This window comes from Streptomyces sp. NRRL S-350, from assembly GCF_000719705.1.
Classification (GTDB): Bacteria; Actinomycetota; Actinomycetes; order Streptomycetales; family Streptomycetaceae; genus Kitasatospora.
On sequence record NZ_JOHO01000053.1, the window covers coordinates 1 to 57,671 of the forward strand.

The following is a 57,671-nucleotide window of genomic DNA, read 5'->3' on the forward strand; positions in this document are numbered from 1 at the left end:
GATGACCGTCACGGGCCACCCCCGTCCGGCGCCCGCCGAAAGGCGATCCAGCTCACATCGCGGTGACTTTCCGTAACGATCGATGGCGCCGACGACGGGTGGGACGGGGGGGCGACCTCGGGAAGGTCGTCGGACGCGGCGCGCTGCAGGACGTCGGCGGCCGTGGGACCGCCGGACGCTGCCCCGGCACGGCGGCGCCGCTCTCGTCGGGCGAGCGGAGCGGTCCGGCCGCGACCCGGTGCGCGGTGGCCTCCGACGTCCCGTGGTCGGGCTGCGAGGCCCCACGGAGGAGGCCGCGTGAACGCGGCGCGGTAAGCGCGACGCGGCCCGTCCGGCTTCCCCCGCGCCAGGGCCGCCTCAGGCGGTCGACACGATTGCCCGGGTGACGGCCGTGATCGCCGGGGTGGTCCGGCCGGGGAGTCGCGCGACGAGGACCCGGCGGATCTCCGGAGGTGCGCCTTCGACGTGCAGCAGGCTCACCCCGGCGGGCAGCACCGGCGAGAGCCGCGAGGGCGCTGTCGTCACTCCGAAGCCGCCGGCGACCAGGTGGAGCTTCGTCAGCCAGTCGCGCGCGCGGTGGACGATGTGCGGCCGCCCGGGCAGACCGGGCCAGACACCGAGCAGTGGCTCGGAGTCCGACGCCGGGGTGGCGATCCACGGGGCGTCGACCAGTTCGTCGACGTGCACGGTGGTGCGGCCGGCGAACGCGCCCGCCGAAGGCGCCGCCACAACCAGTTCGGTGTCCGCGACGGTCTCGACGTGCAGGCGCGGAGACTCGCCGTCCACGGGCCGGTGGGGCGGGCGGGACGTCAGGACGGCGAGGTCGATCGAGCCCGCGCGCAGTGCCCGGACCAGGGTGGGCGTGGCGCCGTCGGTGGTCGTCACCGTGATCCGCGGGTCGGTTGCCGCGAGGCGGGCGAGCGTGGTGGGCAGGATGGCCGCGCCCGCGCTCAGGAACAGCCCCAGCCGCACCGGTTCGGTCCGCGGGACGGTGCCGGTGAGGTCACGCTCGGCGGCCGTGAGGCAGTCCAGGATCGTGTGGGCGTGGCGCAGCAGGGTCAGACCCGCGGGGGTGAGCCGCACTCCGCCGGGGTGGCGTTCGAACAGGGCGGTGCCGGCGCTTCGTTCGAGGGAGGCGGCCTGGCGTGAGACCGCCGACTGGGTGTAGCCGAGCCGGGCGGCCGCTGCGGTGAAGCTGCCGCACTCGGCGATCTGCTGCAGGACCCGCAGGCCCGCGCTGGAGATGTCCATGCGTTGTACGCATACCACACATGCGCGATCGTCGCTTCCCGCATGCCCTCCGGGCTCCTAGTGTCGATCACGACGGAGCCGGACGGACAACGCGCGGACAGCGCGCGGACGACGCTCGCACGACGCACGACGGACGAACACGGAGGCCATCACATGCGAGCAGCGGTTCTCACGCAGTTCGGTGCCCCGCTCACGGTGCGGGAGGTACCCGACCCCGAGGCCGGCGGCGGTGAGGTGCTGGTCGAAGTCCTCGCCGCCTACGTGGCCCCGTACGCCGCGGAGATCTTCGGCGGCGAGCGGAACTACCCCCTGGTCCCTCCGGTCGTGCCCGGGATCGGCGGCGTCGGACGGGTCGTCCACGCGGGCCCGGACGCCACCCGGCTGCGCCCCGGCGACCTGGTGTGGTGCGACTGCACGGTGCGCTCGCGCGACGACGCCCTGACGCCCGACATCACGCTCCAGGGCTGGAGCTCCCGCGGCGAGGGCGGCGCCCGCCTCGCCCGGTACCTGCACGACGGGTCGTTCGCCGAGCTCATGCGGGTCCCGACGGAGAACGTCTTCCCGCTGCCCGCGGCGGCTGGGGACGACCCGGCCCGCTGGGCCGCGCTCGGCGTGCACGTCATCGCCTACGGCGGGCTGCTGGCCGGCGGGCTCGCGGCCGGCGAGACGCTGCTCGTCAGCGGGTCCACCGGCAACCTCGGCAGCAGTGCGGTCGCGGTCGCCCTCGCCATGGGGGCGGGCCGGGTCGTCGCCCCGGGCCGCAACCGGGCCGCGCTCGACCTCCTCTCCGACCGGTTCGGTCCGCGGGTACGCCCGGTCCCGCTCACCGGGGACGAGGCCCGCGACCGGGCGGCGATGTCCGCGGCGGCCGGCGGTCCGGTCGACATGGTGATCGACCTGCTACCGCCGAGCGCACCCAGCGCGGCGGCGCGCACGGCCGCCATGACCGTGCGCGAGTACGGCCGCGTCGTCCTCATGGGCGGCGTCGGCATGCTCGGTGGCGACGACCTCGCCCTCCCGTACCCGTGGATCATGCGCAACTCGATCACCGTGCGCGGCCAGTGGATGTACCCGCGCACCGCCAACGTCGGCATCATCCGACTCCTCGCCTCGGGCGCCCTGGACCTCGCCCCGGAACGGGTCCGTGCCTTCGGCCTCGATGCCGTCAACGACGCCGTCGCGTACGCCGCCTCCCACGGAGGCCCGTTCGACCGCACCGCCCTTGTCCCCCGGCAGCCGGGCAGGTAGGCGCGGGCCGCGAGACCGGGGCGGACCTCGTCGCCTGCCCAGGCTGGCGCGTGCCGGCGCAACTCCGCCCGAGTGCGGCCGAGCAGGTGGACCCGTACCCCACAGGTCCGGCCCCGGGGCCTGGGGCGGACGACCAGGGCGGGCGGCCGGGTCGGGCGCCTTCCCCACCTGTCAGCCGGGGCAGACGGTACCCGCCGGGTAGAGGACGAGCGGCTGACCCCCGCGGGTGCGGGGAGGAGGGACGACCACCGCCACGCCACCGAAGCGGCATCGGCTGACCCCCGCAGGTGCGGGGAGGAGCCGGTCACCGGATCCACGTCGACGGTTGGCACCGGCTGACCCCCGCGGGTGCGGGGAGGAGCCCAGCCAGCGGATCCAGGCGCCGAGTATCTGCGGCTGACCTCCGCGTGTGCGGGGAGGAGGGCGCCTTGCCTCGTCAGCGTGGGTCAGAGTGTGGCTGCCCCCCGCGGGTGCGGGGAGGAGATCGTGGGCCTGATCATGTTCCTGCTCGCCTGCGGCTGACCCCCGCAGGTGCGGGGAGGAGCTGGCCAGGACCGCGACCTTGGCCTCCATGCGCGGCTGACCCCCGCAGGTGCGGGGAGGAGAGTGGGTGGGCACCCGTGACTCAGGTGGAGGTCGGCTGACCCCCGCAGGTGCGGGGAAGAGTCCTTCACCCACCACTCAGACATGCCGAGGGCCGGCTGACCCCCGCAGGCGCGGGGAGGAGGCCCCCACGGTGATGGTCGACGTCGCCAGCACCGGCTGACCCCCGCAGGCGCGGGGAGGAGACCAACGTGCCGCCGTTCCCGGGGGCGGACGCCGGCTGACCCCCGCAGGCGCGGGGAGGAGTTCCCCTTCCCCGCTGAACAGCCCGAGGATGGCGGCTGACCCCCGCAGGCGCGGGGAGGAGTCCGGGGTGACGGGCGCGGTGTCGGGCAGCATCGGCTGACCCCCGCAGGCGCGGGGAGGAGCCGCAGCAGCACACGGCGACGACGACGGCCGGCGGCTGACCCCCGCAGGCGCGGGGAGGAGACCTTGATCCGCACGCTGCGCTCGGTGTCGAGCGGCTGACCCCCGCAGGCGCGGGGAGGAGGCTCGCCAGAGCCACCTCGGGCTGCACCACCTCGGCTGACCCCCGCAGGCGCGGGGAGGAGGAAACCCTGTGGAACTACCAGGGCGACCTGGCCGGCTGACCCCCGCAGGCGCGGGGAGGAGGAGAGCAGCAGGGCCAGCGGGTCCACCCGCCACGGCTGACCCCCGCAGGCGCGGGGAGGAGGGCCATCAGGCGCTCTCCTTCGTGTGGGGGTGCGGCTGACCCCCGCGGGTGCGGGGAGGAGGCTTCGTGACCTGCGGCGTTCTAGCCGGTTTGCAACTTCTTGACCATGTGGGAGGTGCGGCTGATGCCCAGTGTCCAGGTGTCAAGGAGCGCCTACATGATGCCATGGGCGGTGAAGGTGGGTTCGGCGGTCGGGGGCGGGTGGGGGCTCCTGCTGAGTCTCGGTGGAGGGGCTAGAAGGGGGTGCTCTTTGCCGAGGGCTGAGCAGGTAGATGCGCGCGATCCGTCGGCGGTGGTGGTCCTGCCGCTGTGGGGGCCGACCTGATCGCAGAAGTCCGAACCGGTGCCGTGCCTGCCCAGAAGGTGGCCAAAAGCTCCAACCTAGGGGGTGGTTGGGCCTGACTGGCAGTGTCTGAATTCGTTACGCGAACTACCCGTACGCGCTCGTCGGGTGCCGATGACGTCGGACGATGCGGCGGGGGCCTGTCGGCCCGGCCCCTCGCCCGTTCCCGGATCCGATGTGCGGGCCGTGAGGATTGTCAGTGGTAGCTGATAGATCCTCAGGCATGAACGAGAGCGCGCCTGTTGGCGGCTTCGAGCCGGTCGGTCCCGACTCCCGCCTGTGGGGAAAGAGTGCCGGCCTGCCCGGTCCGTACCCCGTGATCTGTCACCTTCTGGACACGGCCGCCGCCGCTGGCGCGCTGTGGGACGCGGTCCTGAGCCGGCGCGTGCGGGCGCGGATCGCCGGGGCGGTGGGCGTCAGTGAGGGCGACGCCCGGGTGATGGTGATGCTGTGGGCCGGGCTCCACGACATCGGGAAGATCTCGCTGCACTTCCAGCAGCAGGTCGCCGAGGAGTTCGCGAAGCTGGCGCAGGACCCGGCGTACGCGGAGGACAATCCGGCGGCGAGGCGTAGCGGGAACCTGAGGCACGAGACGGCCACGCACTGGGGGCTGGTGGAGTTCTTCAAGCAGTGCGGCTATCCGCTCCACAGGCCGGTCGGGAAGTCGCCGGCCCACCAGATCGCCCAGCTGCTCGGCGGGCACCACGGATGCTTCGCCCCCGCGCTGCAGGTGAAGCAGATCAACAATCCGTCGGGCTATCAGCCCGCTCTCGGCGCTGCCGAGGGCTGGCGGGGCCAGCGGCTCGCACACGCCCACGCGGTCCGTCGGGCGGTCGGGAGCGACAAGCCGCCGGAGTCGGTGCTGCCCGGTGAGGTGGCGGTGGTGGTCGCCGGGCTGGTCGTGGTGGCCGACTGGTTGGCCAGCCAGGTCGACGTCATCGAGCCGCGGATGCCTGGGGAGGACTGGAGGACCGGGGACTCGGAGCTCGCCGAGCACTTCGAGGCGGCGGCCGGGGCCGCGCCGCGGTGGGTCCGCGAGGCCGGCCTCGGGCGGGCGGCGTTTCCGGACCGGCCCTTCACACAGCAGTTCCCGTTCCCCCCGAACAAGCTCCAGGCCGACGTCGCGGAGTACCTGCCCGGGGTGGTGAAGGGGCCCGGACTGCTGCTGGTCACAGCCCCGACCGGGGACGGCAAGACCGAGACGGCCCTGCACGCGGCCTCCGTGATCGCGAGGGCTTCGGGTGCCTCCGGGGTCTACTTCGCACTGCCGACGATGGCCACGGCGGACGCGATGTTCACCCGGGTCCGCAGGTTCGCCAAGGACAACGTCGAGGGCGATCGCGCGCTCACACTGCTGCACGGCATGGCCTGGCTCAGCCCGGACTACGCCCCGGGGGAGGGAACGACGGACGGGTCGGCCGTTCTCGCGGACACCGAGGCCGGCCAGTGGCTGCGCACCGGTCGGCGGGGCCTGCTCGCACCGCTCGCCAACGGCACCGTCGACCAGGCCCTCACCGGGGTACTGCCGGTCCGCTACGGCTTCCTGCGGCTCTTCGGCCTGTCGAACAAGGTACTGGTGGTGGACGAGGCGCACGCCTACGGCCCGTGGATGCACAGCCTGCTGGTGCGGCTGCTGGAATGGCTCGGTGCCTTCGGCGCGCCGGTCGTGCTGCTGTCGGCGACCCTGACCGGCAACGCGGCGTCGTCGCTCGTCGACGCCTACCGGCGCGGTGCGGGCTTCCGTGAGCCGTCCGCGGTGGAGCCCTGCTATCCGGGCTGGCTCTTCGTGGACGCGGGCAGCGGCGAGGTGTCCACGCCGCGCGAGGTGGGCAGCAGCCGTGCCCGAACCCTGCGTGTGGAGACCCGTCGGGTGCACTGGGACGTCCAGGACCGGGGCGTCGTGAAGAAGCCCGGAGTGCAGGGGCGGCGTGACGCCCTGCGCGAGATCCTCGCTCCGGTCACCACCGAAGGAGGCTGCGTCCTGGTCTGCTGCACCACCGTGGACGAAGCCCAGCGCACCTACCGCTACCTGGAGTCGGTCCTGCCCCAGCTCGCCGCGCGTGACGGCGGCCTGCGGCTGCTGCACTCCCGCTATCCCGCCCACGAGCGGCAGCGCATCACCACCGAGTGCGAGGCCGCGTACGGGAAGCCCGCGAACGACGCGGCGGCGGCCACCCCGCGTGAGGGGTCGATCCTGGTGGCCACCCAGATCGTCGAGCAGTCGCTCGACCTCGACTTCGACCTGATCGTCTCGGACCTCGCGCCGCTCGCGCAGCTCCTGCAGCGGGCCGGCCGCGGCAAGCGCCACGACCGCCCCGACCGCCCTGCGTGGACCGGCCCGGCCACCGAGCCGCGCATGATCGTGCTCGAACCGCTCGATGACAAGGGCCGCGTGGCTGCGCCCCGATCGTGGGGCACCGTCTACGACGCATCCCTGCTGCGCCGCACCGGTCTGCTCCTCGAAGACCGGGCCGACGGTGGGGTCGAGGTCCCGGGAGACGTCCAGAAGCTCGTGGACGAGGTCTACGCGGACGACTTCGGGGCAGGGCTGGAGAAGGCCGCCTCGCGGGAACTCGAGCGGATGGACGCCGAGCGCATCGCCTCGGCTGCCGCCGAGGAGCAGCTGGCGGAGATCACCGTGATCCCGGCACCGTACGACGTGGTCGGCGACCTCTCCCGACTCAGCGAGCGTGGCTTCGCCGTCGCGGACGACCTGCTGACCACGCGCCTCGGCGCGGACAGCGGCCGTGCCGTGTGCGTCTTCGAACGGGGGAACGGATGGAGCCTCGATCCCGACCGCGACGTTCCGCTGCCCACAGCGGCGGCGAACCGGGACGAGATCGCGCTGATCATGCGGCACACCGTGCCGCTGCCCGGTCGCTGGCTCGCCGGCCGCACGGAGGAGAACGAAGTGCCGAAGGCCTGGAACGACCGGCCCCTGCTCACCGACCTGGCACTGCTGCGCGTGCGCCGCAGGGGTGACCAGTGGACGGGTCGGCTGGGGGAGCGGCGGCTCGTGTACTCGAAGGTGGGAATATCCGAGAACTAGCGTCATAGGCACCGCACTTGACGATACGTTGGCTGAGCTGGTCCCGGGCAGGAGAGTCGCCCGTCCGGGCCCGGCGTGACCCCCGCTTGCGCGGGGACAGGTCTGCCGACACGGCCGCTTCCTAGGCACCGCACGGCTCACCCCCGCTCGCTCGCGGGGATCGCGCAGAGCCTACCCACCCTGTGATCACCCGCACTCGCCTCGCCGGAGGCCGCATGACATCCGCACCACCCGCCTACAACCTCCTCGACGAACCGTGGATCCCCGTCCGCTGGATCCCCGTCCGCTGGATCCCCGGCCAGGAGACGAACGACACGGCGAACTCCGCCACCACCTACCCGCCCAAGGTCGGACTGCGCGAACTCCTGCTGCGCGCACACGAGATCGAGCAGATCGAGATCGCGGTCCCGCCGGCCCTCTCCGCGCTGTACCGCATCCTGTACGCGATCACCGCCCGTGTGACCGAACTCGACGAAGCCGGTCCCGGCGACTGGTCCGAGCGCCGCGACGATCTGGTCACCACGGGAAGCTTCGGCGAGGAGCAGGTCGCCCGGTACGTCACGCCGATCCACGGCCGCTTCGACCTCTTCGATGCCGAGAGGCCCTTCCTGCAGGACCCGCGGCTGGTCGACCAGTGCGACCCGGCGAACACCGCCGGCGTCGACAAGCTCATCACCACCCGGCCCTCGGGCAACAACCACTCCTGGTTCGTGCACGTCAACAGCACCGCACCCGAGCTGCCCACGCCCGACCAGGCCGTCCTGCACCTGCTCGTCTGGCACTACTACGGCCCCTCCGGACGGTGCTCCAGCCGGACAGTCGGCGGTACCAAGGCGGCCGGCAGCAAGGCCGGACCGCTGCGAAGCACGCTCTCCTACCACCCGGAGGGCGAGACGCTGTTCGAGACTCTGCTCGCCGGACTTCCCGAACCCGTCGGGGGCGTCTCCCGCGACAGCGACCTCTGCCCGTGGGAGCGGGACGAGCTGCCCGACCCCGTGGCCGCTCCGCCGCCCCTGAAGGGCCCGTGCTCCGAACTCACCGCCCGCTCCCAGCACGCCCTGCTGCTCGTACCCGACACCACCGGCGCCCACGTCGAGGACGCGTTCATCACCTGGGCGAACCAACTCAAGGTCTCCCGCGAGGGTGACCTGTACCTGATCTGGCAGACCAGCAAGGAGGGCAACCCCTACCCCCGTCCCGCCGACTCCCGGCGCGCGCTGTGGCGCGACCTGGACGCCCTGCTGCTCAACGACCCCGCAGGCAGCGCCCGGCCACGGCGCCCGGAAGTGTTCCGCACCGCGCCGGAGGTCTCGGAGAAGCTGCGGGTACGCGCCTGGGATTCGAACAGGACGGGCAGGCCAAGGACATCCAGTTCGTCGACGCGGTCACCCCACCGGTCCTCGGGCTCGCCGAGGACACGGAACCCGCCGTCGCCGTCGAGATCGGCCGCCTGCGCGTTCTGGGGGAGCGGTACGGCAACCGGCTCGACCGGGCTGTCAAGAAGGCGTGGGCCGGCTACACCACCGCCCCCAAGATCCGCGACTGCACCTGGGCCGTCGACGCCGCGGCCCGCTACTGGCCCGCCGCCGAGGCCGAGTTCTGGAAGCGCCTCGACGAACGCGACTTCGACGGCGCCGCCGTGGCCTTCCGCGTCCTCGCCGAGCAGGCCTACGACACCGTCACCTACGGCGCGCTGGGAACCATGCGCGGAGCCAAGGCCTGCACCACCGCCCGCATCGAGCTGTACGGCGGCCCGGTGAAGCGCCCGGCCAGGACCGGCGGTACCGGCGCGGCCGGCGGCCGCACCACCAGTACGGAGGACGCATGAGCACCACGAACACCATCCCCGGGCCCGCCAAACCGGCGGACGACGCGGTCGGCACGCCGAGGGAGTCCTCCCTCATCCCCTCGCGGGAGCGGGCACGTGCCTTCGCCACCAGGATCGACGAGCGCAGCCACGAGGATCCCGGTGTCCGCGCCGCCCTGCGCCGTGGCGTCGGCAAGGACGTGGACGCGGTGCCGTTCATGCACCGCTACGTAGCCTCCTGGCTGACCGAGGAGCAGACGCGCAGCCGCGACGTCCAGCGCGCCTTCTACACCGTCGCCGCCCTGATCGCCGCGCAGCGCCGCGACCAGTACGCCGCCGCGAAGGCCGAGACGTCGAGGAAGAGCGGGTCGAAGGACCAGCCGACGGGCGAGGAGGCGGCGGCCGCCGAGGCGGCGCCGGACGCGCCCGGCCGGCCCGCCGACCGGCCGGAGGACAAGGAACCCGGCGCCGCCAAGCGGATCCCGCCGCGCAGCCTCGGCCACGCCTTCGCTGAGGGTGTCCTGAAGGGCGGCCAGGCCGGAGGTCTGCGCGAGACCTCGGCCGAGACCCGCCTCAACCTGCTGAGCCGGCAGAGCGTCGACGGTCTGCACCGCCACCTGCCCGGAGCCGTCCGGCAACTGCGCGACAGCGACGTGGAGATCGACTGGGCCAGGCTGCTCATCGACCTCTGCCAGTGGCGGCGCCACTCCGGCGCCGTCAAGCGGACCTGGCTCCAGGACTACCACCGGGCCCTGCAGAAGGACGGCGAGCGCCGGGCCCGCGAGCACGACGACGACCAGGACGACGCGACGGACACCGCCGCCGACACCGACGGCACGGACGGCACCGCCCCCGAGGCCTGAGGACCCCACCGTCGAGCCGTCGAGGCCTGAGCGCCCCGACCCCGTACGGACCCACCGCACACGCCGAACCCAGGAGCAGAGCATGCCCGGCCCCGACCGCACCACCGCCCGCTTCCTCGACATCCACGTCGTCCAGAGCGTCCCGTTCGCCAACCTCAACCGCGACGACAACAATTCCGTCAAGACCGTCCGGTACGGCGACACCGAGCGCACCCGCGTCAGCAGCCAGTCCTGGAAGCGCGCCGTCCGCGAGTACTTCCAGGACAGCTTCGGCGAGCAGGCCCTGCGCACCCGCCGCATCGGCGCCCGCGTCACCCGCCTCCTCGAGGAGCAGCACGGCTGGCCCGCCCAGCTCGCCCAGCGCGCGGGCCAGCACGTCGCCGCCGGCAGCAGCATCAAGTTCGAGACGGCCAAGGACTCGCCCGTCATCACCACCAACGCCATGGTGTACGTGCCCGAGACCGCCGTCGCCGAACTCGCCGCGCTCGCCGAGAAGCACCGCGCCGACCTCGAGAGCGCCAAGGACATCAAGAAGGCCGGCGACAAGAGCGTCCTGCCCAAGGACGCCGTCGACGCCATCCTGCGCAGCCGCAACGGCGTCATCAACCTCTTCGGCCGCATGCTCGCCGAAGTCGACGACGCCGGTGTCGACGGCGCCGTGCAGGTCGCCCACGCCCTCACCACCCACGGCACCGACGTCGAACTGGACTACTTCTCCGCGGTCGACGACGTCACCTCCGCCTGGGGCGACACCACCGGCAGCGCCCACATGGGCCACGCCGAGTTCAGCGCCGGCGTCTTCTACCGCTACGCCACCGTCGACCTCGCCGACCTGGAGAGCAACCTCGGCGGCGACCGCGAGGCCGCCCGCGAACTCGCCGCCGGGTTCGCCGAGGCCTTCATCCTCTCGCTCCCCCGCGCCAAGAAGACCGCGACGGCGCCCCACACCATCCCCGACCTCGTCCACATCGCCGTCCGCAGCGACCGCCCGCTCTCCTACGCCGCCGCCTTCGAACAGCCGGTCGACTCCCACGAGAACGGCGGGTACGGCTCCGCCTCCCGCGCGACCCTGGCCCGGTACGCCACCGCCGCCAACAAGCTCCTCGGCAAGCGCGGCACCGTCACCGCGGCCTGGGCGAGCCTCGAGGACAAGGACCTCGACGGCCTGGGCACCCGCGTCGACTCCTTCTCCCAGCTCGTCGACACCGCCGTCGACGCGGCCTTCACCCCCGCCCGCACCGATGCCGCCGGCGCCACCGCCGGAGCCGGCGCATGAGCACCCCCAGCCCCGCCCCCACCCGAGGACTGCTGCTGCGGCTGGCCGCGCCGCTGCAGTCCTGGGGCGAGACCGGCACGTTCAACGAGCGCGACACCGCGCCCTTCCCCACCCGCTCCGGCGTCATCGGCCTGCTCGCCGCGGCCCTCGGCCGGAAGCGGGGCGAGGACATCGACGACCTCGTCACCCTCTCGCTGACCGTCCGCACCGACCGGGCGGGCGTCGTCCTGCGCGACCTGCACACCGTCGGCGGCGGCCTGCCCGCCGCCCGCACGGTCACCACCGCCGAAGGGAAGAAGCGCACCGGGGCCACCGCGACCCTGCTGTCCCACCGCTACTACCTCGCCGACGCCGCCTTCACCGCCGTCGTCACCACCGCGCACTCCGAAGACCTCGCCAGCTGGGCGGAGGCACTGCGCAACCCGCACTGGCCGCCCTACCTGGGACGTCGCTCCTGCCCGCCCGAGGGCCCACTGCTGCTCGGCCTGGTCGACGACCCCCTGCACCACCTCGTCCACCTGCCGATCGCCCGGCGGGCCCGCCCAGACAGCAAGAGCGTCGACGTCGTCTTCCACGGCGACCAGCCGCTCGACCGCCTCGGCGACCACCCCCAGCCCGGGAGCGACGACGGCAGCACCCCCGCCGGCGAAGTCACCGACGACCCCATCGACTTCCACCCCCGGCGACGGGCCTACCGCGCCCGCCCCCGCTACCAGCGCACCCTCACCCTGCCCGCCGACCGCTGCAAGGGCCTCGCCGCCGGCTACCTGACCGCCCTCGGCGACTACCTGACCCGGCACACCACCCGCCCGGAAAGCATCCCCGCATGACCACGTGGCTCACCCGCATCATCCCCGACCCCCGCAGCCGCGACGCCCGCCGCGACACCGCCGGCGCCGTCGACCTGCACCACCGCATGATGTCGCTCTTCCCCGACCACGTCGCCGCCGACCAACCGCGCCGCAGGCTCGGCGTCCTCTTCCGCACCGACCCCACGCCCGCCGGAGACCGGATCCTCCTCCAGAGCGCCGAGCGGCCCGACCTCGACCGCCTCCCCACGGGATACGGCCACGCCGTGACCAAGCCCCTCACCCCGCTCCTCGACGCCCTGCGGCCCGGCCTGAACATCCGCTACCGCATCGCCGCCAACCCGATCCGCAAGCCCGGCCGGGCCACCCGTGAGCTCTACCGGCTCAAGGCCGTCGTCCCGCTCCAGGGCGTGGCCGCCGACGACTGGTGGGCCCGGCAGGCCAAGTCCTCCGGCCTCGACCTCGGCACCCTCCACTCCAGCCCCCTCGAAGCCGCCAAGGGCCACCGGCGTAGCGACCAACGGCCCGTCAAACACGACCGCGTCCTGTTCGAGGGCACCGCCGTCATCACCGACCCGGACCTCCTGCGCACCCGCCTCACCGAAGGCATCGGCAAGGGCAAGGCCTACGGCTGCGGCCTCCTCAGCATCGCCCCCCACCGGGGGCCCCGGTGACCGCCCGCCGCCCCGACCCCGGCGCCGCCCGGCGCAGACTCGCCGCGCCCACCGTCGCCATGCTGCCCCGCGTCGCCGACTCCCTCTCCTTCCTCTACCGCGACATCGTCCGCATCGTCCAGGACGACACCGGCGTCTGCGCCGAGGTCACCAGCCCCCACCGCGGCACCGAGACCGTCTACCTGCCCACCGCCGCCCTCAGCTGCGTCCTCCTCGGCCCCGGCACCTCCATCACCGCCCGGGCCCTGACCACCTTCGCCCGCCACGGCACCACCGTCGTCATCGCCGGATCCGGCGCAGTCCGCTGCTACGCCGCCACCGTCCCCGAATCCCTCAGCACCACCTGGCTCGAACGCCAGGCCCGCGCCTGGGCGGACGACACCACCCGCCTGGCCGTCGCCCACGCCATGTACGAGCAGCGCTTCGGCCCCGCCACCGCCCCGCCCGGCAGCGGCCTCGCACAGCTACGCGGCCTGGAAGGCCAACGAGTCAAGGCCCACTACCGGCTCCTCGCCCAGCAGCACCGCATCGGCCGCTTCCGCCGCAACTACGACCCGGGCTCCTGGGACACCCAGGACCCGGTCAACCAAGCCCTCTCCGCCGCCAACACCTGCCTCTACGGCATCGTCCACGCGGCCGTCCTCGCCCTCGGCTGCTCGCCGGCCCTCGGCTTCGTACACAACGGCAACCAGCAGGCGTTCGTCTACGACATCGCCGACCTGTACAAGGCCGAACTCACCATCCCGCTCGCCTTCTCCCTCCACGACTCCCCGCAGCCCGAAGCCGACGCCCGCCGAGGCTTCCGCGACCGCCTGCGCCTGTTCCGCCTACTGCCGCGCATCGTCACCGACATCCAGCGCCTGCTCGCCCCGGACCAGGACATCACCCTGCCCGACCCGGAGGAACAGCTCGTCGACCTGTGGGACCCGGTCTCCGGCCCCATCCCGGGCGGGACCAACTACGCGGGGGAGGAACTGCTGTGAGGCCCGACCGGCCCGCACACCCGCACCCGGGAGGGGCGTACCCGTGGCGGCCATGACCGTCCTCTCCGTCACGGCGGTCCCCGACCACGTGCGCGGTGCCCTCACCCGCTGGCTCATCGAGGTCACACCCCAGCTGTACGTCGGCACCATCTCCGCCAAGGTGCGCGAGGAACTGTGGCAGGCCGTCAGCGGCTGCGTCGGAGCCGGCGTGGCGGTGCTGGTCCACACAGCGGCCAACGAGCAGGGCTTCGAACTGCGGACGGCAGGCGAGCAGCGACGGAAACCTGTGGACTTCGACGGGCTGACACTGGTCGCCATGGCGGGCTTGCAGACCGCTGAAGGTCAGGAAAAGGAAGAGACGCAGGAAGCCGCAGGCCAGACGTAGTTCGTCCCAGGCCAAAAGCGATCAGCCCCCATCCCGCAACGCTACAAGAGCGACTGGACCCGGAGTTCGGCTCGTGCTGGTGGGGGCAGCGGTTTTCGCTTCGATCACGTGGGCTCACCGCCACGAAAGGTGCTCTGCCCCCACCCGTCCATAAGGGCCGATCGGCGACCGGTGGATCGGCAGTGGCTCTCGCCAGGCCGACCGTGACACGATGCACGAGCGATCCTTGACACCCCGACAACTTGTGCGCCCGCCGGACGAAGCACCACTCAGCCCGGGCCGCCAACTGGTCAAGAAATAGCAAAGCCGATACTCCGCCGCAGGTCACGAAGTGTCCTCCCCGCACCCGCGGGGGTCAGCCGCCCATGAGACCACCTCCTCTCAGGCGATGAACGTCCTCCCCGCACCCGCGGGGGTCAGCCGGCCAGGGTCGCGGGGCCGTCGCTGGCAGTTGCGTCCTCCCCGCACCCGCGGGGGTCAGCCGGTGTCGGTGAAATTGTCCGTGACCAGCGACCCGTCCTCCCCGCACCCGCGGGGGTCAGCCGGTCGAGAACGTCCCACCCGGGAAGACGGTCACGTCCTCCCCGCACCCGCGGGGGTCAGCCGGCGAGTACGAGGCCCTGGAACGCCAGCTCAACGTCCTCCCCGCACCCGCGGGGGTCAGCCGCCCGCCCAGACGATCGCCAAGGAACGCGTCGTGGCCTCCCCGCACCCGCGGGGGTCAGCCGATGGTCGCCGAGGAGATGTCGCGCCTTCGGTCGTCCTCCCCGCATCCGCAGGGGTCAGCCGCGTGTGGGGCGGCCCATCTGGTGGACGGTCCAGTCCTCCCCGCACCCGCGGGGGTCAGCCGGAACTGCGAAGGACCTTGCGAAGGACTTCGTGGTCCTCCCCGCACCCGCGGGGGGCAGCCGTCGAGCGACGGCTTGGCGTTGGTGAGGTACTTGTCCTCCCCGTGACCGAGTCCATGGCGGTGAAGGCTTGCGAGGCATTTTCGTGCCGATGGCCCCCCAGGGTGGTGCATCGTCCGTTCGTCGTCGCCCGTATGGGTGTTGGGGCGTTGCCTGGGCTCAGTCCCGTAGCTCCGCGCACCCGACAGGCCTGTGGGCGCCGGTCCGAACCCGCGGCGGCCGCTTGGGTGGTGATCTGCGGGGCGCGGGCGGCTCCGATTCCGCCGGCGGCCCTCGCCCGTGGACCAGGGACGGCTGGATCACGTCGAGTAGCCCTTCGAGGCCACCCGCCCGCCACGGCGCGCCGATCGACCTGGACCACGTTCCCGCCGTCCGGCTCCGCATGGACCTCTGGCCGACCCGGAGGCTCAACTCCGTTGCAGCGTAGTGATTTTCGACCGTCCGTGTGCCGATACGCTGATCCGACGGCCACCTGCCGGGCTCGGGTCGCGATCGGGCACGGAGCCGCGGCCGACGGGGCGACCGGGAAGGCTGGTACGCATGGTCCTGGGCAGGCGGAATCGGCGGGAAGCGGACGCCGGGCGTGCGAAGTTCATCGCCAACGAGGAGAAGGTCCGGTCGTGGCCCGGGCGTTGGGACTGCCCCGAGGTGGCCTGGCCGGACTTCGAGGAGGCACTGGGCCCCGGGCCGGGCCGGCCACGCGAACGCGACCGGTGGCTGGACCTCCACGCACCCTTCCTGGAGCGGTACGACTGGCTCCTCGAAGCCGTGCCCCGGGCGAACGGCGTCCATGAGTTGGGGGCGCTCTGGGAGTTCGGCGCGGGCCACGGGTTCGATCGCCTGACGATCCGCTTCCGCAGCGTCCTCGACCCCGAGTACCTGGCCGAGAAGCTGGCGCTCGGCATCGAGGCGGCGGATCTCAAGGGATGGCAGGACGGCGACACGCAGAGCGCCTACGAGTGGTTGTGCGAGGGTGTCGGCGGCCTGGTCGGCTCCGGCATGGTGCGCGGAAAGCACCGCGTGGGCTTCGTGCTGCTGGAGTTGACCTGCGCGGCGGTCGGCGGCACCGACGTCATCACCGAGCTCCGCGTGTCGCTCACGACCACCTCCCTGGAGGGCCGGCCCCTGAAGCCCGACGGCCGGGACTAGCGTCGCCCGCCGTCGCCGTCGCCGTCGCCGTTGCCGTCGCGTCGCCGCGCCGGGTGCGCCCGCGCCGGGTGCAACCGCCGCGGCGAGGCGGGCGCCGAGTGGTCAGGCGGGCTGGACGGTGATGGTGCAGAGGCGCTTGGTGGCCCGGGTCAGGGCCACGTACAAGTCCCTTTCCCCGCCCGGGCGGGCCGCGATGATCTCCTCGGGGTTCAGGACGACGACCCCGTCGAATTCCAGGCCGCGTGCTTCGGAGGCCGGCACGATGCGTGCGTGGTGGGCGATGCCGTGGGCCGTCAGCTCGTTCACCATGGAGTCCGCGCAGATCACTCCCAGGAGTTCGCCCGGGTGCGCGGTGCCCTGGGCGCGGAGCTCGCGGACGACGACGGCGGCGACCGACCCGTCCGCGGGTGCGGTCACGGTGCGAGGGCTCTCTCCGTTTCGAAGTGCCCGGGTGGGCTTCTGGTCCGGGGCGATCCGCGTGAGCAGGGCCTGGACGCCGTCCAGGATCTCCTGCGTGGTGCGGTAGCTGACGGTCAGGTGGTGCAGTCTGAACCGCGGCCCGACGTGGGGGCTCAGCGCCTCCTTCCAGTCGCGTGCCGTCGCGACCGGGCCCGCCTGGGCGAAGTCGCCCACCAGCGTCATCGCCCTCGCCGGGCAGCGGCGGACGATCATCCGCCACTGCATGGCGGTCAGTTCCTGCGCCTCGTCGACGACGACGTGCCCGTACGTCCGCTCGGGGGGTCCGGCGAGCAGGCTCGCCGCCTCGTCCAGCAACGGCAGGTCGGCATCGGTCCACGGGGCGTCCGGACCGCGCAGCAGGAGGGAACGTTCCCGCGCGGTCAGGCGGGGCAGGAACTCGGCGAGCGCGTCGGCGTCCGTCAGGAGTGCCTTCACGAGGTCACCGGGTGCCAGCCGCGGCCACAACGCCTCGACCGCTCGGTCGACGCCGGCGTCGTCGAGGAGATCGGCTCGGACGGCGTCCAGGTCCATCTCGTGGGCCGGACCGGAGTCGGCCGCGCCTTCGGCACGGCGCTGGGCGGCGCCCGTGAACCGGTCGAGGTCCATGCCCGTCATCCTGGCGGCGTCGGCGTCGATCTGCTCCAGGAGATCGCCCATGTCCCGCTGCATCGCGTCGGTGACGGCCTCGACCAGGAGCTCCTTGAACACCTGGCGCGCGGGGTTGTGCCCCGGCGCGGCCGCCACGGCGGCGTCGCGTGCGGTGGCGACTTCCCCGGCGGACAGGTGGACCGGTTCCCGTCCGACCCGCACGGTGAAGTCCCCGGCGGGGGCTTGGCGGGTGCGCAGCAGGGCGGCCAGGGCGTCGGCGAGGTCGGAGCCGCCCTTGAGGCGTGCCGTGTCGAACGGGTCCGCCGTGTCCGCGGGCACGGCGGCCAGTTCGCGGCAGGTCGACAGAACGACGTCGTTCTCCCCGAGCGAGGGAAGGACCTGTGAGATGTAGTCGAGGAACCGGGCGTTGGGGCCCACCACCAGGACGCCCTCCTGCGCGGCGCGCGGGAACGCGTACAGGACGTAGGCGGCCCGGTGCAGGGCGACCACCGTCTTGCCGGTGCCGGGGCCGCCCTGCACCACGGTCACCCCGCGGTGGGCGGAGCGGACGATCTCGTCCTGCTCGGCCTGCAGCGTCGCGACGGCCGCGTGCATCCTGCCCGTACGCCGCGCCGACAGAGCCTCGGTCAGCGGGCCGTCCCCCACGACGTCCTCGTCGGTCGGGTCGGTCCCGTCCAGCAGTTCGTCGCTCACCGAGACGACCGTGCGCTCCTCGAGGCGCAGGTGCCGGCGCCGCCGCAGGCCCATCGGGTGGACCGGTGTCGCCTCGTAGAAGGGCCGCGCCGCGTTAGCGCGCCAGTCCACGAGCAGGGGCAGGTCGTCCTCCTCCGTGTGCAGTCCTATCCTCCCGATGCGCAGGGCCGTGCCGTCCGTCCGGTCGATGCGCCCGAAGACCAGGCCCTTTTCGGCGCCCTCCAGCCGGCCGATCTCCCTGGCCAGACGCTCGGCGGCGATTTCCCTCTCGTATGCCGCGTCGGGGCTGTCCGCCGGGGCCTTCAGCACGCTCGCCCGGTGTACTCGTGCCTCGGAAAGCCGCTCGGCGAGCAGCTCGTACAGGGAGGACACACAATCCTGCTCCGATTCGACCGCACGGGCAGCGGGATCATTCACTTCCGACAAGGGTGGCTCCTTAGATTCGGACCACACCATACGGTCGAAGTCCTCCGAAGGTAAGTCTTGACTTACCTGGTGAAGCCGTGTCCTTGTGACGGAATCCATGACGGCCGACCGTATGGCGTGGCGCATCATGAATTACGCTGCTCCGCATATCGACAATTGCGCCGCTCTTCGTGCCCTCGCTGATTTACGGGAGGCTCCGCGCCCGGGGATGGCGGCGGAATTGTGCCGCGCTCGGGAAAAGGGAGGATCCGCCGAGGCGACCGGCGTTGCTCGACCGGGATCAGCTCGACCGGGATCCGCCCGACCTTTATGGTGTCGCCGCTGCGGCCGCCGGCATGTCGGCGAGCCACCCGCCAGCCGGAGTCCCGCCTTCCCGCCTTCCCGCCTTCCCGCCGTGCGGCCGCGCACCGGTCGGTAGGGGGAGTCGGTGGGACAGGCACGTCCGGCAACAGCGAGAGCGCCACCGCGCCGCTCTCGCCGTCGCCCGCACCACCCGCGCCACCCGGGTCGGGGCCGTCCCGCTGCGTGCCGCCCGGCGGCCGGAGTCCACCCGTGGTGCCGTGCGAGGCCGCCGACCGTACGTTCCGAAGGTCTTCCGGCTGCATTGCGACTGGGCGGCAGCACGCGACACGTCATCGCGTGAACGCGCCAGCCCCACCCCCCTCTCCCAGCCACATGCCCCGGAGTACCAGTCGGGCGCGTTCGGCGGTCCCACCGCACCCCAGGTCGGAGCGGCCGGCAGGTCGTCTTCGGCCGACGCCCCGGCCGCCCGGCCCGGAACCTCTCGGGCCACACCAGAACAACGTGCCCCACGCCTTGCGGAAATTCCGGATGAAAATGACCGAGAACGCGCTGGGTCAAGGAGTGTTCAATTGACCCTCGAAAAAACTGTACGGATACTGATCGAGCACGATGCAGCGGAAAACCGTTGCGCAGTGGAATCCGATTCATAATTTCATTCGACTGGGGAGGATCTATGTTCTCGAACGCGAAGAGGGCCGTGGGCTCGGTGGCCGCGGCCTTCGCCGTGGCGGCCACGCTCACCGTGGCCGTACCGTCCGGCAGTGCCTTCGCCATCGACCACGTCCAGTGCGACGGGAGCCGCAATGACTTCCTGAAGATCTGGTCGCACCTCGACGGCCGTGACAGCGTCGACTGCTATGCGAACGGGGGAACGATCGGCTTCGGCGGCTGGTGGATCGACCGGATCTCCACGGGGAACAACGACCTGGTCTACTCCGACGCCAACGGCGACTCGGTGAGGGTCAACCGCTGGACCGACATCTCGTTCCCGAACCGCCCGCCGAAGGTGAACTCCATCCGGATCCTCTGACGAACCGGCGGAGCGGTCCCCGAACGGATTTCGCCCGGCGTCACCACCGCAAGTCCCCGCACCACTCGGGTCGCCGTCGGATTTCCGTGACGTGAATTCGCTCCACCTCCGGCTCATCGGTGCCGGCCACGCCAGAAGGGCGTGGCCGGCACCGGTCTGTACGGAAGAGTAAAGGAGTGTCAGTTCGGTGCATGAGTGACATCGTGCCCATCACGGAGGCCCGGGCCCGTCTCGGGAAGCTGGTCCGGCCTGCTTCCCACGCCCGTGAGCGCATCACCATCACCGGCCACGGTCAGCCCGCCGCGGTCCTCATCAATCCCCAGGAGCCGGCCGACCTCGAGGACGTCCCTGCCCTGGCCGTGGCCCTGGCCCTGGCCCTGGCCCGGTACCGGGCCCGACAGGTGGCCGACGCGGCCGCGGCCGTGCCGCACGAGCAGGTCCGTGCCCAGCTCGGTCTCGGGTCCACCGCTTGAGCTTCACGATCATCTGGGACGAGCCGGCCATCAATGCCGCCGCCTGGTTCCTCAAGACCGACCCCGAGGGCCTGCGGCAGGACGTGAGCACTCACGCCGAGTCGGCTGAGCCTCGCTTGTCCTCAACGTGGACGACGTGGAGTTCTGTGCCATCCCGATGGCGCTTGGAGCGCCCGAACAGCCCCACAGCGATCTCCGACTGATCCTGAGGCTCATCCGGGCCGACATAGGTGAGGACGTCGTTGTGGTGCCCCGTGACGATCCATCCCTCGGCGTCCTTGAGGTCGATCACCCCGAAATCTCCTGCCAAAGATCCGGCATGCACCGGACCGAACTCCTCCAGCAGGGCGGCGGCCTGTTCAGCCGGCTCTCCTTCCGGAGTGGTCAGCACGACACAAGTGCCGTGCTCGAACAGCACCCACGACTTGCGAGGGTCGGCAAGAAGCCGCTGCCAGACGTCTATCAGCATCTCGGTGTTCACGGCGATCATCCTGCCGCAGAGCACCGACACGGGGTGACGATCGACTGGCGGCCACGGTGAACATGCGACTCCAGGTCATGCGGCCATGCCAGTCGCATCCCCCGGTTCCGGGGACCGGCCGGGGCTGTCAGTACGAGGCGCTGGTGGCGCACCGGCGGGTGTTCCCGTTGCACACGACGACGTACGAGGTGATTCCGGCGTCCGGGAGCTCCGCGGTCCAGACCGTGGCACCGGTGGTCGACGCGTCCGAGTGCCCGCCGTTCGACTGCGAGAGGTACACGCTGCAGGAGTCACCGGTGGTGGAGGTCGCGTAGCCCTGCACGTGGTTGTGCCCGCTGTAGAACGAGACCACCATGCCCCCGGCACAACCGGGGACGTTGGCCGGGTAGGTGGTGCCGGCCGATGCCATTCCGACGCTGAGGCTCAGGCGGGCGAGGCCCGTTTCCCGACTCGAGGGAACCGGATGACGGGCCTGCCCCTCGAGTGGTTCGATCAGATCGAACACTCATGACACCGGCCGCTCGGGCGGCCGGCAGCCGACCTCGGGGGGTGCCGTGCTCCACCTCGACATGGACCGCGCCGTACTCGCGAACACCCGGTTCGCGATCTCGCCGCTCAGCACCGCGATCGGCGCGCTCCGCCTCCTGCGTGACGACGGGCGGCCGGGCGGCGGCGGTTGGCGGGGCAGGGTCCGGGAGACCGTCCGTGACCGGAAACTCGTGCTGCTGGGCTCGCTGTTCGGCGGTTCGTGGGACTACGTGCCGGACTTCCTGACACCGCAGCCGCAGGCCCCGGAGAACGGACTGCAGGAGGAACTGCACGCGGTCGCCACCACGGACTGCGCCCGTCTGCGCTGGGAGCTGCAGGTCATGGCGCAGGGGGTCGGCGAGGAGCGATTGGCGGGCCGGGTGGTTCCCGTGGTCCTGCGCGACGCACTGGAGCGGGGCGAGCGGGACTTCGCCGAACGGATGGCGGCGGAGCTGCACCGGCTGTGGGATACGGCCCTCGCCCCGCAGTGGACGGCCCTGCGCACCCGCATGGAGGAGGACATCACCCACCGCGCGCAGACCAGCGCCCGCCACGGACTGTCCGGCATGCTGGCCACCCTGCACCCCAGGATGCTCTGGAACGACGACCGACTGACGCTGGTCAGCCGCCTCCGCGGCCGGATCTCCGGCAACACCGGCCTGATCCTTACTCCCTCGGCGTTCACCACGGACCTGCGCATGGTCATCGACTCGGTACCGGGGCCCGCCGACCGGCAGCCCATGTTCGCCTACCCCTGCCGACCCGGACCGCAGACCCGCCCCAGGCCGACGGTCCACGCCCTGCTCGGGGCAACCCGGGCACGCCTCCTGTCCGACCTGCACACCCCCCGCACCACCGCCGAACTGAGCGAGCGCCACTTCCTCGCCACCAGCACGGTCTCCTACCACCTCGGCATCCTGCACCGGACCGGACTGGTCACCCGCACCCGCGCCGGACAACACGTCCGGTACCAGCAGACACGGCGCGCCACCGACCTCCTGGCCGCCCCCCGCCTCCCCTGACACCCACACCCGACAATGGCTCCCCGCCCCGCCCCGCCCCGGCCCTGACCGGTTCACGGCGGATCGGGGCCGCCGACCCCGGAACGTCGCCGCCCGGGACCGTGCGCAGACCACGGGCTCTGTCCACATGCTCGCGGGCCCGGTGGATCAGCCCGCCCCGGAGTTCATCCCCGGGCCAGGCACGCCGGTCGCCGCCTCACGCCAGGCGGGGGCCTTCACCGAGCAGTTCCGCAACCCGCCGGGCAGCCTCGTCCGGCGGCAGCTCGGCTGCCCAGGGGAGTGGTTCGGTGCCGTCACGGACGGGGTTCCCATCGTGATCCAAGGGGATGATCCGCCAGTCGTGGCCGTGCCGCCAGAACCCGATCACCCCGTGAGGCCACGCGGGAAGGCTGGCGGTCCACCAGAACGCCGTCCCGTGCGCTTCCTCATGGCGCTCGTCGGGGCCGTGACCGAGCGCGGCACAAGCCGCGGCGAAAGCGGCATCGGCGGTGCGTCGATCCTGCCAGAACGAAACCACCCGCCGAGCTTATCGACTGCTGCAGTGAGTCCGTGATGGCAGCGCGCGTCCGAACTGCTGGGCCGTCACGAGGATGTGGGACACCGTCCCACCCGCCGTCACCGAAGCAGCGGCACCTGCACCGAGCCCGTCATGCGCGGAACGGACCGCAACAATGGAAGGAGTCGCAGCCCCACGCCCTTCGATCCGGATGTTCCAGCAAACCGCCTTTCGCGCATGTTCCCCCCTCCGCCACATGGGCGCCGCCATACCTGCAGAGAAACGATCAGGACCACTTCGCGGCGGCGTGAACCTCTCGGCGCGGGATCGGATCCGATCATTGTGCTCGATGACAGGCGGGTCGCGTGAAGCCCGTATCTGATCATCTGGGACACTGTCCCGGTCCGCCGTCGTCGGCTTTGAACGGCGGGCATCCGCAGTACCGGGCAACACCGCCCGGGAAGCCCACGGAGAGAACGGAACATCATGAAGCCATCTGTGCTTGTCGTGTCCACCGACCCTCAGGGGTCCGCCGTCGTCTGGGCGGAACGGGTGGGGGACAACCTGCCCTTCGACTTCATGGCGGCGCACGAGCAGGCCGATCAGCTGATCCACCTGAAGAAGACCGGCGCGAAGATCCACGTCATCGCCAACCAGAAGGGCGGCGTGGGCAAGACCACCACGACGGTCAACCTCGCGGCATGCACGTTCGACGTCCTCGGCGAGAAGGACGAGTACGAACACATCTTCATCGACACGCCCGGCACCCTGGCGGACGAGGAGATCCTGCGCAGCGCACTGGAGATCGCGGACGACGTCCTGGTCCCGATGATCACCGAGCCGCTGTGCTTCGACCCGACGGCGCGGACGATCCAGAAGGTCATCGAGCCGATGGACATCCCCTTCCGGATCGTCGTCAACAACTGGGATCCGCGCGACGGTCGCGCCGACCTCGAGGACACCGAGGCGTACATCGCCGCAAGGGGCTGGCCGCGCGCCAAGACCGTCCTGCGTCGGTACAAGATCCACTCGCGGGCGGTGGCCGAGGGCACCGTCGTCACCCAGTACAAGGAGAGCGGCACCGCCTACCGGGCCCGCGAGGACTTCTTCCGTCTGTCCCTCGAGCTCGGCTACGGAGGCCGCTGATGGCGGGCCGTCGCGTCTCCTTCGCCTCGATGGCCGCCGACCCGGTCGTCGACGCCCCGGGTGTCGACGTCCCGGGTGTCGGCAGCCGCGCCGGCGACACACCGGCGCGGTGGGTCCCCACCGCCAACTGCCTGCCGAACCCGCGCAACCCCCGCGACGAGCTGGGCGACCTCTCCGACCTGGCGAGCATCAAGGACCGCCAGCTGCAGAGCTGCCTCGCCGTCACCCCGGAGGCCTACCTGCGGCTGTGGCCTGAGGACCGGCAGACGCTCGGCGCGGGTCCGCAGGACGTGGTCATCGTCAACGGCAACCGCCGCCGCGCCGCGGCGCAGCTGTACGGGCGGGAGCAACTGCTCGTCGTCGTCGACGACACGGTGGCGGAGTCCAAGGCGACCCTGCTGCGGGCGGCGCTCGACGAGAACATGGCGCGCAAGGACTTCGACCCGATCGAGGAGGCCAACGCGGTCCTGCTCATCGTGGCGCAGTACCCGACCGCCAAGGAGGCCGCCGAGGCGGAGGGCTGGTCCCAGAGCTGGATCTCGCACCGCAAGAACCTGCTCAAGCTCCACCCGGAGCTGCAGCGGCAGGTGAGGGCCAAGGCGCGCGGCGAGGAAGGTGTCTCCATCAACGTCGCGCGGCGCCTGGGATCGGTGCGGGGCATCGAGGAGATGTCCCTCGCCGAGCAGACGGCGGAACTGGAGCTGCTGCTCCAGGCCGACGCCGACGCGGTCGCGGCCAAGCGGGCGGCGAGGCTGGAGGCGAAGGCCGCGGCCAAGGAGGCCCCTGCCGCCGCTGCCCCTGCCGTCGCTGGCCCCGCCGCACCGGCTCCGCAGCCACCGGTCGCCCTCGCGCCGGTTACGCCGGCGCCGGCTGCCCAGCCGGCCACCCAGCCGGCCACCCAGCCGGCCACCCAGCCGGCCGCGGAAGTCACGCCGTTGGTGGCGGAGCCCGTGGTTCCCCCAGCGGCCCGGCCGGAACCTGCCCCACAGGCTCCGCTCGCGAACGCTGAGCCCACGTCGAGCCCCGACCGGTTTTCCGCGGAAAATTCCGAGCCGCTCCCGATGCCGGAGCAACGCGAGAAGCCCGCAGCCGCCACCCCGCAGGTGGAACTCGGCACCGTCGACTGGCACAACGTCGAGGAACTGGCAGACGCCATCTGCCGCACCCTCTCAGCCGACGAGGCCTACCGCCTCGCCGACGCCCTGGCGAACCGTCTGCTGACGACCAACGCCTGACTCGTCGGCCGTGTCCCGCCGCACCTCTCGGGTGCGGCGGGACACCCAGCCCCCTGAGGCACTGGCGGGCCAACGGGCGAGACGGCTCGCTCTTCTCCTCGCCTCGGTCGGTCTTCTCCTTGCCTCGGTCGGGCAGGCCGCTGGCGCTGTGAGGGCGGGTGGCACCATGTCAGGTGCTCCTCGACTTCTCAACAGCCCAACCACGCCGCCGACAGCGACGCACTGGCAGACCTCCGATGCCGACATCCGATCAGCCGAGGAACGGCAGAGCCGCCAATGCGTCGGAGGTCAGGGAGTCTCCTCCTCCCCGTACAGGCGGGGGTCAGCCGGGCGGTGCGCTCTACCAGTGGGCGGACACCGCCTCCTCCCCGCACCCGCGGGGGCAGCCGCCGGTCACGCTTGTTGAGCCAGCCGGTGCGGACCCAAGTAGTAGCTGAGCGCCGCATGCGACGGGCCATCCGCGACCTCGCCACTGGTCAGCAGCTCGACCACCTCGGCCTCTGTCAGCCACTCGATCCTGCTCGCCTCGGAAATGTCCTCCGGCTCGCCTACTCGCGTACAGCCGGTGACGTGATACGAGCGGAAGTGGGCGTCGCTGATCCCCGCCATGGCGTCGTATTCGGTCAGCAGCTCGACCCGGCCGGGGCGCCACCCGGTTTCCTCCTCGACCTCCCGGGCGATCGCCGCTGCCGGGTCCTCACCGGGCTCGGCCCACCCGGCGGGTACCTCCCAACCCCAGCGGCCGGTGATGAACCGGTGTCGGTAGAGGAGGAGGAAGCGGTCGCGCTCGTCGGTGACGACGGCGATAGTCGACGCCCGCGGGTAGCGGACGACGTGGTGATCGATCCGGCCGATACCGGGCACGTCCACGTCGTCCAGCCACACCTCCACCCAGGGGCTGCCATAGACCTGTCGCCGTCCGAACGTCTCCCACTCCATGCCGGCCTCCTCACGCGCGGACTGACTGCGCCCTCGACTCTCTCACGTGCGTGGCGAGCTCTCGCACGGGCCGCTCAGCTGCCCACGGTGCGAGGAAGTCCAACCCCGCCACCGGCCCCGCTCCAGGAGCGTTTGCACGGTCGAGGTCGCAGGCGGACTGGTCAAGCAAGGCCAGGGCCCCGGCCCGGTCGCCGCCGGCGGTCAACGCGTGGGCCAGGTTGGCGGCGGCCCAAGCCCGTCGCCGGGGCGCCGCGCTCTCAGCGTGGACTGTGGCCTGCCGGAGAAGAGCCGTCGCGGTGTCGCGGCGGCCTGCGGTGTACTCGACGATGCTCTGCATGGTGAGGCGCCATGCGGTCAGGTCGTCAGCCTCTCCCTCGCCGGCCGCGACCGCTCCGAGGGGGAAGTGCGCATCACTGCGGCTGCGGTCGCCGAGGTCGTGCTGCGCGAGTCCGAGAAAGCCGCGACGATGGCCGGTATCCGTACCCCGCGGCGCCGGCCTTCTCGCTCTGGTGGATGGATAGATCTGGTACCAGGCGAGGAAATCCGCTCCTGCTGCGGGCTGGTCGATGGCCCAGGTGGTGCCGGTGGCGTCGTGGTGGTGACGATCACGGCTCCGTTGTCGGAGAGCATGACGCGGGGTCACCGGCGAAGATCATGCTCGAGTCGCCGAGGTAGGAGACGGTGCTGAATCCGGTGGTCGGGCCGCTCTGCCCGAACTAGGCGATGTGCCCGTTGGTGGGCCGGGCGAACACGTTGACGGTGCCGCCGGCTCCGGAGGACAGCACGGACGCGGTCCGTCCAGTGGGGCCACCGGAGACGCTGATCTTGTCCCAGACTGCGAACGGCGATCCCGCCCCGGAAGCGGCGCTGTGGGGAGACCGAGTTCGACGGCCTCGACCGGTCGACCGCCAGCATCCGCACCGGTCCGAATGGCGCCTCCGCCGAGGATATGCGGAGGACCCCGGTGAGCAACTGTGGAGGCTGACCTTTGCGACCCCTCCGCCCTCGACCAGGGGGGTGAGGGCCGGTCATCAGGTGAGCGCGAAGAGTCGCCTACGCAGGTGCTCCTCAAGGTCGAGGTTGTCGCCCCGAGTAGTGGTCTGCAGCAGTTCAGTGATGACGACCAGTTCGGCGAACTGCCCGGCTGGCGTGTCGAGGATGTGCTCGAGCCGGCGACGGACCTGGGCGGCGGTGCCTGGCACGAGGAGGCTGTACGAGTACAACAGCGCCGCGTCGTACCCGGCAGGCGCGACGCCCCAACCTTCCCAGTCGAGCACCGTTAGGGCCGGACTTGTGAGGTTGGCCCAGTGCAGGTCACCATGGGCCGTCGTCCAGGCGGGCACCTCCGTATCGATCGGGATGCCCAGGTATTGGGGCATGGCGCGATCCAGGTATTCCTGCCGGACCGCCACCCGGGCGCTGGGAACGGTGGCAATGGCGTCGAGGGCGGTGCTGAGCGAGTCCCACCAGGCGTCGTCCAGGTCAGGTGCTTCCCGGAGGATCGGCTCGTGGGTAGTGATGGTGGAGGCGGTGATCTTGTCGTACAGCTCCGCCAGGTAGCCATGCTCGCCCTCGGTCCAGGTACGCCGCTCCCGCAGGCGCGGCCTTGGCACCACAGGAGGAATGAGCTGTTCTGCCTCCTGCGGTCCCTCCCAGAGCTTGCCGCCGGCCTTGTCGGCCAGGGCGGAAGCCAGGCGGAGCCAGCGCTTGCCAGATGCTGTCTCAACCGGGCGGCTGAGGGTACGCCCGCGCCAGCCCCATACCTCGTGGGAGCCGATCGGCGTCGCGTCGAGCGCTGCTGCTGCTGTGGCGTGCATTTTGCGCATCCGTCTGGCGATGTCCGGCTCAGGTTCCGAGTACATCAACGACCCTTCGGAGTACGTCCGGAGACAACGGCGGTTGGCCGACGGCTTCGCTGGCCCGGATCCAGTGTTCCGGGCTTCCCGTCGACAGGAGCACGCGTTTCACCCCTGGGGCCGACGCAACGACGGCGAGGGCGGTCGCGGCAGGGGTCTTGCCAGGAGTGATCAGCTCGGACAGTTCCGGGGTCACCATGCCGGGGATCTCGCCGCCGTGGAGCGGGGCGGAGGCGAACACCTCCAGTCCCGCGCCCAGGGCGTCGACCAATGGGCCGCGGCCGTCGAGAGCCTGGGCGACGGGCGCGAGGTGGACGAGGGAGACCGGGAGCTGGATGGCCCACAGGTGATGATTCGGCCCGCCCGCCTTGGCCGCGAGTTCAAGCAGCGCGGGTACGTCGAAGAGACCGCTGCTGAAGCCGCGCCAGGTCGCCACTCCATAGGCGCTGATAATCTGTTGGCTGCACGCCTCCTCCAGAGCCAGGAAGGCGTTGTAGAGCCGGCCGGTGATCCCGCCGTCCGGGCAAGCGTGCTCGGGTTGTGCACGAACACCAGGTCAGGTACCCGGTCGAGCATGAGCCTGCTGCGCGCGAGCTGCCAGGCGATGTAGCCCGGGGCGAGACAGTGTCCGCGCTCGGCATCCGCTGCGGACAGAGCCCCGGCTCGCACACCGATGTACCCGGCGCCAGCTGGCACGAAGCCCACCTTGGTGGAGACGCACAGATCCGGGTATGCAGCCAGAATCGCGCCGAGCGACGTCTCCGCCCGGCCGCCTGCGTAGTTGGGCGCTGTGTCCACCCAGTCTGCGCCTCGGGAGGCGGCCATCAGCGCGTCCTTGGCCACATCGAGGCAGCGGTAGGTGCCGAGACCCAGCCGAGCGGTCACCGAAGGCCTCCTATTGCGGCGGCCTGGCCGTCTACCAGCTCGGTCAAGGCACCGGCCGCCTGGTCGAGGGTGATGCCTGCGGCCAGCGCGAGATCGGCCAGCCGGTGGGGTTCCCCGTCGGCGAGGAGCGCGAGCATCGGTTCAGCCTTGCTGGCGAACGTCCACTCCTCGCCGCCCGCGGTCAGCCGGACGGTGCCGTCGGACGCGGCCGAGAGCGCGGGCCGGGTGGTGACCAGGCGTACCTCCAGGTCGGCATCCGGTGGGGCTGCCGTGATGTGGGGCAGCGACGGCGCGAGCCGGGCTCGCTCGGTGGCGTCGCGAGCGGAGGAGAAGCGGGCGATCAGGTCGTCGCTCTCCAGCTCGGCCGCGAGGAGCTTGCCGATCATGGCGAGGAAGGCGCGCTGTTCCTCGGCGGTCCCGAAGCGTGGGATGTCCGCTCGGATGATCTCGTGGGCGCGCAGCATCTCCGACAGCCAGGTGATCAGATCGGCGCCGGTTGTGCTCTGCAGTCCACACGTGACGTGCAGCGAGTGTTTGCCCTCGGAGGCGGCGACGGCGTGCCACCAGCCTCGGGGCAGATAGAGCACATCGCCGGCGGTGAGGACCAGATCGACAACGGGCTTTCCGGGCGGTGGTTCCGGTGTCTCGACGTCGCGGTGCATCGGCACCGTGCGGGTGGGGCCGTAGATGCGCCAGCGCTTCGCACCGTCCAGCTGGACGACGACCACGTCGTGATCGTCCCAGTGGACACCGAAGCCCTCGGTGCCGGTCCAGGAGGCATACAGGTTGACCTGCACGCCGGTCCGCAGCCAGCGCTCCAGCTGGCCGGCCAGAGCGCCGATGCTGGGGTGGAGTTCGTCGACGGCGTCCAGGACCAGCGTCGCACCCTCGGCGAGGCGCTTGTGCAGTTCGGAGGGCTGGAGCTGTTGCCAGACGGTGCTCCGCCGGGTGGTGATCGGCCGGGAGTAGGTGTGCGCGGGCACCTGCTCCCCGTTGGCGGCGAGGCGGAAGCGAGGGGGTTCCAACCGGTGGTGGGTCAGGATGGCGTTGAGGTCATCCCAGCGCATCAGCCCGGCGAGCGACGCGGCTTCGCCGCGTGCGACCTTGAAGCTGCGGCCGAGCGTCTGGGCGAGGAAGTCATCCCCGCCCAGACGCTCAACCACCGAGAAGTGCTCGGTAGTCATTGTGATGGTCCGTCAGTCGTTGGTGTCGGTCCGGCCGGTGGAGCCGCCGTCCGACGGCTGCTCGCCACGCGAGCGGGCCGCGGCGACCTTCGTACGGGCGACCAGCAGGCCGTCGCCCTCCAGCTCGGTGCCGGTCGTCAGGTTCTCGGGCATGAAGCACTCCTTCGGTTTCATGGGACGGGCTGACTGCCCAGCCCCGTCGTGGGTGCAGCGATGGATCCGTTGCCGGGGCAAGCCGCTGGCAAGGAACCTCAGGTGCTTGTGCCGCGCGGCTGTTGACCAGCGCGGCCACCTGAATCCCCCCAAGCCCGCGTCGGAGCGGGAGGAAGTCTTTTCAGGCACTGGTCGGGAGGACGTCCCGTGCCTTCGGGACCGCGGCCCTCACCAGCGTGGTGAGTCGCTCGTCGCCCGAGACGGCGGCGGTGGTGCCGACCTCGAACCAGATCCGCTTGCCGGCGGGGTCCGGCTCGGCGCCCCAGTTCGTCGCGAGCGCTGCCACCAGGAACAGCCCTCGCCCGTCGGTGGCGTCGAGATCGATCCCGCAGGCAGCCGGCAGTTCGTGGCCGGCGTCCGTCACCTCGACGCGCAGCCGGTCACCGTCCCAGGACACGCATACGACGCATGGGGCGTGGGTGTGAGACACGGCGTTGGTGATCAGCTCGCTGGACAGCAACTCGACATCGCGGAGCGCGTCCTCCGCGAGCGGCAGGCTCCAGCCGCGCACGACCTGTATCACCCGCCGCCGGGCGTTCGGCACGGCCTCGGCACTGGGCAGCACGCGAAAGCCGAACGGGGCGGGGGTGATGGCTTGGCGGGTGGCGACGGACATGAGCGCGGTCCTTTCACCGGGACGAGGTCGGCAGCGGGCCGATTCGCGCCGGGATTCACCCGGCAGGTATCTACAGAACCGCCTCCAACGCGGTTGAACCAGAGCAGAATTGAGGTGGCAATGAGGCATCCGTGTCGCAAACCCGGGCATGACCTGGCCTGTTACGGCTGCAGACGAACTGACGTACCTCTGGAGGACGCGGGATGGCATCCAGGAGGTCCCGGCTGATCCAGCGCAGGGAGGCGGTCGGCCACACCCAGGAATCCCTGGCTGAAGCCCTCGATGTGGACCGTACGACCGTGGGGCGATGGGAGAGCGGCAGGGGTGCCCCGCAGCCCTGGATGCGGCCGAAGCTCGCCCGTGTCCTGGAACTCTCGGTCGACCAGTTAGCCGACCTGCTGGCAGCGCCCCCTGCAGCCGCCGAAGCAGTTCTACCGCCCAGCAGCGTTGGCGAAGCCTCGCATCCTGTACCTGCCCGGCACACGGACCGCGACAACGATCTCGTCCTGGCCGTGGCAGCCGACTCGGCAGAGTCCGCGCTCTTCCTTCGCTTCGCGAGCGCGTCCAACGTGGACGACACGCTGCTCGAACAGGTCGACGCGGACATTGCGAGGCTGGCAGCGGACTACGTGAGCAAGCCGGTGTCCGAGCTCTTCCACGACATCGGAACCCTGCGGCGAGGAGTGTTCGACTTGCTCCGAGGCCGCCAACGCCCGTACCAGACAGGCCATCTCTACCTGCAGGCCGGGCGTCTCTGCGGCCTGGCCACCCATGTCGCCCTCGACCTCGGCCAGTACACAGCTGCGGCTACGCATTCGCGAACGGCGTGGCGTTGCGCGGAGTCAGCCGGCCACAATGGTCTCCGGGCCTGGATCCGATCCGTCCAGTCCCTGATCGCCTACTGGCAGCAGGACCACCACCAGGCTGCCGAACGGGCCAGAGCAGGACTGCCGTACGCGGACGGCGGCACGATCGCAGTCCGCCTGCTCAGCCTCGAAGCACGGGCCACTGCCGCACTCGGCGACCGTGTGAGCGCGCTCCGGGCTGTAGAAGCTGCCGCGGCGGCGCGGAGCGCGGTAGCCGCCGTGGATCTTCCCGGCGTATTCACGTTTCCCGAGGCCAAGCAGTGGACCTACGCCGGCACCGCTCTCCTTACCCTGGGCAGCCAACGCCACGTGAACCACGCCATCGAGGCGTCCTCCAGGGCTATCGGCCTTTATGAGTCAGCACCGCAGCAGGAGCAGTCCTCCGGCGACCTGCTGGCCGCCCGCCTTGACCTCGCCAACGCCCACCTCGCCCACGGCGACCTCGACGGCGTGCAGGAGAAGCTCTCGGTGGTGCTGGGCGCCGCCCCGGATCGGCGAACAGCGAGTATCTCCAGCCGCCTTCGGGCGCTGAGCACTCGTCTCGCCGAACCCGCTTTCGCAGGCTCCCCGATCGTCCTGAGTCTCCGTGAGAATGTCAGAGAAGCCTGCTCTCGGCCCGCACTCACGAACCCTCCGGAGCTGCCACAGTGACGAGCAACACCGCACCGCAGAACGCCGCTGTCGCCGACAAGGCGATCCTCGTGAACACCGCCTACGCTGACGGACGCCACCTGGCCGCCCGCCAGTCGATTTACCGGTGGCAGCAGCCGCAGTACGATCTGCCCGGGATCGTCGTCGAAGAGCTGGCCAGCACAAGCGGGATCGTCCTCGACGTCGGCTGCGGCAACGGCAAGTTCGTCAGCCGCCTGCACAAGGACCGTCCGGACCTTCAGGTCGTCGGGATGGACATCTCGGCGGGCATCCTCGCCGACGTCGAGAAGCCGGTCCTGGTGGCCGACGCCCAGGCCCCGCCCTTCGCCGACAACAGCGTCGACGCCGTGCTGGCCCTGCACATGCTGTACCACGTCGGCGACATCGCGGCCACGATCAAAGAACTGGCCCGAATCCTCCGGCCTGGTGGCGTGCTCATCGCGTCAACCAACAGCGACACCGACAAGCAGGAACTGGACCAGCTCTGGGCCAGGGCCGCCGGAGACATCCTAGGGATTCCCGAAGGGCCGACACGGATCTCCCTCAGTTCCCGCTTCTCCTTGGAGAAGGCCCGCGATTACCTCAGGGCAGAATTTACGGACATCCGGGTCCGGGAACTGCCCGGCACCATCGAGATCACCGACCCCGCGCCGATCATCGCCCACCTTGCCTCCTACGAGGCATGGGCCGACCAATGCGGTGTCCCGTTCCACGAGACTGTCAGCAGGGCGAGCGGGATCGTCGCGGACGAGATCGCGACCAATGGTTCATTCAAGGTGGCATGCCGGGGCGGCATCCTCGTCTGTCTTCCGTAAACCCGGATGGCGGGGTTGCGGCTTGCAGCCGCCTTCAGGGTCCTGGCAACTATGCCGTTCGCGACCACCGTCCCGGCGGTAGCGCTGCTTTCTCGGCATTGTCCCCCTCCCGCCCGCAGGGGTCAGCCGATGACGGCCCATCCACACGTCCTCCCCGCACGCGCGGGGTCAGACGGCGTACGTCTGGGATTTCAGGTCCTCTGTAACCGCGACAACGGCTCCGTCTCGCGGTTCCATGCACGGGTCGGGGACGCTGCCCGCCATGCTGGGTGCCTCTCACGCTCTGTGGTGAGGGGAAACGCCGGAATGCCGACCTCCCGAGGCGGCAACCGGGGAGGTCGGCATTGGCGTTCTTGCCGCGCCGTGCAGTGTCTCGGCACCGCTCGTGCCGCGGCGACCAGCGGCTCCGTACGGTCCTGCTGGGTCCTGCTCGCTCCTGTTCGGTCCTACTCGGTCCGCAGCGCCGTGGCGGTCCGGGACCGGGCCGCCCAGCCGGCGGGCAGCAGGGCGCCGAGCAGGGCGATCACGATCCCGCCGGCCAGCAGGGGGATGAGCAGCCCGGCGGTGTAGACGTGGGAGACGCTCGGCGGCAGGTGCCGGCCGATCGCGGTCCCCATCGGGGTCAGTGTCGCCTTCTCCACCGCGACCCCGAGCGGGACCCCGATCAGTCCGGCGATCAGGCCGGTGAGGGACACCGAGGTCATGACCATCGCGACGGTCTGTTTGGGCGTCATCCCGAGGGCCTTGAGGATCCCCAGGTCATGGACGCGCTCCCGGGTGTCCTGCACCACCGTGCTCAGCACCCCGAGGGCGGCGACCGCGATCAGCATCAGCGTGAGTGTGGCCACCAGGGCGCCCATGGTGATCATGATGATGTTCTTGCCCCCGCCGGAGTTCGGCTGGACCGAGGCGTTCAGCGGGGTCAGCGCGGCGGCGGCCGAGGTGGACCAGTTCGATCCGTCGACGTGGTCGGCCAGCTCGACGTTGAACAGGTCGATGTGCGGGGTCAGACCGGCGGCGGTGAAGGTGGCCGCATCCGTCATGACCGTGTAGTCGCCCTGGTTGGTGTCGAAGTTGATGCCGACGACCTTCAGCGACAGTTGCTTGTTCTGCTGGACCACGGTGACGTCGTCACCGACGTGGATCCCCACCGCCGAGGCCAGCTTGTCGCCGACCACGGCCTCGCCGGGCGCCGAGTACCAGCGGCCGGACAGCAGTTCCATGTGTGTCCAGGAGAAGTCGCCGGTGACGGTGAACACCCTCGGCGGTTCGCCGCCGGGCGGGGCGCCGACCATGGTCGCGCCGCTGTCGCCCCAGCCGAACGCGGCCTTCGTGCCCGGGATCCCGGCGAGCGCGGCGGCCACCTCGGCGGCGTCCAGGTGCGGGTTGCGCGGGTCGTTGGGGCCGTAGAGATCCCAGGGCACGCCCACGTCGGCTGTGGGCATCACGAACTTCGACGCGACGTTGAAGCCCGAGGTGCTGGTGTCCAGGTACCTGTTGAACCCGGACTCCAGCCCGACCGCGAACGTGGCACTCACCACGCCGAACAGCACCGCCGCACCGACGAGTACGGCCCGGGCGGGCCGGGCGAACGGTTGGGCCAGTCCCAGCGAGACGGCCCTGGGCAGCGGCAGCCGCGAGGCCAGGCGCTGCGCCGTCCGACCGCCGCCGGCCTTGGGGACACGGCCGACCAGCAGCGCCTGCACGGTGGGCATCCGGCCGGCCCGCAGGGCCGGGATCGAAGCCGTGATGCCGACGATCAGCAGGGCGCCCAGCGGCACCACGGCGCTGACCCACAACGGGATCGTGGCACTGGTCGCACTGGCCGCGCCGAGCTGCTTGGAGGCGCCGTCCAGGATCGGCACGGCCAGGAGGTTGCCGGAAACCGTGCCGAGCACCAGGCCGAGTGTCGCCGGGACCATGGCCTGCGCGGTGTAGGCGCGGGCCACCTGCGAAGGGGTGAAGCCCAGCGACTTCAGGATCCCGATGCGCCGGGTTCCCGCGGCCACCGCCCCGCTGACCACGATCGAGATGATCAGCACCGACATGAGCAGCCCGAGGATGCCGAAGGCGATCAGGAACGGCACGTACGTCTTGGCGTTCCCCGTTACTTGTCGCTCCGCGGTCAGGTACGACTGTCCGGCCTCGACCGAGCCGGCCGGTGCGGCGGCGGCCACCGCCTGCTTGTCGGCGGCGACGTCGGCGTCGGTCCCGGCTTCGGCGAACCGGTAGAGCATCTGGAGGTCGGACGGGGCACCGGCGGCGGTGAGCCGCGCGAAGCCGTCGGCGGTGGCGAAGGCGGTCGCGCTGTCGGTCACCGAGTTCGCGAAGCCGACGACCTTGAACGACGGCTTGCCCGGCAGGGAGGAGAACACCACCGAGTCGCCAAAGCAGTCGGTGGCGTAGCGCTGCCACGGCAGGGCGATCTCGCCCGGGCCGGTCGGCCAGCGCCCCTGGGTCAGCGCCAGCTGGTCCATCCCGGAGGTGCTGCCCGGGTCGGGCCGGGTGGTGACGGTGATCGGACCGTTGTCGTGCCCGGCCCGGTCCTTCCCGGGGCAGTCGGTGCCGATCGTCGTGTCCAGGGCGGCGGAGACCGGGTACGGTCCGGCCGCCTCGGTGACGCCGGCGGTGTGCGCGGTGGCGGCGGCCTGCGCGGCCGTGACCTTCGAACCGTCGAACTGGACCGCCAGGTGCGCCCCGTTCCGAGCCCGGAAGGCGTGCTCGAACGGGGCCTGTACGACAGTCAGCAGACCGAGGGAGAGTACTGACGACGTCACCGCGGCGAACGTCGTCAGAGCCAGGACGACGGACTGGACCCGGCGGCGGCCCACGCCGGAACGGACGACCTTGCCCAGGGCACTCACCGGCCCACCGCCGGCAGCAGGCGGGCCACGGCCCGGGAACCGACCTGGACGACGCGCCAGGGCATCGGCGGCTTGCGCAGCGTCATCGGACCCCTCCCGCCGGACGGGTCAGCGGTGTGCGGGCGGCCGGGCCGGCCCCGCTGCCGTCGTTGATGACGTCCCGTTCGATCGCGCCGTCCACCAACTCGATCGTGCGGCGCGCGGTGCTCGCGGCCAGCTGCACGTCGTGGGTGACCAGCAGGATGGTCTGGCCGTCGCTGTTCAGCTCCAGCAGCAGCTCGCGCACGTCCGCGGCCGAGCTCGAGTCCAGAGCGCCGGTCGGCTCGTCGGCCAGCAGCAGCGCCGGCTCGTTCATCAGGGCCCTGGCCACCGCCACCCGCTGCCGTTCCCCGCCGGACAGCCGCTGCGGGTAGGCCTTGGTGTGCCGGTCGACGCCCAGCGACTCGAGCAGCTCGACGGCCCGCCGCTTCGCCTCGCCCTTGCCCATCCCGGCCAGCTGCGCCGGAACCATGACGTTGTCCAGCACGGTCAGGTCGTCCAGCAGGTTGAAGAACTGGAAGACCATGCCGATGGAGGCCCGGCGGTACTTCGCCGAACCGGCCTCGCCGAGCTGGTCGACGCGGGTGCCGTCGACGGTCACGGTGCCGCTGGAAGGCTTGTCCAGACCCGCGATCAGGTTCAGCAGCGTGGACTTGCCACTGCCGGAATGGCCGAGGATCGCCACGCACTCGCCGGCCGCCACGGACAAGGTGACGCCGGCCAGTGCGGGCGGGCCGTCGTCGTACTTCTTCGTCGCGTCGCGAAGATCGATCATCGGTGCATGCGTCGCATTCGTCATGACCACGAACCTAGGAACGGACCACGGTCCACCGCGTCGGCCGGCGGATGTCACCTCCTCCCGGGCCGTCGGGCCGGGGGCGTATCCGGCGTACATCCCCGGGGCGACGCGCGGAGCCGACGCCACTGAATACGATCACCGCATGGAACAGCTCCTCCAGCGGCTCTCGACGTCCAAGCGCGTGACCTGGCTGATGTCCCAGGCCGTGGTGCTGGCCACCGCCTGCCTGTACGCGCTGACTCTCGCCCTGACGATGCTGCCCACGGACTGGGCGCACTACGACGGCCTGTTCCGGTTCCCCGACCTGGCGCCCTTCCAGATGCTCGGTCTCTGCGTCGTGCTCGCCCTGCCGGTTCTGCTGGTGCGCCGTCTGCCGGCGGCGGTCTTCGCGACGGTCCTGGGCGAATCGGTCCTCGGCGACGCCTTCGGCGCGCGGCCCTCGATCGTGTTCGTCCTGCTCGTCGGCTTGGCCGGGTACCTCGCCGTCCGGCGGCCCAAGGCTGCCGCCGTCGGCTCCGTCGCGGCCGTCCCGGCCGCGTTCTTCAACGACCTCCACGGCCGCGGGCAGACCGTCGGCGACGCGGCCCAGTGGGCCGGGCAGTTCGCGTTGTGGTTCGCGGTCGCGTGGATCTTCGGCGGGGTGTACCGCAAACGCCGCGAATACCTCGACGCCCTGCAGCAACAGACCGCGGCCCGCGTCGTCATGGCCGAGCGGCTGCGGATCGCCCGCGAGCTGCACGACAGCGTCGCGCACAGCATCGGGATCATCACGGTCCTGTCGGGAGCGGCGGCGCGGGTCGTGGAGACCAGGCCCGAGCAGACGCGGCAGGCGCTGACCGGCATCGAGACCACCAGCCGGGAGACACTGCTGGAGCTGCAGCGCATGCTCGGGGCGCTCCGCCGCGCCGAGCCGGACGACGCCATGCCGCAGGCCGCTCCCCTGGCGCCGGCCGGCAGCCTGGCCGACGTCCCGCAGCTCGCCGAACGCACGGCCGGCGCCGGGGTGCGGGTCCACGTGACCTGGCGGGGCGAGCGGCGCCCGCTGCCACCGGAGATCGAGCTGTCGGCGTTCCGGATCATCCAGGAGTCGGTGACGAACGTGGTGCGGCACTCCGGGGCGCGGACGTGCCGGGTCGCGGTCGGTTACGAGTCGACAGGAGTGAGGATCGAGGTGGTGGACGACGGGGACGACGGTCTCGGCGGGCCGGGCCGCCCGAGGTTCGCGGCGGGGGCCGGCGGGAGCGGCTTCGGCCTGCTCGGCATGCGCGAGCGGGTGACCCTGCTGTCCGGCCAGTTCAGCGCGGGCCGACGCCCGGAGGGCGGCTTCCGGGTGACGGCGAGGCTCCCGATATGAGCGTGCGGGTGCTGCTTGTCGACGACCAGCCGCTGATGCTCGTCGGGCTCGGGATCCTGATCGGCAACACCGACGACCTGGAGGTGGTCGGCGAGGCCGCCGACGGCCGCGAGGCGGTGCGCCTGGTACGGGAACTGCGGCCGGACGTCGTGGTCATGGACATCCGGATGCCGGGCATGGACGGGATCGAGGCGACCCGGCAGGCGACCGCCGAACCGGACCCGCCCAAGGTGCTGGTGCTGACGACCTTCGACGACGACGAGTACGTCTACGGCGCACTGCGCGCCGGCGCCAGCGGATTCCTGCTCAAGAGCATGGCGCTGGACGCGATCCTGGACGCGATCCGCGTGGTGGCCGCGGGTGACGCGCTGATCGCGCCGAGCGTGACCCGACGGCTGATCGCGGACTTCGCCGGAACGTCCGGCCCCGCGGCCCCCGAACCGGACGACGGGCCCGCCGCGGACTCGAGTCCCATCGCGGGGATCACCGACCGGGAGCGCGAGGTGCTGGCACTGGTCGGACAGGGGCTGTCGAACACCGAGATAGCCGAGCGGCTGGTGATCAGCGCGGCCACCGCGAAGACCCATGTCGCGCGCCTGTTCGCCAAGCTCGAGGCCCGGGACCGCGTCCACCTGGCGATCATCGCCTTCGACACCGGACTCGTGCCGCGTAGACGGTGAGGGCGGACGGCAGGGGCAGGGCCAGAAGAACGGTCGCGACCGCGAGTCCGCCGCGGCCCGGCCCGACCCGGCCCGACCGGGCCCGGGCCACGAACCCGCCGCGCGCCCGGCCCGTCCGGGCCCGGGCCACGAACCCGCCGCGCGCCCGGCCCGTCCGGTGCGTACATCCGGGGCGGCTATTTCGCGAAGGCCCTGCCGGCGGCGACCACCGCACCCTACCTTTTGCTCCTGATGCATCGTCATCCCACGTGCGCCGCACCGTTCGGCTCCGGCGTGCGTGGTGTCGCTGGGGAGGACGGCAGGTGTCGGTTCGATCGCTGGTGGTGGGCGCGGGCGGGTTCCCCGGACGGGTGGTCTCCGAGGAGGACCGGGCGGCCGGAACGGTCCCGTTCGGCCCGCTGCCGAGCGTCGCCGGCGCCGTGCGGCGGGTCGCGCGCGCACTGACCCGGGCCGGCGTGCCGACCGGTGAGCCGCTGCTGGATCCCGACGTCGAGACCGCGCGATCGGCTCTCGACCGGGTCCGGTCGGACGCGCTGCCGGTCGTCGTGCACTTCTGCGGCCACGGCGCGGTCGTCGGTGACGACCTGTACCTCGCGGTGCGGGGCAGCGACCCGGGTGACCTGCCCGCCACCGCCCTCAGCAGCGCCGAGCTGATCCGCCGGGTCGAGCACTCCCCGCGCTCCGGGCCGGCGCTGTTCCTGCTCGACGTCTGCGGGGGAGGGCAGGCCCTGGCGTCGCAGGCCGCCCTGCGGCTGTCCGGGGCGCGGCGCAAGACCTGGGTCATCGCCGCCTGCGCGGCGGACGAGGCCGCCTACGGTGCCCGGTTCAGCGATGCCGCCGCGGCGGTCCTGGACCGGCTCGCGAGGGGCTGGCTGGACCTGTCGCCCGCGCTGGGGCACGTCCCCGTGGACACGCTGGCTGCGGAGATCGACCGCGAGCTGCGCCGTTCGAGCCCGGACGGCGGCGGGCAGACCGTGGTCCGTACTCCGCACGACGAGGCCGTGCTGGAACCGCCACCGTTCTTCCGCAATCCGGGCCATGCGGCCGACGCGGCCGGGCGGTTCCTCGCCCGTACCGATGCCGCCCTGCGACAGTTCGCGGTCGACAGCGATCCCGGTCTGGATCTGCTGCACTTCGCCTCCCGGGCGGTCGGCACCACTCGGGCCGACAGCTGTCTCTTCAGCGGGCGCGCGGAGCAGCTGCGGGCCATCGAGACCTGGCTGGACGACGTCGACGGAGGACGGGGGAGGCTGTTGGTGGTCACCGGTGGGCCCGGATCGGGGAAGTCCGCCCTGCTCGGCGTCACGGCCTGCCTCACCCACCCCGCGCTGGCGCCGATCCGCCGGCGCGTCGTCGCCCGGGTCCGGGAATTCCGTCCCGCTCCGGCGGCCCGTGTCCTCGCCGTGCACGCCCGGCAGCTGACCACCCGGCAGGTGGTGGAGTCGCTGCTGCGCCAGCTGGACGGCAGGGGCGACACGGGGAACCCGGACGGGGCGGCCCCGGTGCGCGCGGGCCGAGCCCCGGAGGCACCGACCACCGGGCACCTGCTCGGCCTGCTGCGCACCGCCGGGCCGGTCGTGGTGATCCTCGACGCGCTCGACGAGGCGGCCGACCCGGGTGGCCTGCTGCGCGAACTGCTCCTCCCGCTGTCAGGCGCCGGACCGGACGACCCCGCCCCGCACTGCCGGGTGCTGATCGGCACCCGCCCGTGGTGGGACCAGCTCGCCGACCTGCGGCACGTCGTCGCCGCCGGGCGCGGCACCCTCCTCGACCTCGACGCCCAGAGCCGCGAGGACCTCGGCCGCGACCTGGAGGAGTACCTCACCGACCTGCTCTACCCCCACCACGCGCCCGCGACCGCACGTGCCGTCGCCCAGCGTCTCGCCCGCTTCGCCGATCACGGCGCGTTCCTGATCGCGGCCCTCTACGCGGACCACCTGCTCGGCACTCCCGCCGGCGAACCGGTCGTCGAACCTCCCTGCGAGCTGACCGCGATGTTCGACCTCCAGGTCGGCACGCTGGCCGCGGCCAACCCGTGGATCCGCCCCGTGCTGGCCGTCCTCGGCCACGCGCGGGGCCAGGGAATGCCGCTCGACCTGATCCACGCCGTCGCGTGCGCGCACGCGCCCGCCGAGGACGGCCCCGCCCTGCCGCCGAGCCTCCAGGACACCCGCGACGCCCTCACCCAGGCCTCGTTCTACCTGCGGACGACAGCCGACACGGACGGGCGGTTGCTGTACCGGTACTTCCACCAGGCGCTCACCGACCACACCGCGCCGACCGTCGATGCGGCGGTCGTCCTCCGGGCCCTGCTCGACGCCGTACCGGTGGGAGCCGACGGCAGGCCGGACTGGGCTCTGGCCCATCCCTACCTGCTGCGCCACCTCCCGACGCACGCGGACGAGAGCGGTCGGATCGACGGGCTCCTCGCGGACACCGAGTTCGTCCTGCGGGCCCGGCCGGACGCCCTGCTTCCGGCGCTGAAGACTGCGCGGAGCGGCCGGGCACGGCTGGTACGGGCCGTGTACCTCGCCTCCGCCGACCGCCACCGCGACGGGTCGCTCGCCGACCGTCGGTTCCTGCTCGCGCTCGACGCCGCCCGTCACCGGGCGACGGAGTTGCACCGGGAACTCTGCCGCGACCTGGTGTGGCGGCCGCGCTGGGCGACCGGGATGCAGACCAGCCCGCAGCTGGAGGCGACGTTGACGCAGCCGACCGAGGTGAAGTCGGTGGCGACCACCGTCCTCGACGGCCGGCCGGTCGCGGTCAGCGGAGGCCTGGACGGCACGGTGCGGGTGTGGGACCTGACCACGCGGACCCAGCGGGCCCTGCTCAGGGGTCACACCGGCATCGTGGGAACGGCGGCGTGCACGGTGGTGGACGGCCGCGCCGTCGCGGTCACCGGGAGCTGGGACAACACGGTACGGGTGTGGGACCTGGCCACCGGGAGCCGGACCGCCGTGCTCGCCGGCCACACCGGCTGGGTGGAGACACTGGCCTGCACGGTGGTGGACGGCCGCGCGGTGGCGGTCACCGGGAGCTGGGACGGCTCGGCCCGGATGTGGGACCTGGCCACCGGAAGGCAGACCGGCGGAATCCTGGCCGCCGCCGGCGGCGGACACGTGGCCGCGGTGACGTGCACCGAGATCGACGGGCGGCCCGTCGCCCTCCTCTTCCCCCTGATCTCGCCCGCCCTGGTGTGGGACCTGGAGACCCGTCAGGTGAGGGAGCTCGACGCGGGCGGGGCGGACGTGGCTGCGGTGGCGTGCACCGAGATCGACGGGCGGCCGTTCGCCGTGACCGGCCACTGGTTCGGAGACGTGGGGCTGCGGAACCTGGACACCGACGGCCCGGCGGACACGCTTCGCGGCCATACCAACCACGTGGAGGCCCTGGCCTGCACCACGGTCGGCCGACGGCCCGTCGCCGTCACCGGCAGCGGAGACGGATCCGTACGGGTGTGGGACCTCGAGGCCCGATCCGCGCGGGCCGTCCTGGGCGGCCACGGAGCCGCCGTCGACGGTGTGGCGTGCGCCGTCGTGGACGGTCTGCCCGTCGCCGTCACCGGCAGCCGGGATTCGACCCTGCGGGTGTGGGACCTGTCCTCCACCGCGGAGTCGAACGGCCTCCGCGGCCACACCGACGAGGTGCGCACCGCGGTGTTCACCGAGATCGGCGGCACCCCCGTTGTCCTGAGCGGTGGTTGGGACAAGACGGTGCGGGTGCGGGACGTGGAGACCGGGGTGGAACGGGCCGTCCTGTCCGGCCACAGGGCGGGGGTGACGGCGGTGGCGTGCACGGTCGTCGACGGCACGCCCCTCGCCGTCACCGGCAGCCTGGACAGCTCCGCGCGGGTGTGGGACCTGGTCACGGGAGACCAGAGGATCGATCTGCGGACGCCGAACCGGGAAGCGGTGGACACCGTGGCGTGCGCGACGTTCGACGGCACGCCGGTCGTCGTCGGCGGCAGCCGGGCGGGTTGGGTACGGGTGTGGGATCTGACGACCGGCAAGCCCGTGAGTGACGTCCTCGACCACGAGAACGGCGTGGACGCACTGGCCTGCACCCTCGTCGACGGCAGGCCCGTGGTCGTCACCTGCAGCAGGGACCACGCCGTGCGGATCTGCGACCCGGTGACGGGCGAGCGGCTCGCCGTCATGACCGGGCACCCGAACGAGGTGTACGGGGTCGCCTGCACCGGGGTCGACGGCCGCCCGGTCGCCGTCACGGCCGGTCAGGACCGCACGGTCCGGGTGTGGGACCTGGCCACCGGCACTCCGGGCGCTGTGCTCACCGGTCACACGAGCCTCGTGAGGGCGGTGGCGTGCGCCACTGTGGGAGGGCGTCCGATCGCCGTGACCGGCGGCTGGGACCGAACCGTCCGGGTGTGGGACCTGAAGACCTGCGAGGCTGTCGCGGTCCTTCCGCAATCCGCCCGGGTCGAGGCCGTCGCCGTCCGACCCGACGGCACGATCGCGGTCGGCAACGGCTGGGACGTGGTCGTGCTCGACCCCGCGGACGGCAGTGCGAAGACGGGGCCTTCACACCGGGGGTAGCCGGACCGGGAGGACGGCCCGGCGGCGTCCGTCCGGGACCCGGTCCGCGGTGCGGCGGGACTCTCGGGGGGAGGCGCCGTCAGGCCGCGGCCGACGGTCGAGCGGCGTCGGCCGTCAGCGCGGGCTCCCGGCTCCTTGCCGCCGCGAGCACGGCACCCGGGCCTCGCGGCGCACACTTTCGCGGCTCCCGGTTCGTGGCTCCCGGTTTCGTGGCTCCCAGTTTCGTGGCTCCTGGTCCGTGGCTCCCCGGTTTGGGCTCCCGGTTTCGTGGACCACGGCTGCGGCTGCGTCAGTCCGACAGGTACGGCGCCATGGCGGTCGCGGTGAGCCCGTCGGCCAGGTATCCCTTCAGCGCGTGGAAGCCCAGCACCCCGGTGTCGGTGACCGCGTGCCTGTCGACCGGGAACATCCCCCCGAGCTCCGGCGGCAGTGCGATCGGATCGCCCGCGTCCGCGATGTTCACCCACCGCCCCACGCCCGGCGGGCGCGTGCCCTTGCCACCCCGCGGTTCAGGCTCCAGCTTCCGTGCGAGCCCCGGCAGCCCCAGGGGCGACCCGAGCGTCACGAACAGCTCGACCTCCAGCTCGGGATACGCGTGCAGTGCCTCCCAGGCGACCACCGACCCGAGTGAATGCGCGACCAGCACCTGCGGGCGGTGCCGGCGGACGGCGTCCGCCACCACCGCCCGCGCCGCCCGTCGGCGTTCGGGGCGCGAGGTGTAGGAATCGGTGTCCCGCAGGACCGCCACGATGACCCGTTCGATGAGGTCCATCAGGAGGTGGCGCGTCCGCGCGGTGAGCTTGCCGCCCTGGCGTTCGCTCGCGAGCCATCCCACCGCCTGCCGCACCGGAGCGAGCCACCCGGCCTGCGCCTCCCTCGGCTCCGGAACCCCCATCAGGAGCAGCCACTCCCACGCCTCCAGGAGCTGCGCCTCCGACAGGTCCTCCAGCCGGTCCTCGTGCACCCCGGCCTGCTGCTCCAGGGGCGCGTTCGTCAGCAGGTGCGCGTAGTAGGCCATCACCACGTCCGGGACCGGAACGTGCGTCAGGCGCGCCGCGGCCAGCCCCTGCTCCAGGACCTCCCGGTACTTCACGCCCTTCGCCGTCGCCGCCTCCTCCGGTGTCAGATCCGGCTCGAGGTTCCAGATGCCGTGAACCACTACGACCGCGGCCATGCCCACCCCTCCGTGAACCCTCGGGCGCGTGGGCCCGTCCCCCGGCCACGCTGCCCCCACTCTGCACCACGGCGTGGACAACGACCACGACGGTGTCGAGGTGCCCGAGTACCGGACTCGGGCACCTGGGAAGCGGTAGCTAGCAGGTAGCAGGTGGCAGGTGGCAGGTGGCAGGTAGTCGGTAACCGGTAAAGCCGGCCGGTAGCCGATGCCGGGCGCCGGTCATCCACCCGGCCGTGGGGCAAAGGCGAGGCCCCTCGACGCCGCCATCCTCACCACCGTGACGTCAGGCCATGTGATCAGGGCCAGTAGCGTTCGCCACGATGTCAAGAGCAGCCAGACCGACTGGTGGTCAGGTCGTGAAATCACCACCCGCCGTTCCGAGGATCAGACGCGAGGGGGCGATCGGCGTGTCGAACCCGATCGCCGCGACGACGAAGAACGAGATTCCGATACCGAAGGCCACGGAATGGGGCTGATCCAGGTTGAACGTGTTCTGACCGTCCAGCCCGGTGCGGTGTTCGCCTTCACCGGAGAGGTCCTCGAATTGCTGGATGGGCCCTCCGGAGGCGTCCCAGACGTGCACCCGGCTGAGCCGTCCGAACCCGACGTCGGTCTTGAACAGCACGAAGACCCTGACCAGGTTGGTCCGGACGTCGTTGACGATCACCGGCGTCGGCACGGCGATGTGGAACCAGCTGCTCTTCCCGGGAGTGATGTCCACATCGGAACCCCACCCGAAGTGTCCGTTGCGGCTGAGGTTCTCGGGATTCTCCACCACCATGGCGTTCCCGTGGACCCAACTCGCTTGCAGCGCCACAATACCCACCTCCTCGGCAGGTTATTTCTTTTCTTGCAGTCTCACACTCCGCAGCCATGGCTTCAAGAGTCCGGCCCCGCATACTTTCCGCTATCGCGGACCCCGGCACAGATTCGTACAGTAACGGTGAATTCGGCGGCCCCATAAGGGGATCGGTGCGAGGCCGCGGGGTGTCAATGCCGGCCGGGGAAGCCTCCGGTGCAGACGCCGTCCACGGAAGGCGAGCCGTGAATCTCCGGGGAAGGGAGAAAAAGCGCGCACGGGGCCGGGGGGTGCCTCTATGGGGTTCGTCAAGGAAATCGGGCTGCATTCGGGTGGGGTGGCCAGGCAGCATGGCAGGATGCCGGATCTGCTGTGGGACGACGTCAGGGAGTTCTTCGACCCTGACCTGATGGGGTCACTGCCGGATGTGCAGGTCGCAGATACCTCGGTCGAGGACTGGCAGGCGGTGCTTGATCTGGTGCGGTCGCAGGGGTGGTCGTGCGAGTACTCCGAGGACGGTGTCGCGGTTCGGCTGCCGCGAGCTGCGGACATGCTGGCCCGCAGCGAGGGCGCCGACGCAGTGTTGAGGGTCTGGCCCGCCGCTGGATTTCTGGTGATCTTTCGGGCGTATGAGGCCAGCTCTATCGACTTCGATGTTGATCTGCGGGAACTGCGGGGCCAGGACGGCGTCAACCTGCTGTGCCGTCTGCTGCGGGCGATCGGGCGCCGGCTCGGCAAGCCGGTGACGTTGACTCCGGAGTCCGATCCGCTCCACCCCGTTCTCGGGTTCGATGTCGAGGCCGACCGCGTGGTGCTGCTGGCGGAACCACGGCTCAGCTGACCGCTTCGGCTGGCCGGGACTCGTAGAAGGTCCCGTCGCGGAGCATCGCGAACAGGACGTCGACCCGGCGTCTGGCCAGACAGAGAAGTGCCTGGGTATGCGGCTTCCCTTGGCCGATCTTCTTGTCGTAGTAGGCGCGGGAGGCCGGGTCGCTGAGCGAGGCGAACGCGGCCAGGAAGAACGCCCGTTTGAGCTGCTTGTTGCCTCGGCGGGAGGGTTGCTCGCCGCGTATGGAGGAGCCGGAGCTGCGGGTCGCGGGGGCGAGGCCGGCGTAGGAGGCCAGGTGGGCGGCGGTCGGGAACGCTCTCGCATCGCCGACGTCGATCAGGACCCGGGCACCGGTCCTGGTGCCGATGCCGGGCATGGAGGTGAGGATCTTGGAGAGCGGGTGCTCGTCCAGCAGCTCCTGGATGCGCTTCTCCAGGAGCTTGCGCTGGTCGAGGACGGCCCGCAGGGAGCCGGCCAGGCTCGGCACGATCAGCTCGGCCGCATCGGTGCCCGGGACTACCACGGTCTGCTCGTCGAGCGCGGTGAGGATCTCCTCGACCAGGCGCTCGAACATGCGCGGGGCCAAGGGCCGGGCGACGCCGAGCAGGCGACGGCGTCCGGCCTTGCGCAGGGCGGCAGGCGAGCCGAACTGCTCCAGCAGGGCCAGCACCGCCGGGTGGTCCAGTCGCGGCCCCAGGACACGTTCCAGGTGCGGGTGGATCTGCGTGAGCAGTCCGCGCAGGCGGTTGGCGATGCGGGTGGCCTCGCCGGCGAGGTCGTCGTCGAAGCCGACGACCATCTCCAGCTCGGCGATGGTCTCGTCGGTGAGCTCGATGCCGCGCAGGGTGTGCGGCATGGTGCGGGCGGCATCCGCGATGACGAAGGCGTCGCGGGCGTCGGTCTTGGCCTCGCCGGGGTAGAGGTCGGCGATCCGGCGCATCGTCAGGCCGGGCAGGTAGGCGACGCGGCAGCCGGCGTCCCGGGCCACCGCCAGGGGCAGAGCGCCGATGGAGGCGGGCTGGTCGACGATGAACATCACGGTGCCGTGCTTGGCGGTGAGCTTGTCCAGCACGGCCCGCATCTTGGGCTCGCTATTCGGCAGCCGCTTGTCGAAGACCCGCTTGCCCGCCCGGGTCACCGCAGTTCCGTGGTGCTCGCCCTTGCCGACGTCCAGGCCCAGGAAGACATCCACATCGCCGGTGTCGATCATGCTGATCCCTCACGAGGTCGTCTGTCCCGGCCTCGTTGGCGTGGCACCAGTCGCCGGCATCCACGTTACGAAGAGCCTCCCAGCACGCTGGTGGTCCTGCCTCTATCAGCGGTCTACCGAACTGCTTGACGTCCTCTCATGCCACCCGGGTCGGCGACCGGGGCGGTGTGGGGTCCGCACACTGTGTCGCGAACGCCGGGCGGCCACCGGTGGCGAGGGCGACACGACGTTCAGCAGGAGACCTGCTCATCTTCCTTTTTCCACAGTCTGGTTCGGAATGCGCGGGATGACCGGAGCGGCGTCGGGGAGCCGCTAGCGTCGGAGGCAGCCGCCCCGACGAGGGGTGGGTGCGTCGATGGATCGGAGCCAGCGTGGTCCCCATGACCCTGCAAGAGATCGCCGAGGCCGTCGGGGGCGCGCTGCACGACGTGCCCGATCCGGACGCGGTGGTGGACCGGCCAGGGGTCATCGACTCGCGCCTGGTGGAACCCGGAGCGCTGTTCATCGCGCTGCCGGGCGAGCACACCGACGGGCACCGGTTCGCCGAGGCCGCCGTCCGGGCCGGGGCAACCGCCGTGCTCGCTGCCCGGCCGGTCGGGGTGCCGGCCGTCGTGGTGCCGGACGTCCAGGACGCGATGGGCGCCCTGGCCCGCGCGGTGCTCGACCGGCTGAAGGCGCCGACCGTGATCGGGCTGACCGGCTCGGCCGGGAAGACCGGCACCAAGGACCTGCTGGCCCAGGTGCTGGAGACCATGGACACCACGGTGGCCACGCCGCTGTCGTTCAACGGCGAGATCGGCCTGCCGCTGACCGTCTTCCGGGCGGACGAGAGCACCCGCCTGCTGGTGCTGGAGATGGGCGCGCGCGGCGCGGGGCACATCAAGTACCTGACGGGGATCGTCCCGCCGAAGGTCGGCCTGGTCCTGAACGTCGGCACCGCGCACGTGGGCGAGTTCGGCGGCGGGAAGGAGTCGATCGCCGCCGCGAAGGGCGAACTCGTCGAGGCCCTGCCCGCCGACGGCCTGGCGGTGCTGAACGCCGACGACCCGTACGTCATGTCGATGGCGCCGCGCACGGTCGCGCCGGTCCTGACGTTCGGGCGGGAGGCAGGGGACGTGCGGGCTGTCGACGTGGAGCTGGACGGCGCCGGGCGGCCGTCGTTCACCCTCACGTACCGGGGCGAGCGCGCCCCCGTGGAGCTGGGGCTGCACGGCGCGCACCACGTCTCCAACGCGACGGCCGCCGCCGCGGTGGCGATCGGGCTGGGCGCGGGCGTGCGGCAGGCGGCGGAGGCGCTGACCGGTGCCCGGCAGCTGACGCCGGGCCGAATGGACGTCACCGAGCGGCCGGACGGCGTGACGGTGATCAACGACGCGTTCAACGCGAACCCCGAGTCGATGGCCGTCGCCCTCGCCGCGCTCACCGCCATGGCCGACAGCGGCGGGCGCAGGACGGTGGCGGTGCTGGGCGAGATGCGGGAGCTGGGCGAGGAGTCCGAGGCCCACCACGCGGAGCTGGGCCGGCTCGTCGCCCGCAGCGGGATCACCGACCTGATCGCGGTCGGCGACCGGGAGGCCCGGCTGGTGCACGACCGGGCGGTGGCGGGAGGCGTCAACGGCACGCTGGTGCCGGACCGCGACGCCGCCCTCGACCTGCTGCTGACCTACCTCCGGCCGGGAGACGTGGTGCTGGTGAAGGGCTCCCACAGCGTCGGGCTGGAGGACACGGCTATGCGCCTCGCCAAGCCCGACGCCGCCGACGCCGCCGACGGCGCGCGCTGATCACACGGCGGCGACCGGGGCGACCGGGTCTCGGCCGGCCGCAGGAGGACCGCCGGCCCGGGGCGACCGGCCGGCCCGGGGCTCGCAGGCTGACACGGCGGTGGGCCGACCGGCGGCGGTTGGCGTCGTGTCAGTCGGCGGCCGGTCGGGTGGCGGGCCGGACACGGAAGGAGAAGGCCTCCATCAGGGGCTTGCGCTGGGTCTTCTGGACGGCGGCGATGCGCCACTGCCCGTGGGCCTCCCGGACCAGTGTGTAGGTGGCGAGCTTGTCGAGCCGGCTGGGCTTGGCACTGCTCTTGCGCACGTCGCCGCGGGTCACCGCCACGGCGGTGTCCGGGCCGTAGAAGCGCAGGTCGGCCAGGTCGAGGTCCAGCCGGGTGTCCTTGAGGAAACTGTCGAACAGGGCTTGGTGGGCACGGCCGATCTCGGTGGCGCCCCGGTAGAGGGTGCCGGCGTAGGTGACGTCGGTGGCGTCGGAGGTGAAGCACGCCCCGTACGCGGGGCCGTCACCGTCGGCCCAGGCGGCGGTGCTGCGCTGCAGCAGGGCGCGGACGGCGGCGGTGTCCTCGGAGCGGTCGGCGTGGGCGGGCTGGTGGCTGGTCATGGTCGAGTCCTCCGGGTGGTCTGGGGTGGTGGTGGCGTCGACGGTCTCGGTACGCATGGCATCCCCTCCGTGATAGCTTCGCCAGTGAAGACGCTTCCTCGAAGATTTATCTTCTCTTGGAATTTATCTTCCTCGAGGAAGAGATTATGGAGTGGAGAAGCCCGTGTCAACGCATGCCATCCCGCCCGGGGCCGACGAGACCTACCGTCGGTACCTGAGCGCCGTGATGCTCCACGGCCACGCCGGCGCCAAGGCGTGCGGCCTCGGCGCCACCGACCTGTACGCACTGAACGCGCTGGAACTCTGCGGGCCCATGACCCCCGGGGAACTGGGCGCGCGGACGGGCCTGACCACCGGCCCCACCACGCGCCTCGTCGACCGGCTGGAGGAGGCCGGCTACGTCCGCCGCGCCCCGTCCCCCGATGACCGGCGCAAGGTGATCGTCGAACCCGTCGGAAAGCCCGCCGGCCTCGACGAGGCGATGGCCCCCGCCCGCCGGCGGATCGGCGAACTCCTCGGCGGTTACACCCCCGAGCAGTTGGAGGTCCTCTTCGACTACTTCGCCCGCGCCGCCGACGCATATCAGGCCGCCGCCGAGCAGCTTCGCGACCGCGACGCCGCCTGACAACCGGCCCCGACGGACCCTGCCCCCCTCGTCAAGGCCTCCTCGTCAAGGCCTCCTCCAGCGGGGGTGTGTCGGCCGCGTCGCGAGGTCCGTGAAGGGCGTCCGCGGTCGGGAAGGGCGTCCGCGGTCGGGAAGGACGTCCGCGGTCGGGAAGGAAGACGGCGTCCGCCGGTGCCCCGGTCGTCACCGGCGAACGCCGTGGCGATCGCGCCGAGCCCGGATCTCCGCGTCCCACCCGCGACATACCGGTACGACCGACCCGGAAGGCGTGGACGGTGTCGGCGGGAAGATAGGGTCGCCCTAGCTTTTCCAGTGAGATCGATAGGCATGGGCGCGGGGAGGTCCGGGTGTGTTCGTGACGACGGGGCAGGCCGGCTCGGCGCTGGGATGTTCGATTCCGACGGTGAAGAAGCTGATGGCCACCGGCGTGGTGCCCGGCGTGCGCGACGTCGGCCGGCAGGTGTTCCCGCTGGCCGCGCTCCAGCGGTTGCAGGCCCGGCCGGCCGCGGACCTGAGCGTGCTCGGCCGGGCCGAGGTGGCGGTGCTGCGCTCGGACGCCCCGGCCCGGGTGGACGAGGCGGACCGGGAGTGGATCGGCTTCGGTACCGCGCTCGACGAGGCGCAGCTGCTGGCGGCGCTGTCGGGCTGGTGGCGGTGCGACCCGGCGCGGGTCGCGGCCGGCGGCGTGCTGCCGGTGACGGTGGCCGGGTTCGTCGTCGCGGTGCTGACCGGCCTGACCGAGTGGGAGTCCGACGGCACGGCCGGCACCACGGGGCGCTACCGGTTTCCGAAGGCACGGCTGGGCGGCTACCTGACCGACCTCACCGCCCCGGCGAACGCCGCCGACCCGGCCGACCCGGAGGATGCGCGGCTGGCGCGCCTGCTGCTCGGAACCCGCCTGGCGTCCGTCTCCGGCGGCCCGATCGCCTACGTCACCACCCGGCCGACCGCCGACACCGCCGACGAGGGGGAGCCAGCCTGATGGACCGCAAGACGTACACCGCCGAGCTCGCCGGTCTGCGCGAGCTGCGCTCCGAGATCACGGCCGCCGAGAAGGCCGTCGCCGCCGCGCAGAAGGAGCTGGACAAGCTCAGCGCCCAGCGTGCGCGCCGGGTGGCCGGACTCGCGGGGTACGAAGGCGCGAAGGCAGAGACCATCGCGAAGGCCTCGGGCCTGGCGGTCGGCGACGTGGTGCGGATCGCGCCCCTGCTGGACCCGACCCCGGCCGCCGTCCGCGCCGCCAAGGCCGACGGCCAGGCCGCCACCGCGGCGCCCGCACCCGTCGAGGCGCCGACGGGGGAGCCGGTCGCCGAGCCCGCCGCCGCGGTCGCCCCGGCGCTGACCCGACCGGCCCCCGTACCCGAGCAGCCGGCCCCGGTCGCCCCGGTCGCCCCGGTGACCGCGGCCGCCTCGGTGACCGCGGCCTCGGTCGAGGTCGAGGTCGTCGTCGAGGACCAGGCCGTCGTCGAGCAGCCCGCCTCGGTCGAGGCGGCTGTGTCGGTCGCTCCGGTCGCTCCGGTCGCTCCGGTCGCTGCTGCGCCGCGGCCGGTGGCCGAGGTCGGCCCGCGTGAGCTGCCGACTCTCCCCGAGGGCCCGGCGGGCGCGCGGTTCGAGGCCGTGACCACGGGCCTGGTCTCCAGGCGTCCCAACTTCACGCAGCAGGCCCGCTCCACGGTGTTCCTGGACGTAGCGGCCGGTCTGCTCGCGGTCCGCGACCAGGTCGTCCGGGTCGACCTCGGCGCCCGCACCCCGGGCGAGATCCTCGACGCGGTCCTGGCCACCGCGCCCGGCACCGAGCGGGTCTACATCACCGCCGGCGCCCCCTGGCACGACGGCGCCGAGCGCTACTCCACGCTCAAGGACGCCGTCGCCGCCTGGCTGAACACCCCGTCGGAGCGGTGGACCACCGCCGTCGGCTCCGGCCGGGACAAGCTCGCTGGGCACTTCGTGCACCAGCGCCAGCCGGTGGGCCGCTACGCCCCCGCGGCCGCGCCGGACGGCGGCAGCACGGAGATCCGGTCGATGGGGGAGTGGTTCGACCCGGACGGTGCCGACGTCGTGACCTGCCGCCAGGCGTTCACGCTGCTGTGGCAGGCGCTGCGCCGGCACTGGGACGACGCGGTGCTGATGGGCTCGCCGTCGCAGACCGGGCGGGACCTGTGGTCGCGCACCATTCCGACGACGGGCAAGTGGGCGGGCGGCTACCCGGTGCTGTCCGAGGAGCTGCGGGGCCTGCTGCACGCGACGGGCGGTCAGGGCCGCACCGAGCTGATCCTGCCGCCGCGCGTCCCGGAGCAGCTGCCCGCGCTGGTGGAGTACGACCGCACCTTCGCCTACGCGAAGCACCTGTGGAAGTCGCCGGTGGGAACGCCGCGCCGGATCACGGCCGCCGCGTTCGCGGCGATGACCGAGGCGGAGCAGGTCAAGGCGCTGATGTCCTGCTCGCACTGGAACGTGCGCGTGACCGTCCCGGCCGGCTGGACCCACGTCGGGCTGCTGCCCGCCCCGGTGACCGGTGACCGGGCCTGGGTCTACCCCTCGGAGCCGGGCGCCACGTTCACCACGTGGGCGGGCGGCGCGGAGGTGCACCTGGCCCTGTCGAACCACATCGCGCCGTGGAAGGTCGAGATCCTCGGCGGTCTGCTCTTCGAGGACGGCAAGCCGCTGGACGAGTGGGGCAAGCGGTTGAAGGTCGCCTGGGCGGACCTGACCAACCTCTCCAAGCTGCACGCCGACGAGCGCCAGCGACAGGCGGCCTATCTCGCCTCCCGCGCGGTCCGCAGTGTGCTGCTGTTCGGCCTGGGCGGGTTCGCGCAGCGCCCGCGCCTGGTCTCCGGCACCACCCCGGTCGGCGAGGCGCTGCCGGACGGGGTGGAGATCCTCGGCCAGGACGGCGAGGTGGTGACCTGGCAGCGGCAGGCCGGCTTCTCCCGCGACCCGTACGCCCACCCCGAGTGGGCCGCCTACGTCTGGTCCGGCGCCCGGGCGGCGCTGCTGGACATGAAGTACCGCCAGGGCAAGGAGGTTATCGGCCACGCCGGCGCCCTGCACGCGAAGCCCGGCACGGTCGTCTACTTCGGCACGGACGGCATCGCCCTGACCGAGCGCCAGCCCTGGCCCTACCGGGGCGAGGTGGGCGACTACCTCCTCAAGGGCCACCTCACCGGCCCCGTCGAGCACCCGAGGAGCCAGGAGCAGTACCTCAAGCTGCGCGCCCTGGGCCGCGCCGAACTCGCCGCGAAGGGAGCTGACCAGTGAGCCCGGCCGACCCGAACCAGCCGAACGAAGCCGCCCGCCTGACCCAGGAACTGATCGACCAGGGCTACACCAAGCGCCAGGTCGCCAGGATGCTCGGCCGCGACGCCTCGCTCGTCTCCCAGTTCTTCACCAAGGGCAAGGGCAAGGCGTTCGTCGCCGCGCTGCGCCAGGTCGTCCGGGCGGTGCACGGCGGCGAACGCGACCCCGAGGCGCTCGCCGCCGTCGCCCGGGAGAACGTTCAGCGGCGCCGCACGAAGACCGGGCAGAAGGCCCGGGTACGCGGCAAGGACGTCGTCGGCGAGGCAGGCGGCTCGATGGCCGGCCGGGCAGGGAAGCAGGCCATCAAGTCCGGCGCCGCCCACCTCGCCGCCGTGGTGCACGAGACCGGCCAGGCCGGTGGCCGCCTCGCCTTCACCGTCCGGATGAAAGCCGACCAGTACACGATGTCGGCCGGCTCCACCGAGGACTCCCCGGGGCTGCGCCGCGGCTTCATCCCCCGCGCGGACGGCACGGAGGAGCGCACCTACGGCTCCGCGTCCACCGGCGGGTTCGACGCCGCCGAGTGGAGTCGGCGGGTCGCCGAGCACCACGGCGACGTCACCGAGGCCATGAAGGGGTGGCTGGTGGAGACCGGCCGCGCCGTCGAGGACGCCGACATCGCCTACCTCGAAGTCCGCGGCTGGGTGCCGCCCGAGTAGCACCGCCCGCCCCCGCACGTGCGACTGGGCGCTTCAGTCGGCGAGTGGGCGGTCGAGTCGGCGGGTTGAGCATGTGGTGTCGGCGCACTCAGCGCGGTGGTGGTCGGGCGGCTCCCACCAGGCGGCGGCGTCGTGGAACGGGCAGCCGATGCGCGCGGACTTCGTGGTGCTCTCCGAGCCGTAATGGCCCGTGTCGCGCCGGGAGTTGGCGCGGGTCCAGCCGCGGCCGACGTCGGTGGGCTGGACAGGTCGAGTACGGGGCGTGATTGCGCAGGTCACGGCTGCTCCCCTCGTTCGGGGTGGCCGGTACGCGCGCAGGAGGGGGGTTTTCCGGCGGCTGGGCGACGTCGCGCTCGAGCCGGTCGAGGGCTCGTGCATCCGGGGCGGCTCCCGGCCGGTGTCAGCGACTCCGCCGCAGGTTCGTTGCTCCTGAAGGCGTTTCACCGCGAGCTTGCGGGCCGGTGCGCCCCGGGAAAGGGCACGTGCTCAGTCCCGATTGCCGGGGACTGCGCTGCCGTGGACCGGTTGGTGCGGGGTCGGGCGGAGCCGTGGGAGCGGCCGGGCGGGCCGGCATGCTATTTTTGTGATCGATCGTTCAACTATGGGGGTGCCGGTGGGACGCAAGCAGCTGTGGGATCGGACGGAGGTACTGGCCTCCGCCATGCGGCTGTTCCGTCGCCGCGGCTACCTCGGGGCCTCACTGCGGGACATCGAGGAGGCGACCGGGCTGCATCCGGGCAGCCTGTACCGGGTCTTCCAGAACAAGGACGGCCTGTTCCGCGCGGCACTGGACGCCTACAACGACCAGGTGGTGCAGGGCCGCGTCCGGGCCCATCTCCTGGAACCGGCGGACCCGGTGGCAGGCATCCGGTCGTTCTTCACCTCGGCGTTCGAGACCGGCCTCGATCCCGATCCGGGATGTCTGCTCACCAACACCGCCGTGGAGTCCTTCACCGTGCCGCAGGCCGCCGACGCGGTTCACCGAGGGCTGGAGACGATCGAGTCCGGCTTCACCGAGGCCCTGACGCGCGCCCGCAACCTGGGCCGGCTGTCCGCGGACCTCGACGTCGAGGTTTCGGCAGCCCACCTGCTGACGCTCTATCAGGGCCTGCTGGTGCTGGTTCGGGCCGGCACCCCCATCACGAAACTGCACACGATCACCGACGGCGCGATGGCGTCGATCGGCCCCGAGGAAGAGGGACAGCGATGAGTGACTCACAGCAGCTCTGGACGGACTATGCCGCGTGCTGGTCGGCCGACCCCGGCGAGCGGCTCGCCGCACTCGGCGCGGTCGCGGTCGAAGACGTCGCCTACCGGGACCCGGGCACGGAGGTCGGCGGGCTGACCGAGCTGGCCGCCTACATGGCCGGCTTCGCCGGGGCCTTCCCCGGCCACCGGTTCCGCATCGACGAGGTACTCGAGCACCACGACCGGTCGCTCGCACGGTGGACCCAGCTCGGGGAGCAGGGCGAGCCCGCCATGGCGGGCGTGAGCACCGCGCTCCACCGCGACGGCCGGCTCGCCGACATCACCGGGTTCTTCCTGCCCGCGTGAGCGGATCCCGCAGCCTCGCCGAGTACCTGGCCGATCAGCTGGCGCCCCTCGGCGAGGTCACCGTCCACCGCTACTTCGGCGGCTGGGCACTGCGCAGCCACGCCGTCCAGTTCGCGATCGTGATGGACACCCTCTACCTCCGCGTCGACGGCTCGGCCCGACCCGACTACGAGAAGGCCGGGTCCACACCGTTCACCTACCACGCCGCAGGCCGCGAGATAGTGGTACGCACCTACTACAGCGTCCCGACGGAAGTGATCGACGACAGCGCCGAACTGTGCGCCCTGGCCCGCACGGCACTGGCCTGACCAGCCAATCCCCAACCGCCGGGCGACGGCACGGCGCCGGTCGAATGCTCCGCCGTCCGGTCGCGCCGAGCCGCTCGACCGCCTGGGCAGGGACCCCGTAAGGAACCAGAAGACCAGCCGACGAGCAAGGAGGCGAGCAGACCGGTCCCGCCCCCGGTCAACGCTCACCTCGCCAACTGAAGCGCTCGGTCACAGGTCGGCCTCTCCCCATCCATGACCTGGCCCCGGGGAGAGGCCGCCCGCCCGACCATCCCACAGCCTCGACTACCCCGCTCCGCCGTCTCAGCATCCGAAGGAGGCCCACCCGCCGTGGAGACCACCACCGCCACCGCCGAGCGGCACGTGCCGGCCGCGTTCCGTGCCGCAACCGGGCAGCCGGTCCCGGCGCAGCCGTCCGCCACCGTGGCGAACCCGTTGCCGCTGCACTGGTTCCAGAAGGACGCGGTGGCGGCTGCGGTGCGCGAGGTGAAGGCCGGCGGCCGGGCGACGGTGGTCGCGGCGACCGGCTCCGGCAAGACCCTGATCGCGGCCGGCTGCGCCCGGCGTCTGGCGGTGCGGGGGCGGGTGCTGGTGCTGGTGCCGACGATCGAGCTGCTGGAGCAGACGGCGGAGGCGTGGTCGTTGCGGGGCGGGCGCCGGGGTCTGGCGGTGGCGGCGTGTTCGCGGGAGGAGGCGCTGGAGAGCGCGGAGGCAGGCGGGCGGATCCGTGCCGAGGTGTCCACGCAGGCCGCCCGCCTCGCCGACCTGGTCGCCGCGGCCAGGACCGGCGAGGCGGTCACCGTGTACGCCACCTACGCCTCGCTGGAGCGGATCGTGCAGGCCCACCAGCAGTTCGGGCTCCCGGCGTGGGACCTGGTGGTGGTCGACGAGGCGCACCGCACCGCCGGTTCGGAGGGCAAGGCGTGGGCCGCGGTCCACGACGACGGCCAGGTCCCCGCCGCGCGCCGGCTGTACTTCACCGCGACCCCGCGGATCGCGGACGACCGGCGCGCGAAGGACGGCCTGGCCGACCTCGCCGACGCCGACGGCGACACCGACGACGCCGAGCAGCTGCCCGCGCTCTGCTCCATGGACGACGAGACGATCTACGGCCCCACCGTCTCCACCTGGACCCTCGGCCAAGGCATCGAGCACGGCTACCTCGCCGACTACCGCGTCCTGGTGCCGGTCGTCACCGACGAGGACCTGCGCGACCTGCTCAACCTGCCCGCCGTCGCCGACCTGCGCTCCCAGCGCTCCAACGAGGACCTGCTGCGCCTCGCGCTGCAGATCGCGGTGCTGCGCGCGGTCGCCGACCTCGGCCTGCGCCGGGTGATCACGTTCCACTCGCGGGTGGCCGGGGCGCGGGAGTTCGCCGGCAGCCTGCTGGAGGCCTCGGAGCTGTTGCAGGACGCGGACCGTCCGGAGCGGATCTGGGCGAAGGCGGTCGCCGGCACCGATCGGCTGCGGGAGCGCCGGGCCGCGTTCGCGGAGTTCAAGGCCCACACCGGCGAGGACGGCGAGGAGTGCGGCATCCTCTGCAACTCCCGCCTGCTGACGGAAGGCATCGACGTCGCCGCCGTCGACGCGGTCTGCTTCGCCGACCCCAA

Annotated in this window: 48 protein-coding genes, 2 pseudogenes and 1 CRISPR repeat array (1 of these 51 running past the window's edge); of the genes and pseudogenes, 31 read left to right on the forward strand and 19 right to left on the reverse strand. The window is 72.0% G+C overall.

The genetic code is table 11. The annotated features are described in order from the left end of the window. Positions 1-357 precede the first annotated feature (357 nt). Positions 358-1,251 (reverse strand): LysR family transcriptional regulator, encoded by an 894-nt coding sequence (locus IF30_RS0131690; RefSeq protein WP_030244892.1) that lies wholly within the window; start codon positions 1,249-1,251, stop codon positions 358-360. Between the two features lie 153 nt (positions 1,252-1,404). Between IF30_RS0131690 and IF30_RS0131695 the strand changes: the two genes are divergently transcribed. The 11 genes and pseudogenes from IF30_RS0131695 (at position 1,405) to IF30_RS0131740 (ending at position 16,021) form a co-directional block, all read left to right on the forward strand. Further along, entirely contained in the window at positions 1,405-2,499 is a 1,095-nt protein-coding gene (locus IF30_RS0131695; protein WP_030244895.1) for an alcohol dehydrogenase catalytic domain-containing protein, read from the forward strand. Between the two features lie 210 nt (positions 2,500-2,709). After that, a CRISPR array of direct repeats spans positions 2,710-3,836; the repeat unit is 29 nt; unit sequence CGGCTGACCCCCGCAGGCGCGGGGAGGAG. A 505-nt stretch (positions 3,837-4,341) separates the two neighbouring features. Beyond that, positions 4,342-7,167 (forward strand): CRISPR-associated helicase/endonuclease Cas3, encoded by a 2,826-nt coding sequence (locus IF30_RS0131700; protein WP_051711666.1) that lies wholly within the window; start codon positions 4,342-4,344, stop codon positions 7,165-7,167. A 215-nt stretch (positions 7,168-7,382) separates the two neighbouring features. Further along, positions 7,383-8,441, forward strand: a pseudogene (gene casA, locus IF30_RS45800) (type I-E CRISPR-associated protein Cse1/CasA); the annotation flags it as partial. Continuing rightward, positions 8,387-8,995 (forward strand): type I-E CRISPR-associated protein Cse1/CasA, encoded by a 609-nt coding sequence (locus IF30_RS50655; protein WP_063752873.1) that lies wholly within the window; start codon positions 8,387-8,389, stop codon positions 8,993-8,995. The pseudogene casA and the gene IF30_RS50655, both read left to right, overlap by 55 nt. Next, entirely contained in the window at positions 8,992-9,837 is an 846-nt protein-coding gene (casB, locus tag IF30_RS0131710; RefSeq protein WP_051711667.1) for a type I-E CRISPR-associated protein Cse2/CasB, read from the forward strand. Before IF30_RS50655 ends, casB begins: the two co-directional genes overlap by 4 nt. Before the next feature lie 82 nt (positions 9,838-9,919). Next, the gene (gene cas7e / locus IF30_RS0131715) at positions 9,920-11,113 is read left to right on the forward strand and encodes a type I-E CRISPR-associated protein Cas7/Cse4/CasC (protein ID WP_030244900.1); all 1,194 of its coding nucleotides are present in this window, start codon (positions 9,920-9,922) and stop codon (positions 11,111-11,113) included. Next, entirely contained in the window at positions 11,110-11,943 is an 834-nt protein-coding gene (gene cas5e, locus IF30_RS0131720; protein WP_030244901.1) for a type I-E CRISPR-associated protein Cas5/CasD, read from the forward strand. Before cas7e ends, cas5e begins: the two co-directional genes overlap by 4 nt. Then, complete coding sequence (gene cas6e / locus IF30_RS0131725) at positions 11,940-12,596, forward strand: type I-E CRISPR-associated protein Cas6/Cse3/CasE (protein ID WP_030244902.1); 657 nt, start codon at positions 11,940-11,942, stop codon at positions 12,594-12,596. The genes cas5e and cas6e overlap by 4 nt, the downstream gene beginning before the upstream one ends. A 59-nt stretch (positions 12,597-12,655) precedes the next feature. Continuing rightward, positions 12,656-13,579 carry a type I-E CRISPR-associated endonuclease Cas1e gene (gene cas1e / locus IF30_RS0131730; RefSeq protein ID WP_078891871.1) on the forward strand — a complete coding sequence of 308 codons (924 nt, stop codon included), beginning with the start codon at positions 12,656-12,658 and terminating at the stop codon, positions 13,577-13,579. Between the two features lie 43 nt (positions 13,580-13,622). After that, positions 13,623-13,964 carry a type I-E CRISPR-associated endoribonuclease Cas2e gene (gene cas2e, locus IF30_RS0131735; RefSeq protein ID WP_030244905.1) on the forward strand — a complete coding sequence of 114 codons (342 nt, stop codon included), beginning with the start codon at positions 13,623-13,625 and terminating at the stop codon, positions 13,962-13,964. A gap of 1,448 nt (positions 13,965-15,412) precedes the next feature. After that, entirely contained in the window at positions 15,413-16,021 is a 609-nt protein-coding gene (locus IF30_RS0131740; protein WP_030244906.1) for a hypothetical protein, read from the forward strand. 102 nt (positions 16,022-16,123) lie between these two features. On the opposite strand, the gene IF30_RS0131745 is transcribed toward IF30_RS0131740, so the two are convergent. Next, positions 16,124-18,154, reverse strand: a complete 2,031-nt coding sequence (locus tag IF30_RS0131745) for a HelD family protein (protein WP_030244907.1) — start codon at positions 18,152-18,154, stop codon at positions 16,124-16,126. A 1,030-nt stretch (positions 18,155-19,184) separates the two neighbouring features. Between IF30_RS0131745 and IF30_RS0131750 the strand changes: the two genes are divergently transcribed. Both IF30_RS0131750 and IF30_RS0131755 read left to right on the forward strand, forming a co-directional pair. Beyond that, positions 19,185-19,541 carry a beta/gamma crystallin domain-containing protein gene (locus tag IF30_RS0131750; RefSeq protein ID WP_030244908.1) on the forward strand — a complete coding sequence of 119 codons (357 nt, stop codon included), beginning with the start codon at positions 19,185-19,187 and terminating at the stop codon, positions 19,539-19,541. Between the two features lie 191 nt (positions 19,542-19,732). After that, positions 19,733-20,014: a type II toxin-antitoxin system Phd/YefM family antitoxin gene (locus IF30_RS0131755; protein ID WP_030244909.1), complete on the forward strand. Its 282-nt coding sequence runs from the start codon at positions 19,733-19,735 to the stop codon at positions 20,012-20,014. 91 nt (positions 20,015-20,105) lie between these two features. Here IF30_RS0131755 and IF30_RS0131760 read toward each other — a convergent pair whose 3' ends face one another. Together IF30_RS0131760 and IF30_RS0131765 are read right to left on the reverse strand one after the other, a co-directional pair. Beyond that, on the reverse strand, positions 20,106-20,504 hold the full coding sequence (locus tag IF30_RS0131760; protein WP_030244911.1) for a hypothetical protein: 399 nt from the start codon (positions 20,502-20,504) through the stop codon (positions 20,106-20,108). Between the two features lie 118 nt (positions 20,505-20,622). Then, positions 20,623-20,904 (reverse strand): hypothetical protein, encoded by a 282-nt coding sequence (locus IF30_RS0131765; RefSeq protein WP_030244912.1) that lies wholly within the window; start codon positions 20,902-20,904, stop codon positions 20,623-20,625. 145 nt (positions 20,905-21,049) lie between these two features. Here IF30_RS0131765 and IF30_RS0131770 point away from each other — a divergent pair, with 145 nt between their 5' ends. Then, on the forward strand, positions 21,050-22,045 hold the full coding sequence (locus tag IF30_RS0131770) for an ArsR/SmtB family transcription factor (protein WP_030244914.1): 996 nt from the start codon (positions 21,050-21,052) through the stop codon (positions 22,043-22,045). A gap of 196 nt (positions 22,046-22,241) precedes the next feature. Here the strand turns inward: IF30_RS0131770 and IF30_RS0131775 are convergent, their stop codons facing one another. Next, the gene (locus IF30_RS0131775) at positions 22,242-22,562 is read right to left on the reverse strand and encodes a hypothetical protein (protein ID WP_030244915.1); all 321 of its coding nucleotides are present in this window, start codon (positions 22,560-22,562) and stop codon (positions 22,242-22,244) included. Between the two features lie 486 nt (positions 22,563-23,048). On the opposite strand from IF30_RS0131775, the gene IF30_RS0131780 reads away from it, so the two are divergent. After that, positions 23,049-23,687, forward strand: a complete 639-nt coding sequence (locus tag IF30_RS0131780) for a ParA family protein (RefSeq protein WP_051711668.1) — start codon at positions 23,049-23,051, stop codon at positions 23,685-23,687. Further along, the gene (locus IF30_RS44095) at positions 23,687-24,922 is read left to right on the forward strand and encodes a ParB/RepB/Spo0J family partition protein (RefSeq protein WP_051711669.1); all 1,236 of its coding nucleotides are present in this window, start codon (positions 23,687-23,689) and stop codon (positions 24,920-24,922) included. Before IF30_RS0131780 ends, IF30_RS44095 begins: the two co-directional genes overlap by 1 nt. Before the next feature lie 393 nt (positions 24,923-25,315). On the opposite strand, the gene IF30_RS0131790 is transcribed toward IF30_RS44095, so the two are convergent. From IF30_RS0131790 to IF30_RS0131820, 7 genes and pseudogenes are all read right to left on the reverse strand, one after another. After that, positions 25,316-25,861 carry an NUDIX hydrolase gene (locus IF30_RS0131790; RefSeq protein WP_037901792.1) on the reverse strand — a complete coding sequence of 182 codons (546 nt, stop codon included), beginning with the start codon at positions 25,859-25,861 and terminating at the stop codon, positions 25,316-25,318. A gap of 1,031 nt (positions 25,862-26,892) precedes the next feature. Next, positions 26,893-27,723 (reverse strand): hypothetical protein, encoded by an 831-nt coding sequence (locus tag IF30_RS0131800; RefSeq protein ID WP_030244924.1) that lies wholly within the window; start codon positions 27,721-27,723, stop codon positions 26,893-26,895. Continuing rightward, on the reverse strand, positions 27,707-28,153 hold the full coding sequence (locus IF30_RS49810; RefSeq protein WP_234322928.1) for a hypothetical protein: 447 nt from the start codon (positions 28,151-28,153) through the stop codon (positions 27,707-27,709). Before IF30_RS49810 ends, IF30_RS0131800 begins: the two co-directional genes overlap by 17 nt. A gap of 155 nt (positions 28,154-28,308) precedes the next feature. Then, a pseudogene (locus IF30_RS49815) lies at positions 28,309-28,542 on the reverse strand (aldo/keto reductase); the annotation flags it as partial. A 56-nt stretch (positions 28,543-28,598) separates the two neighbouring features. After that, entirely contained in the window at positions 28,599-29,786 is a 1,188-nt protein-coding gene (locus tag IF30_RS0131810) for a JmjC domain-containing protein (protein WP_030244925.1), read from the reverse strand. Between the two features lie 12 nt (positions 29,787-29,798). Next, the gene (locus IF30_RS48820; protein WP_199807964.1) at positions 29,799-29,939 is read right to left on the reverse strand and encodes a hypothetical protein; all 141 of its coding nucleotides are present in this window, start codon (positions 29,937-29,939) and stop codon (positions 29,799-29,801) included. 181 nt (positions 29,940-30,120) lie between these two features. Beyond that, entirely contained in the window at positions 30,121-30,615 is a 495-nt protein-coding gene (locus tag IF30_RS0131820; protein ID WP_051711670.1) for an ATP-binding protein, read from the reverse strand. Positions 30,616-30,818: 203 nt separating this feature from the next. Here IF30_RS0131820 and IF30_RS42280 point away from each other — a divergent pair, with 203 nt between their 5' ends. Continuing rightward, entirely contained in the window at positions 30,819-32,132 is a 1,314-nt protein-coding gene (locus IF30_RS42280; protein WP_051711671.1) for a helix-turn-helix transcriptional regulator, read from the forward strand. After that, on the forward strand, positions 32,129-32,947 hold the full coding sequence (locus IF30_RS0131830) for a class I SAM-dependent methyltransferase (protein ID WP_030244931.1): 819 nt from the start codon (positions 32,129-32,131) through the stop codon (positions 32,945-32,947). Before IF30_RS42280 ends, IF30_RS0131830 begins: the two co-directional genes overlap by 4 nt. Before the next feature lie 446 nt (positions 32,948-33,393). Here IF30_RS0131830 and IF30_RS0131835 read toward each other — a convergent pair whose 3' ends face one another. Together IF30_RS0131835 and IF30_RS0131845 are read right to left on the reverse strand one after the other, a co-directional pair. Beyond that, positions 33,394-35,811, reverse strand: coding sequence for an ABC transporter permease (locus IF30_RS0131835; RefSeq protein WP_030244933.1), 2,418 nt, complete (start codon positions 35,809-35,811; stop codon positions 33,394-33,396). Between the two features lie 82 nt (positions 35,812-35,893). Continuing rightward, the gene (locus IF30_RS0131845; RefSeq protein ID WP_199807965.1) at positions 35,894-36,649 is read right to left on the reverse strand and encodes an ABC transporter ATP-binding protein; all 756 of its coding nucleotides are present in this window, start codon (positions 36,647-36,649) and stop codon (positions 35,894-35,896) included. A 142-nt stretch (positions 36,650-36,791) separates the two neighbouring features. Between IF30_RS0131845 and IF30_RS0131850 the strand changes: the two genes are divergently transcribed. From IF30_RS0131850 to IF30_RS0131860, 3 genes are all read left to right on the forward strand, one after another. Further along, the gene (locus IF30_RS0131850; RefSeq protein ID WP_199807966.1) at positions 36,792-38,003 is read left to right on the forward strand and encodes a sensor histidine kinase; all 1,212 of its coding nucleotides are present in this window, start codon (positions 36,792-36,794) and stop codon (positions 38,001-38,003) included. After that, positions 38,000-38,683: a response regulator gene (locus IF30_RS0131855; protein ID WP_030244939.1), complete on the forward strand. Its 684-nt coding sequence runs from the start codon at positions 38,000-38,002 to the stop codon at positions 38,681-38,683. Before IF30_RS0131850 ends, IF30_RS0131855 begins: the two co-directional genes overlap by 4 nt. Before the next feature lie 302 nt (positions 38,684-38,985). Next, a complete protein-coding gene (locus IF30_RS0131860) occupies positions 38,986-43,239 on the forward strand; it encodes a WD40 repeat domain-containing protein (RefSeq protein WP_158835625.1) in 4,254 nt (1,417 codons plus the stop codon). Between the two features lie 289 nt (positions 43,240-43,528). Here the strand turns inward: IF30_RS0131860 and IF30_RS0131865 are convergent, their stop codons facing one another. Both IF30_RS0131865 and IF30_RS0131870 read right to left on the reverse strand, forming a co-directional pair. After that, the gene (locus IF30_RS0131865; protein WP_030244943.1) at positions 43,529-44,413 is read right to left on the reverse strand and encodes a hypothetical protein; all 885 of its coding nucleotides are present in this window, start codon (positions 44,411-44,413) and stop codon (positions 43,529-43,531) included. Between the two features lie 352 nt (positions 44,414-44,765). Then, positions 44,766-45,233, reverse strand: coding sequence for a DUF6623 family protein (locus tag IF30_RS0131870; protein WP_030244945.1), 468 nt, complete (start codon positions 45,231-45,233; stop codon positions 44,766-44,768). Between the two features lie 340 nt (positions 45,234-45,573). Between IF30_RS0131870 and IF30_RS0131875 the strand changes: the two genes are divergently transcribed. Beyond that, complete coding sequence (locus tag IF30_RS0131875) at positions 45,574-46,056, forward strand: hypothetical protein (RefSeq protein ID WP_030244947.1); 483 nt, start codon at positions 45,574-45,576, stop codon at positions 46,054-46,056. Here IF30_RS0131875 and IF30_RS0131880 read toward each other — a convergent pair. Further along, positions 46,049-47,254, reverse strand: coding sequence for an IS110 family transposase (locus tag IF30_RS0131880; RefSeq protein WP_030244948.1), 1,206 nt, complete (start codon positions 47,252-47,254; stop codon positions 46,049-46,051). The genes IF30_RS0131875 and IF30_RS0131880 overlap by 8 nt on opposite strands. A 371-nt stretch (positions 47,255-47,625) precedes the next feature. Here IF30_RS0131880 and IF30_RS0131885 point away from each other — a divergent pair, with 371 nt between their 5' ends. Next, positions 47,626-49,035 (forward strand): UDP-N-acetylmuramoyl-tripeptide--D-alanyl-D-alanine ligase, encoded by a 1,410-nt coding sequence (locus tag IF30_RS0131885; RefSeq protein WP_030244950.1) that lies wholly within the window; start codon positions 47,626-47,628, stop codon positions 49,033-49,035. Between the two features lie 130 nt (positions 49,036-49,165). Here the strand turns inward: IF30_RS0131885 and IF30_RS0131890 are convergent, their stop codons facing one another. Further along, a complete protein-coding gene (locus tag IF30_RS0131890; RefSeq protein ID WP_234322921.1) occupies positions 49,166-49,696 on the reverse strand; it encodes an SgcJ/EcaC family oxidoreductase in 531 nt (176 codons plus the stop codon). Positions 49,697-49,802: 106 nt separating this feature from the next. On the opposite strand from IF30_RS0131890, the gene IF30_RS0131895 reads away from it, so the two are divergent. From IF30_RS0131895 to IF30_RS0131910, 4 genes are all read left to right on the forward strand, one after another. Continuing rightward, positions 49,803-50,264, forward strand: coding sequence for a MarR family winged helix-turn-helix transcriptional regulator (locus IF30_RS0131895; RefSeq protein WP_234322922.1), 462 nt, complete (start codon positions 49,803-49,805; stop codon positions 50,262-50,264). A gap of 403 nt (positions 50,265-50,667) precedes the next feature. Continuing rightward, complete coding sequence (locus IF30_RS48825) at positions 50,668-51,246, forward strand: DNA-binding protein (protein WP_234322923.1); 579 nt, start codon at positions 50,668-50,670, stop codon at positions 51,244-51,246. Continuing rightward, positions 51,246-53,522 carry a hypothetical protein gene (locus IF30_RS0131905; protein WP_030244958.1) on the forward strand — a complete coding sequence of 759 codons (2,277 nt, stop codon included), beginning with the start codon at positions 51,246-51,248 and terminating at the stop codon, positions 53,520-53,522. The genes IF30_RS48825 and IF30_RS0131905 overlap by 1 nt, the downstream gene beginning before the upstream one ends. After that, a complete protein-coding gene (locus IF30_RS0131910; protein WP_030244960.1) occupies positions 53,519-54,220 on the forward strand; it encodes a hypothetical protein in 702 nt (233 codons plus the stop codon). The genes IF30_RS0131905 and IF30_RS0131910 overlap by 4 nt, the downstream gene beginning before the upstream one ends. Positions 54,221-54,253: 33 nt before the next feature. Here IF30_RS0131910 and IF30_RS48180 read toward each other — a convergent pair whose 3' ends face one another. Next, positions 54,254-54,499, reverse strand: coding sequence for a hypothetical protein (locus IF30_RS48180; RefSeq protein ID WP_158835628.1), 246 nt, complete (start codon positions 54,497-54,499; stop codon positions 54,254-54,256). Between the two features lie 334 nt (positions 54,500-54,833). Here IF30_RS48180 and IF30_RS0131920 point away from each other — a divergent pair, with 334 nt between their 5' ends. The 4 genes from IF30_RS0131920 to IF30_RS0131935 all read left to right on the forward strand — a co-directional run. Continuing rightward, positions 54,834-55,430, forward strand: coding sequence for a TetR/AcrR family transcriptional regulator (locus tag IF30_RS0131920; protein ID WP_030244963.1), 597 nt, complete (start codon positions 54,834-54,836; stop codon positions 55,428-55,430). Beyond that, complete coding sequence (locus IF30_RS0131925) at positions 55,427-55,774, forward strand: nuclear transport factor 2 family protein (protein WP_030244965.1); 348 nt, start codon at positions 55,427-55,429, stop codon at positions 55,772-55,774. The genes IF30_RS0131920 and IF30_RS0131925 overlap by 4 nt, the downstream gene beginning before the upstream one ends. After that, positions 55,771-56,082, forward strand: coding sequence for a TfoX/Sxy family protein (locus IF30_RS0131930; RefSeq protein ID WP_037901798.1), 312 nt, complete (start codon positions 55,771-55,773; stop codon positions 56,080-56,082). The genes IF30_RS0131925 and IF30_RS0131930 overlap by 4 nt, the downstream gene beginning before the upstream one ends. A gap of 309 nt (positions 56,083-56,391) precedes the next feature. Next, positions 56,392-57,671 carry the 5' portion of a DEAD/DEAH box helicase gene (locus tag IF30_RS0131935; RefSeq protein ID WP_051711672.1) on the forward strand. It continues 1,114 nt past the right edge of the window, so only the first 1,280 of its 2,394 coding nucleotides appear in the window; it begins with the start codon at positions 56,392-56,394; the stop codon falls past the right edge of the window.

Bases quoted from the DNA above. Each gene is read 5' to 3' on its own strand.
- IF30_RS0131755 (WP_030244909.1), top strand. From the start codon at position 19,733: ATGAGTGACATCGTGCCCATCACGGAGGCCCGGGCCCGTCTCGGGAAG.
- IF30_RS0131800 (WP_030244924.1), bottom strand. From the start codon at position 27,723: ATGTACTCGGAACCTGAGCCGGACATCGCCAGACGGATGCGCAAAATG.
- IF30_RS0131810 (WP_030244925.1), bottom strand. From the start codon at position 29,786: ATGACTACCGAGCACTTCTCGGTGGTTGAGCGTCTGGGCGGGGATGAC.
- IF30_RS0131760 (WP_030244911.1), bottom strand. From the start codon at position 20,504: ATGATCGCCGTGAACACCGAGATGCTGATAGACGTCTGGCAGCGGCTT.
- IF30_RS0131905 (WP_030244958.1), top strand. From the start codon at position 51,246: ATGGACCGCAAGACGTACACCGCCGAGCTCGCCGGTCTGCGCGAGCTG.
- IF30_RS0131845 (WP_199807965.1), bottom strand. From the start codon at position 36,649: ATGACGAATGCGACGCATGCACCGATGATCGATCTTCGCGACGCGACG.
- IF30_RS0131695 (WP_030244895.1), top strand. From the start codon at position 1,405: ATGCGAGCAGCGGTTCTCACGCAGTTCGGTGCCCCGCTCACGGTGCGG.
- IF30_RS0131790 (WP_037901792.1), bottom strand. From the start codon at position 25,861: ATGGAGTGGGAGACGTTCGGACGGCGACAGGTCTATGGCAGCCCCTGG.
- IF30_RS42280 (WP_051711671.1), top strand. From the start codon at position 30,819: ATGGCATCCAGGAGGTCCCGGCTGATCCAGCGCAGGGAGGCGGTCGGC.
- cas1e (WP_078891871.1), top strand. From the start codon at position 12,656: ATGCTGCCCCGCGTCGCCGACTCCCTCTCCTTCCTCTACCGCGACATC.
- IF30_RS0131880 (WP_030244948.1), bottom strand. From the start codon at position 47,254: ATGATCGACACCGGCGATGTGGATGTCTTCCTGGGCCTGGACGTCGGC.
- cas5e (WP_030244901.1), top strand. From the start codon at position 11,110: ATGAGCACCCCCAGCCCCGCCCCCACCCGAGGACTGCTGCTGCGGCTG.
- casB (WP_051711667.1), top strand. From the start codon at position 8,992: ATGAGCACCACGAACACCATCCCCGGGCCCGCCAAACCGGCGGACGAC.
- IF30_RS0131765 (WP_030244912.1), bottom strand. From the start codon at position 20,904: ATGGCATCGGCCGGCACCACCTACCCGGCCAACGTCCCCGGTTGTGCC.
- IF30_RS0131750 (WP_030244908.1), top strand. From the start codon at position 19,185: ATGTTCTCGAACGCGAAGAGGGCCGTGGGCTCGGTGGCCGCGGCCTTC.
- IF30_RS0131850 (WP_199807966.1), top strand. From the start codon at position 36,792: ATGGAACAGCTCCTCCAGCGGCTCTCGACGTCCAAGCGCGTGACCTGG.
- IF30_RS0131855 (WP_030244939.1), top strand. From the start codon at position 38,000: ATGAGCGTGCGGGTGCTGCTTGTCGACGACCAGCCGCTGATGCTCGTC.
- IF30_RS48820 (WP_199807964.1), bottom strand. From the start codon at position 29,939: ATGCCCGAGAACCTGACGACCGGCACCGAGCTGGAGGGCGACGGCCTG.
- IF30_RS0131925 (WP_030244965.1), top strand. From the start codon at position 55,427: ATGAGTGACTCACAGCAGCTCTGGACGGACTATGCCGCGTGCTGGTCG.
- IF30_RS0131890 (WP_234322921.1), bottom strand. From the start codon at position 49,696: ATGCGTACCGAGACCGTCGACGCCACCACCACCCCAGACCACCCGGAG.
- IF30_RS0131875 (WP_030244947.1), top strand. From the start codon at position 45,574: ATGCCGGATCTGCTGTGGGACGACGTCAGGGAGTTCTTCGACCCTGAC.
- cas7e (WP_030244900.1), top strand. From the start codon at position 9,920: ATGCCCGGCCCCGACCGCACCACCGCCCGCTTCCTCGACATCCACGTC.
- IF30_RS0131740 (WP_030244906.1), top strand. From the start codon at position 15,413: ATGGTCCTGGGCAGGCGGAATCGGCGGGAAGCGGACGCCGGGCGTGCG.
- IF30_RS0131865 (WP_030244943.1), bottom strand. From the start codon at position 44,413: ATGGCCGCGGTCGTAGTGGTTCACGGCATCTGGAACCTCGAGCCGGAT.
- IF30_RS0131820 (WP_051711670.1), bottom strand. From the start codon at position 30,615: ATGTCCGTCGCCACCCGCCAAGCCATCACCCCCGCCCCGTTCGGCTTT.
- cas6e (WP_030244902.1), top strand. From the start codon at position 11,940: ATGACCACGTGGCTCACCCGCATCATCCCCGACCCCCGCAGCCGCGAC.
- IF30_RS44095 (WP_051711669.1), top strand. From the start codon at position 23,687: ATGGCGGGCCGTCGCGTCTCCTTCGCCTCGATGGCCGCCGACCCGGTC.
- IF30_RS0131690 (WP_030244892.1), bottom strand. From the start codon at position 1,251: ATGGACATCTCCAGCGCGGGCCTGCGGGTCCTGCAGCAGATCGCCGAG.
- IF30_RS0131700 (WP_051711666.1), top strand. From the start codon at position 4,342: ATGAACGAGAGCGCGCCTGTTGGCGGCTTCGAGCCGGTCGGTCCCGAC.